This is a genomic window from Janthinobacterium sp. EB271-G4-3-2 (assembly GCF_020858035.1).
GTDB lineage: Bacteria > Pseudomonadota > Gammaproteobacteria > Burkholderiales > Burkholderiaceae_D > Janthinobacterium > Janthinobacterium aestuarii.
Window position 1 is genome coordinate 115,081 of sequence record NZ_JACYMG010000011.1, and the last position, 56,665, is coordinate 171,745.

A 56,665-nucleotide genomic window follows, 5' to 3' on the forward strand; every position below is an offset into this window, starting at 1 on the left:
GGTTTCCGGGTACAGCTCTTTTACTTTACTGAGGAATTCCGTGCCGCTCATGCTCGGCATGCGCTGGTCGCAGACGATCACGTGCACCCTGTGCAGGGCCAGCATTTCAAACCCTTCGGCCGGCGTGCTGGCCGTAAGAATCTGATAGCCCTCGGGACGGAACAGGCGGTGCAATGACGACAGCACGTTGACGTCGTCATCGACGATGAGCAGCGTCTGCGCGGGCTGGGCGGCCGGGTCGTGGCCGGGCGGCAGGCCGGCGCCGGCGACGATCATCTGCCCCAGTTCCAGCGCCGGCAGGGCGCGGCTGAAATAGAAACCCTGGATCTCGTCGCAGCGGTTGCGCCGCAGGTATTCGAGCTGCGGACGCGATTCCACGCCCTCGGCCACGACGCTCAGTTTCAGGCTGTGCGCCATGCTGACGATGGCCAGCGCGATGGCCGCGTCGTTCGGGTTGCTGGTGATGTTGCGCACAAAGGCGATGTCGATCTTCAGCTTGTCGATGGGGAAGCGCTGCAGATACGCGAGGCTCGAATAACCGGTGCCGAAATCGTCGATCGCCACCTTCACGCCGATTTTCTTCAGTTTGCCCAACACGACGATGGTGCGCTCGGCGTTCGACATCAGCGCCGTTTCCGTCAGTTCCAGTTCCAGCAGTTCCGGCGCCACGTTGTGATGCGCCAGCGCGCGCGTCACTTCGCCTTCCAGGTCGCCTTCGGCAAACTGGCGGCTCGACACGTTCACGGCCACGTGCACTGGCCCCACTTCGCTGTCGCGCCATTCGGCGATCTGGCGGCAGGCGGCCTGGATCACCCAGGCGCCCACGCGCACGATCAGGCCCGTGTCTTCCAGCACGGGCACGAATTCGGCTGGCGCCACCAGGCCGTAGCCGGGACGGCGCCAGCGCAGCAGCGCTTCCACGCCGCTGATGCGGCCCGTGCGCAAATCCACCTTGGGCTGGTAGTACAGGATGAACTGGTCGTGTTCGAGCGCATGGCGCAGCGCCAGTTCCAGGTCCAGGCGTGCCAGCACCTGCACGTTCATGCCGGCCGTGAAAAAGCGGTAGCCGTCGCGGCCCGCCTGCTTGGCGCCGCCCATGGCCGTATTCGCGTATTTGATCAGGGTTTCCGGGTCGGTGGCGTCGTCCGGATACATGGCGATGCCGATGCTGGCCGTCAGGGTGGCCGCATGGCCGCGCAAGTCGAAGGGCGCCCTCAAGGCTTCGCGCACCTGGTTGGCGACGGCGACGGCTTCCTGCTGGTTGCGGCTCATCGTCAATATCAGCGCGAATTCGTCGTTGCCCAATCGCCCCACCGTGTCGCGCAGGCGCACGCATTCGACCAGGCGGTTGCTGAACTGGCGCAGCAGCTCGTCGCCCAGCGCCGCGCCCAAGGTGTCGTTGATGCTTTTAAAACGGTCGAGCGCGATGAACAGCACCACGATGCGCCAGCTTTTCTCTTGCGCCAGTTCCACGGCCTGGGCCAGGGTCTGGTAGAACAGGCTGCGGTTCGGCAGTCCCGTCAAGCCATCGTAATGGGCCAGGTGCTTGAGGCGCTCCTGCGCCTGGCGCCGCTCGCTGATGTCGCGCGCCACGGCGATCAGCAGCAGGCCGCCCGCGCCAGGGGTGCCAGAATAGCCGCCCGTCACGGGCGCTTGCGCATACCAGTGCCAGCCCAGTTCCACGGGGATCAGGCTCAGGTCGCGCCGCACCAGTTCGCACTCCGTCACTTCCGTGGCCAGATGGGCCGGGCCGCCCGGCAGCGCGGCCAGCGGCGGGGCCGGCGGCGATGGCAGCAAGGTGCCCGGCGCCAGCGCCAGCAATTCGTTGCGCGCATAGCCGAGCAGGCGGCAAGCGCCGTCGTTGACGTCGACCAGGGTCATGCCCACCACGTCGACGAGGAAGATGGCGTCCGTGGTGGCGTCCATGGCGCCGCGAAAGCGCTGCAGTTCAGCCGTGCGCTGGCCCACCGTGCGTTCGAGCAGAGTGTTGTAGTGGCGCGCGGCGCGGTGCAGCAGACGCACTTCGAGCATGTTGCGGATGCGCGTGAGCACCTCCAAGGCATCGAAGGGCTTGCTGATGAAGTCGCGCGCGCCCGCTTCCAGCGCCGCCAGCTTGGCGTCCGGGTCGGCGGCGATCACCAGCACGGGCAGGTAGCCTTCCAGCTCCAGCGGACGCAGGGCATCCATCACCTCGTAGCCGCTCATGCCGGGCATCACCAGGTCGAGGATGATCAGGTCGAACTGGTGGCGCTGGTGCAGGCCGGCCACGGCGCGCGCATCGAGGGTGCTGGTGATGGCCGTGTAGCCGCCGCTTTGCAGCAAATGCTCGAGCAGGCGCAGATTGACTTCCTGGTCGTCGACGAGGAGAATTTTCGCCGCGTAGATATCGGCCTGGCTGATCATGGCGCGCCTGTTCCCTTCTGCCGGCGCTGCTGCGCCACATAGGCCAGGGTGCTGTTGATCGCCTCGGTAAATTCATCGAGGTTGATCGGCTTGGTCAGGTAGCGGTAGAAGCCCAGCGCCATGCTGCGCTCGACGTCGCCCGGCATGGCGTTGGCCGTCAGGGCGATGACGGGAATGTGCGCCGTGCGCGGATCGGCGCGCAGCAGTTTCAGCGCATCCGTGCCATTCACGTTCGGCAGATTGATGTCCATCAGGATCAGCTGCGGCAGGTGCGTGCGCGCCATTTCCACGCCCAGGCGGCCATCGGTGGCCGTCAACAGCTGCAATTGCGGGCAGTAGCGCACGATTTCCTCGACCAGGGTCAGGTTGGCGGGATTGTCTTCCACGTAGAGCAAGGTCACGGGGGCGCTGTGATCGAGCAGCGCCCCGGCCAGATCGGGCCGCGGCAAGGCCAGCAGGTCGGGTGCGGGCAAGGCGTCGACCACGCGCAGCTCGATCCAGAAGGTGCTGCCCTCGCCGGGCGCGCTGCTCACGCCGATGCTGCCATCCATCAGCTCCACCAGGCGCTTGGTGACCACCAGGCCGATGCCGCTGCCTTCTTCCGTGCCGCCCTCCTGTCCCAGCCGGTTGAAAGGCTGGAACAGCAGCGCCACCTGTTCGACGTCGAGGCCCACGCCCGTATCGCGCACGCTGATGCGCACCCGCCCGCCCGCCTGCGGCGCGCAATCGATGGCTACCTGCCCCTGCTCGCGGTTGTACTTGAGCGCATTCGACAACAGGTTCAACAGGATTTGCTTGAGGCGCGTGCGGTCTGCCAGCACGTTCAGGGGGCAGGCGTCAGGGAAGGTCATGCCGATGCCGCGCTGGCTGGCCAGCGGCGCGATCATGTCGCGGCATTCCTGCAAGATGGCGTCCAGGCCCACCGGCTCGAGCGACAGGCTGACCGTGCCCGATTCCACCTTGGCCAGGTCGAGGATTTCATTGATCAGTGTCAGCAGGTGGCGCCCCGATTTCAGGATATGGCCGGCGAACTCCTTCTTTTGCTCCAGGGTCGACGGCAGGCGGTCGGAACTGAGGATTTGCGCGAAGCCCAGGATGGCGTTGAGCGGCGTGCGCAATTCATGGCTCATCGACGACAAAAACGCCGACTTGGCATAGTTGGCGCTGCGCGCCTCTTCCATCGCCATGGCCAGTTCGCCATTCGTCATTTCCAGCTGCATCGTGCGCTCGTGCACGCGCACTTCCAGTTCCTGATTCAGGCGCATGACTTCCTGCTGCGCCTCGGCGCGCTGCTCGCCTTCGCGCGCCAGCTCGCCGTTCGAGCGCTCCAGCGCCTGCGTGCGCAGCTCGATCTCGGCCAGCATCTTGTTGAAAGAATCGACCAGCTGCGCCACTTCGTCGACGCTGAGCTTGCGCGCGCGGCGCGAGTAGTCGCCCGTCTCGATCACTTCGCGCGCCACGTCGGCGATGTCGAGGATGGGCTGCGTGATGACGAAATCGAGGCGGCGCAGCAGCAGCAAGGCCACCAGCAGCGCCAGCACCGTCACGCTCAGCGCGATGGCCAGGTAATCGGCCGTGCGGCCGGCCAGCTCGTAATCGGCGCGCAGATACACGGTGCCCAGCAATTCGCCATTGTCGACGATGGGCTTGAACAATTCGACGGATTTGCCCGCGATGCTGACGCCTTCCTTGCCCGCCTTCGCCGGCAGCTCGCCCACGTGCTGATGCGCGCGGTAGCTGGCAAACAGGCTGCCGTCGGCCTTGTACAGGGCGCCGGCCGTCACGCGCGGACGGATGCGCATCAAATTGAGGTTTTCCAGCGCCAGGCGCTCGTCGTCGAAGGCCAGCGCGGCCGAGCTCATGTGCCCGAGCAGCTCGGCCTGGGTACTGATGTCGGCCACCAGATTGCGGTGGTAGGCGCGCAAGTCGTAGACGACGATGGTGCCCAGCGAAATGACGAGCGCCACCAGGGTGGTCAGCAAGACCACCGACATCAGCTTGTGGCGGATGGAACGCAGTCTGATCATCTAGGCGCCCCCAGTCTGCACGCGGTAGGCGGCCAGCAGCATGCGCGCGCTGATGCGGATATGCGCCTGCGCCACGGGTTTCAAGGCCACGTCGAAGCGGACCTTGTCTTCGGCCATCACAAAATTGATCATGCTGCCCATCGCGTAGACCTCATCCGAATCGGACACCGTCAGCAACGCCAGGCCACGGCTGGCGGCCAGCATCTCCTGCAGCGCCGTTTTCTCCAGCGCGCCCAGGTACAGCACGTGCAGCCCGGCCAGCGCTTCGCCGCGGCGCACTTTTTTCACCTGCACGACGCGGCCGTGGACACTATGCCCGGCCACGCTCTGCTCGAGCTGCTCGGCCAGCGCGTCGGCGCCCGCCACGCCGATCACCAGCGGCGAGTCGGGCCGGGCAAAGCTGCCGTCTGGCCACTCGACATAGCCGGCAAACTTGTACAGATACGCGGCCTTGACCTGGCGTTCCAGCTCCCCCGGCACCTGCGATCGCGCATCGGCGCACAGCACGCCCAGAAGCAGCAATAGCCAGCCCCAGCGCAGGGAGCGGCGAGCAGCGCCGCGCGCGGGGCGGCGCAAGGGGCCAGGATGATGCCACCAGGTCCAGTTCAGAATTGCCATGACAACCGAGTAAAGATAATGCATACGAAGGCGCGGCACCATGCCGCTTGCCTGTTCGGGCGATGCGCACCAGGGTGGCGCAGCGACAGAGCGCCTGCCGGCCCGAAGTGGTAGCAAATGTATAAAAGAGTGTACGCATTTTCGCTGTTACCGGGGAAAGTTTCTTTTACCATTGGCCGTGCTACAGTCTTGCCACCATTTTCACCGCATGCAGGAGTCATCCATGAGCAACGAACTCGTCCCCCTCTCCACCGCGCTCGGCCTGGCCTTGCAGGCGAAAGGCCTGCTGCTGGCCACGGCCGAATCGTGCACGGGCGGCGGCGTGGCGCAGGCCGTCACCGATATCTCGGGCTCGAGCGCCTGGTTCGAACGGGGTTTCGTCACCTATTCCAACGGCGCCAAGAGCAGCATGCTGGGCGTGCCCGCCGAACTGATCGCCGCACACGGCGCCGTCAGCGAGGAAGTGGCCGCCGCCATGGCGCAAGGCAGTCTGGCCCACAGCGAAGCCCAGGTGGCCGTCTCGACCACAGGCATCGCCGGCCCCACGGGCGGCGTGCCGGGCAAGCCCGTCGGCACCGTCTGCTTCGGCTGGGCCATGGACGGACGCATCCAGACGCAGCGGCTCGTGTTTTCCGGCGACCGCCAGGCCGTGCGCGAGCAGGCGGTGGCGCACGCGCTGCGCGAACTGCTGCGCTTTATTCAGTAGCGTCGGCGATGCAGGCGCGGTCGCGGCCTGCCTGCTTGGCCGCGTACAGCGCGCTGTCGGCGCGCATCAGCAATTCGTGGCGGCCGGCGCCGTGGCGCGGATACTCGGCGATGCCGGCCGAAAAGGTGCAGCCCGTCAAGCTGTGCGGCGCCTGCTGGATCAGCAGCTGGCGGTAGCGCGCGGCGATATCGTCGATCTTGTACGCGGCGATGAGGCTGTCGGCTTCGCGCAACAGCAGGCAAAATTCCTCGCCGCCATAGCGGCAGACCATATCGGTGCCGCGCAGCTGGCCTTCCACCAGACGCGCAAACTGGATCAGCACTTCATCGCCAAAATTGTGCCCGTAGGTGTCGTTGACGCGCTTGAAAAAATCCAGGTCGATGATGGCGATGGCCACGGGCGCATCCGCATTGGCCTCGTGCAGGATGGCATTGAGGCAGGTTTCAAAATGGCGGCGGTTGTACAGGCCCGTCAGGTGGTCGCGCATGGCCTGTTCCTTCAGGCTGTCCTGCAGGGAATTGACGTGCAGGATCTGGTGCGCCAGTTCACGGTTCAGGTGCTCGAGCTTGACGTTTTCCGATTCGCGCGCCGCCTGCAGCTCCAGCGCCTTGTCGCGCTCGGCCTTCAGGCTGTGCATTTCCTTTTCCAGGTTGCGCATCAGGCTGCGCGAGGCGCGCGCCGACTTGCTGCTGGCCTCGTAGGCTGCCTGATATTGCTGCAGGAAACCATACGCGGCCTGCCATTCGCCCAGCTGGGCGTTGATGTCGGCCAGTCCCCGCAGTATCTGCTGCTGGTGAAACGGATTGCGCGTCCAGCTCAGCAGGCTGTGCGCCTGCGTCAGCGACGCCAGCGCCTGCGCCGTCTGGCCCGCGTGCAGGTCCAGCTTGCCGCGCACCAGCCACGCATGCATCTGCTCTTCCAGGTCCTGGCCCCGGCGCGCATATTCTTCGGCCCGCAACAGCAATTGCAAGGCACTGTCGGGCTGGCGCAACAGGATGGCTGCGTGGGCGGCGATGCAGAACAGAAAGGCGCGCACGGCCAGATCTTCTTCCGGCCACTCGTAAAACGGTTCCACCAGCGCCAGCGCCTCGGCCGGCTTGCCAGTGGCCAATAAACACATGGCCAGGTTGGCCGAGACGATGGTTTGCTGGTATTTGAGTTTTTGCGTGCCGATGATCTCGAGCGCCTCGACCAGCAGGGGGATGGCGTCTTCATCATTGCCCAGGTCATGCTGCGACGACGCCAGGTTCGACAGGCTGTTGACCCGGTGCGCGGGGCTGCCGAAACGCTCGGCGATGTCGAGCGCCAGCAGGAAATTGCGCGGGCCGTCCTGCGTATCGCCACGGTTCAGGGCATCGACGCCCAGGCGCGCGTACAGCATGAACTTGTGCAGCGAGTCGGGGATCTGCGCGGCCTGGCTGCGCGCCTGCAGGAAATGCTGCTCGGCATCGGCAAAATCGCCGCGCCGGCTCGCATACGCGCCCTGCAGGGCGGCCACTTCCATGCCCCCTTCCAGGTCGCCGCTGTGCTGGAAATACGCGCCCAGGCGCTCGCATGACGGTTCGGCCTCGCCCGCGTAATACGCGAGCCAGCAATGATTGAGTTCCGCATACGCGCCGCCGCGCGCATACTGTTGCCGTTGCGCCGCCGCCAGCGCCATCTGCGCCAGCCGGCGCGCCTGGCGGCGGTTGCCGACCAGGCAAGACAGGGCTTGCTGATTCAGACGGTCAATGTCGGCTTTATCGAGACTGGAGATCGGCACTGCGTCCTCGTTCACACTCTGGGGTGCATTTTTCACACAAAACTTGCTCTACATCAATGGTATCCTGATTAACATCATAACCAGATTCGCTGTTCCGCATGGCATATTTGCAAAGGATTGTGGTAAAAATGCCAGTCGACGCTGTCACGGATCTTTGATTGTCACTGACGCAACAACTTGGAGTAGTCGCAATGCAAAACACGGTACATTTCATCCTGCAGGGCAAGGGCGGCATCGGCAAGACCCTCGTCTCGACCCTGCTGGCCCAGTGGATAGGCGGCAAGGACGACACGCCTTTGCGCTGCTATGACACCGATCAGGAAAACGCCACGTTCTCGCGCTACAAGGCGATGCAGGTCAAGCATGTGCCCGTGATGACGGATGCGCGCAACATCGACCCGAAACGCTTCGACGCGCTGATGATCGACATTCTCGACACGGACGGCAACTGCGTGATCGACAATGGCGCGAACACGTTTTCGCCGCTGATGGGCTACCTGCTGGAAAACGACTGTTTCTCGCTGCTGGAAGAATCGGGCCGCAAGGTCTACATCCACACCATCGTCGGCGGCGGCGATACCCTGCACGACACGGCCACGGGTTTTGTCGCGACGGCCCAAGCGACGAAAGTGCCGCTGGTGCTGTGGCAGAACGAACACTTCGGCCTGCTGCAATCGGCATCCGGCAAGCAATTCGTCGAATCGCAGTCGTACAGCGACAACCGCGCGCGCGTGAAGGGCAGCATCACCCTGAGCCAGCGCAATCCCGACACCTTCGGCGCGGACGTCAAGAAAATGAACACGGCGCGCCTGACGATGCAGGAAGTGCTGCAGAACGACAAGTTCAACATCATGGAAAAGCAGCGCATCAAGGTCGTCTACCGCGACATCTTCGAACAGCTCGACAAGGTGCAGTGGTAGATGGACCGGCACAAACTGCGCAGCCACGTGTTCGACAAGACGGGCATCAAGGTCGACGTCGACGACCCCATATTCGCCCTCGTGGCGCTGAACGAAGCCGTGCTGGCGGAAACCGTCGAGCGCCAGCTGGCCCTGCTGGACGCCGCCACGCAGGCGCTGGCGGCCCAGGCGCGCGCGGCGGGCGGCTTGCCTGCGGCCGTGCCCCAGCCTGCGCCGGAAACGCCGGGGCGCGCGCCTGTCTTCACCCCGCGCGAATGGCGCTTGCTGGGCGCGGCCGCCATCGTCTCCATCGCCAGCGCGCTGTTGGTGCTGGGCGGCGCGGCCCTGCTGTATCAACCGTAGCACCGGTAGCACCGTCGCGCTGCGCCAGCCACGAGCGGGCAGCAGCGTCTTCTCCACCCATCCCTGGAAGCATGCATGAAACCGATCAAACTGCTGGCCCTCCCCGCCCTGTTGCTGTCGCTGTACGGCGCCCCGCTCACCCTCGCCCACGCCCACGCCGCCGATGCGGCTGTCACGACGGGCGCCACGGCCGTGCCAAACATTGCATACGAAAAATACACCTTGCCGAACGGCCTCGACGTCATTCTCGTGGAAGACCATAAATTGCCCGTCACGGCCGTCAACATCTGGTACCACGTGGGACCGGCCAATGAAGCGCCGGGCCTGACGGGCTTTGCGCATTTGTTCGAGCACATGATGTTTGCCGCCACCAAGCACGTGCCGCGCGGCATGGCCGACCAATTGCTCGAAGGCGCGGGCGCCACCGATTCGAACGGCAGCACGGATTTCGACCGCACCAATTATTTCGACACGGTGCCATCGAACCAGCTGGAACTGGCCCTGTGGACGCACTCCGACCGCATGGGCTATCTGCTCGACGTGCTCGACCAGACGGCGCTGACGAACCAGCAGGACGTGGTGCGCAACGAGCGCCGCCAGAGCGTGGAGAATGCGCCGTACGGCATCGTGCAGGAAGCCTTGTACCACCAGCTGTTTCCCAAGACCCACCCGTATTACGCCAGCGTCATCGGTTCGCACGCGGACATCCAGAACGCGAAGCTGGCCGACATCAAGGATTTCTTCACCAAATACTATGGCCCCAACAACGCCAGCCTCGTGATCGCGGGCGACATCGACAAGGCGAAGACCAAGGAACTGGTCAACAAGTATTTTGGCAGCTTCAAGAGCGGCCCGGCCGTGCCGAAACCGAATGTCGTGACGCCGCCCATCACGCAGGAGCGCCGCGTCGTGGTGCAGGACCGGGTCGAGTTGCCGCGCGTCTTCATGGCCTGGCTGACGCCGTCCGCCTACACCAGGGATGACGCGGAATTGTCGATGGCCGCGCATATCCTGGCCGGCGGCAAGTCCAGCCGTTTATATAAATCCCTGGTGTACGACAAGCAGATCGCGCAGGACGTGGGCGCCAGCCAGGGTTCGAACGCCCTCACGTCGATTTTCACCATCGACGCGACGGCGCGCCCGGGCCGCAAGCCCGAGGAAATCGAGCAAGCCTTGCAGGCGGAGCTGGAACAATTGCGCGCCAAGGGCCCGACCGAGAAGGAACTGGAGCGCGCGCGCAACAGCATCGAGACGAGCATGCTGAGCCAGGTGGAAAAAATGGGCGGCCACGGCGTGGCCAACTTGCTCAACGAATACAACCAGTACGTGGGCGACCCCGGCTATCTGGCCAAGGATATCGAGCGCTACCGCCAGGTGACGGCGGCCGGCGTGCAGCGCGCCGTCGACCAGTACCTGAAGAACCAGTCGCGCGTGGTGGTCTATGGCGTGCCCGGCACGCCGGATCTGGGCGCGGAAGTACCGACGCCGGCGCCGGGCAAGGTCAAGCCTGCGCCAGGCACGGCCATCAATGCGGACGAGCCATGGCGCAATGCCGTGCCGAAGGCCGGCCCCGCGCCGAAGATTGTTTTACCGCAAGGAAAATCGTTCACCCTGGCGAACGGTTTGACCGTGATCCACCACTACAACGGCGCCGTGCCGCTCGTGTCCAGCCAGCTGGTCATCAAGAGCGGCTCGGGCGCCAATCCGCTGGCGCAGCCGGGCTTGTCGAGCTTTACGGCGCAATTGCTGCAGGAAGGCACGGCCACGCGCAGCGCGCCGCAGATCGCCGACGACGTGGCGCAGCTGGGCGCGCTGCTCAATACCGGCTCCGGCGTGGACGCGTCGTTCGCCCAGCTGACGTCGCTCAAAGCCACGTTCCCGCAAGCGCTCGACGTGCTGGCCGACGTGGTGCTGCACCCGCAATTCCCGCAGGAAGAAGTCGAACGCCAGCGCGCCAGCCGCATCGGCGAACTGGCGCAGCAGCGCGAAAACGCGGGCTTTGTCGCGGCCCGCGTGGAGGCGGCCGCCCTGTACGGCCCGCAGCATCCATATGGCTACATTCAGCTGGGCACGGAAGCTGCCTTGAAAGCGGCCAGCCGCGCCGACCTGCAAGGTTTCTGGCAGCAGCATTACCTGCCGAACAATGCGGCGCTGATCGTTTCGGGTGATATCGGCGAGACGGAATTGAAAGCGCTGGCCGAAGCGAAGTTTGGCAGCTGGAAGGCAGGCACGGTGGCGCCGTCCGTGGCCGCGGCGCCGCAGACGACGAAGGCAAAATTGATTTTGGTCGACAAGCCGGGCGCACCGCAAACGGCCGTGCGCCTGTCGACCATCGCCGTGCCGCGCGCCACGCCCGATTACGCGCCGCTGCAAGTGATGAACGCGGCGCTGGGCGGCTTGTTTACCAGCCGCCTGAACACCAACTTGCGCGAAGAAAAGGGTTACACGTATGGCGTGCGCTCGCAATTCCAGTACCGCAATCAGCCTGGACCGTTCTCGATTGCCGCCAGCGTGCGCACCGATGTGACGGGCCCGGCCGTGTCGGAAACCGTCAGGGAAATCCGCGCCATGATCGCCAAGCCCTTGGCTCGCCAAGAACTGGCGAATGCGCGCAATTCGCAAGTGCTGTCCTTGCCCGGCCAGTTCGAGACGAATGCCAGCATCAGCGCCAGCATGGCCAACACGTATATCTACGGCCTGGGCCTCGACTACTACACGACCTTGCCGCAGCGCTTTGCCAGCGTGACGGACAAGCAGGTGCAGCAGGTGGCGAAAAAATACCTGCAGCCGGAAAAGCTGATCGTCATCGGCGTGGGCGACAAGGCGAAGATCGCCCCGCAATTGTCGAAGCTGAAGCTGGCGCCCGTGGAAGTGCGCGATGCCGAGGGTAACGTGAAGTAAGTTCTGGGGTCAGACCCGACCGGTCTGACCCCATTGCTAGCGGCGCCGGAACAGAACAACCTTGTCCACCAGCGCCGCGATCGCCACGCCCGCCGTGTAGGCGATCAAATCGACCCAGCCGAAGGCGGAGCCCAGCACCAGGTGTCCCAGCGGATGCGCGCGCAACGCGACGATCCACGGCGCCTGGTATAGCTGGCCGAATTCCACGGCAAAGCAGATCAGCAAGGCCGTCAGCGCCAGCTGCCACGTGCGCATGCGCGTGGCGACGATGCCCAGCGCAAAGACGATCATCATGGCCCACAGGGCGTCGCCCGGATACTTGCCGAGCGCGGCGGGAACGAATTGGGGAAAGGCGCGCGAGGCCAGGCCCAGCGCGATGACAGCCACGGTTGCGCCCACCTGCAGCAGGCGGCGGCGTTCAGGTTTTACCAGGAACATATTTCCATTCAAAGGCACAATACGGGCCGAACCATTGCGGCCCGTCCGATATTGTACTGCGCGGCCGTGTCCGCCAGCAGCCTATCGCATCACTCCAGCTCGACGTGCTGCGCCAGGAAGTCAAGAAAGACGCGCACGCGCAGCGGCACATGCCCGCCTTGCCCCACGAACACGGCATGCACTTCCTCGCTGTCGCCGGGGTTGAACTCTTCCAGCACGGCCTGCAGCCGGCCGGCCGCGATATCGGCGCGCACCTGGAAAGCGGCCAGGCGCGCCAGTCCCAGCCCCGCCAGCGCCAGTTGCCGCAAGGCTTCGCCATCGCTGGCCTGTGCATTGCCAGTGACGGGCACGACGATGTCGCCCTCGGGCAGGCGCAGCGGCCAACCCGAGCGGGCGCGCGCGTAATTGGCGTCGAGCAGATTGTGCGCGGCCAGCTCGGCAGGCATCAACGGCGTGCCGCGCCGCGCCAGGTAGGCTGACGATGCCACGATCGCCATGCGCGTCTGGCCCAGCTTGCGCGCCAGCAGGCTGGAGCTTTTCAGTGGTCCCGCCCGCACGGCCACGTCCGTGCGCTGCTCGAGGATATCGACAACGGCATCCGTGAGCACGATATCGAGCGTCACCTCGGGATAGCGTTCGAGAAACAACGGCGCCAGCGGCAACAAGAAATGCTGGCCGAACGGCACGTTCGCATTGACCTTGATTCTGCCGCGCGGCACATCCTGCACGCCCGCGCAGCGCTCGGCCTCGTCCAGCGCCGCCAGCACGTGCTGTCCCCGTTCGTACAGACCGCAACCCTCGGCCGTCAGTTGCAGCTGGCGCGTGGAGCGGTTCAGCAGGCGCGCGCCCAGGCGCTCTTCCAGCCGAGAAACGAGCTTGCTGACGGCCGATGGCGTCATGCCGCAGGCGCGCGCGGCAGCGGAAAAGCCGCCGAGCTCGACCACGCGCACAAACACTTCCAGCTCGCCGGAACGGTTCACTTCCAGTCTGGCCATTGTGAATTCAACTCATAAATGTTCTTCGATGAGATAGTCTAGTACATAAATGGCTTTGCTTTCATCATGCTGACATTCCCCTTGATAAAGCGAGCCGCCATGCAACGATTGTCCCTCCTCCCCGCCATCCTGCTGAGTCTGGCGCTGAGTGTTCCCCTCGCCCATGCGGCCGAACCGGCCCACGCCTGGCTGGCCAGCTGGACGGCCAGCCCCCAAGCCGTGTGGCGCAGCGATTTCCTGTTCCCCAGCAATGTGCCCGCCGTGCTGCACGGGCAGACCGTGCGCCAGGTGGCGCGCCTCAGCGTGGGCGGCCCGCGCGTGCGCATCGTGCTGTCGAATGCGTATGGCAAGGCGCCGCTGCGCATCGGCGCGGCCACCGTGGCCCTGGCCGCTTCCGGTTCCGCCATCGAAGCGGGCAGCCTGCGCACGCTGACCTTTGCCGGCCAGCCGGCGGCCAGCGTGGCGCCGGGCGCGCCGCTCGTCAGCGATCCAGTCGAGCTGTCCGTGCCGGACCTGGCCCGGCTGACGGTGAGCATCCACCTGCCGCAAGCCAGTCCCGTCTCCACGTTTCACTGGGATGGGCGCGAGACGGCGTGGATCGCCCCGCAGGATCAGACGCGGGCCGCGCGCATCGATGACGCGCCCGGCGTGCAGACCACCACGGCGCGTCTCTTGCTCAGCGCCATACAGGTGGAGGCGGCGCCGGGGGCGCAAGCCGTGGTCATCCTCGGCGATTCGATTAGCGATGGCGCCACTGCCAGCCTGGGGATGGATGCGCGCTGGCCCGATTTCCTGGCCCGGCGCCTGGCGCCGCACGGCGTGGCCGTGATCAATGCGGGCATTTCCGGTGCGCGGCTGTTGTCCGACGGCATGGGAGACAATGCCCAGGCCCGCTTCGAACGCGACGTGCTGGCGCAGCCCGGCGTGCGCACGGTGGTCGTCTTGTTGGGGATCAATGACATCAGCTGGCCCGGCACGGCGTTTGCGCCACGGCAAAAACGGCCGACATTGGAGGAGTTAACAAACGGCTACACCCAGCTGATCGCCCAGGCGCGCAGCCGCGGCGTGCGCGTGATCGGCGCCACCCTGACGCCATTCGAAGGCGCCCTGCCCGGCACGCCCTTGAGCAACTATTACCAGCCAGAAAAAGATGCGCTGCGCCAGCAAGTGAATGCGTGGATACGCGCCAGCGGCAGCTTTGATGCCGTGCTCGACTTCGACGCGTTGGCGCGCGATCCTGCGCACCCGCTGCGCCTGCTGCCCGCCTACGACTCGGGCGACCATCTGCACCCGGGCGATGCGGGCAACCGGGCGCTGGCGGAAGGCATAGACCTGCCGCTGCTGTTTAATAAAAATCAGTCGCCGAGGCCCGCGTACAAGGCCGTGCTCAAGTAGCGTTCGCCGAACGACGGGATGATGGTGACGATGGTCTTGCCCGCGTTTTCCGGACGGCGCGCCACTTGCAGCGCGGCCCACAGGGCGGCGCCCGACGAAATGCCGACCAGCAAGCCTTCATCGCTGGCGGCCAGGCGCGCCGTGGCGAAGGCGTCGTCGTTCTTGACGCAAATGATTTCGTCGTAGATGGCCGTGTTCAATATCTGCGGCACGAAACCGGCGCCGATGCCCTGGATCGGGTGCGGTCCCTTGGTGCCCTTCGACAGCATCGGCGACGCTTCCGGTTCCACGGCGATTACTTGCAGGCCGGGCTTGCGTTCCTTCAGCACTTCGCCGATGCCGGTAATCGTGCCGCCCGTGCCCACGCCGGCAACGACGATGTCCACTCGCCCATCCGTATCGCGCCAGATTTCCTCGGCCGTCGTGGCGCGGTGGATGGCGGGATTGGCGGGATTGTTGAATTGCTGCAGCATCAGATAGCGCGGGTCGGCCGCCACCAGTTCTTCGGCCTTGCGGATGGCACCCAGCATGCCTTCGCTGCCGGGCGTGAGCACCAGCTCGGCGCCATAGGCACGCAGCAGGATGCGGCGTTCGCGGCTCATGGTGTCGGGCATGACGAGGGTGCAGCGGTAGCCGCGCGCGGCGCACACCATGGCCAGCGCGATGCCCGTGTTGCCGCTGGTGGGCTCGACGATGACGGTATCGGAGTGGATCTTGCCTGCGGCTTCCGCGGCGACGATCATGGCCAGGCCGATGCGGTCCTTGACGCTGTGCGCGGGATTGTAGAATTCGAGTTTGGCCAGGATGGTGGCCACACTGCCGGCAGCGATGCGATTGATGCGCACCAGGGGGGTATTGCCGATCAGTTCAGTGACGTCGTTGGCGATGTTCATGGGTGTGGTCTCCACAGCAATTTCAGAAGAACCCAGTCTACCGCGTTTCAGAGCGTAAATGGCGGCGGCGCGGGCATGCGCCGCCGCCAAACTGAACAATTACTTCACGTCCAGCAATTCCACGTCGAAGATCAGTGCCGAGTTCGGTGGAATGTCGCCATTGCCGGCGCCGCGCGGGCCGTAGGCCAGTTCGCCTGGAATGATCAGGGTGCGCTTGCCGCCCACTTTCATGCCGGCCACGCCCTGGTCCCAACCCTTGATGACCATGCCCTTGCCGAGCGGGAAGTCAAACGGGCCACGACCGACGGAGCTGTCGAACTTCTTGCCGCGCGAATCTTTCGCCAGCGGACGGTACAGCCAGCCCGTGTAGTGCACGGTGACGTTACTGCCGACGGACGCTTCCTTGCCCGTGCCGACCTTGTTATCGATCAGAATCAATTTATCGGCGACAGGGCCTGGGCTCAGCGAGACGGCGGAGGCGGGAACAGGCGCTGGCGCCTGTGCCTGCGCCAGCGACGCGGCGACGGAGCAGATCAGGGCAAACAAAACGGAGCTACGCGTCATGATGTATTCTTTCAGTGAGTTTCGGTAAGATCCCTGCCAGTGAAAGTGGGCAGGGAACGCCAATAATAGCAAACCGCCGCAACGATAGGAAAAACTTGTCGCCCGACACACATTGCCCCCGCCTGTTTTACGCGCTGTGGCCCGATGCGGCCACGCGCGCGGCCCTGGCCACCTGGCAGGCGCGCCTGGAAGGCAAACCCGTGCGTCCGGACAAGCTGCACCTGACCCTGGCCTTCCTGGGCCAGCGCCCGGCCGGCGACCTGCCGGCCCTGCTGGATATTCTGGCGCAATTGCCGGCGCATCCCATGCCCCTGCTGTTCGATCACGCCAGCCATTTTACGAAGCTGGCGCTGGCCTGGGCCGCCCTAGCGCGGCCCTCTCCCGCCTTGCTGGACTTGCGCACGGCCTGCATGCAGCGCCTGGCGGAACAGGGGCTGGCGCCCCGCTTCGAGCACGACCGTTTTACGCCGCACGTGACCTTGGCGCGACAGGCGCCGCCGCCGGCCATCAGGGACTTCGCGCCCGTCGCCTGGCAGGCGGACGAGCTGGTGCTGGTGGAATCGCTCAAGAGCAGCGGCGACTACCGCATCCTGGCCAGCAGGAAATTAAGCTAGGCGGCGTCCGGTATCGACACGGGCACCGCGGCTAATTTGTCCTGGCGCAAGCTTTTCAGCGCATGCGCGGCCGCCACCATACCGAAGCTGGCCGTCACCACCACGCTGGAACCGAAGCCGGCGCAGTTCAGGCCCGTCACGCCGGCGGGCGCGCCGCCATCGATGGCGCATGCTTCGGCGCTCTCGGGCGTGCTCAACGGTTCCATGGAAAACACGGCGTCGACATTGAATTTGTTTTTCACGCCACGGGGGAAACCATATTCAGTGCGCAACAGTTTGCGTACTCTCTTGAGCAGCGGTTCCTGTTCCGTTTTCGACAGGTCGCGCACGGCGATCAGGGTCGGGTCCGTCTGCCCGCCCGCGCTGCCGATGGTCAGCATGGGAATGTTGCGCGCGCGGCAATATGCGATCACGGCCGCTTTCGCCTTGGCATTGTCGATGGCATCAACGAGGTAGTCGAAATCGCGCCCGCCCAGCAATTGATCCAGATTATCGGGGGTAATAAAATCCTCGATCTGCGTGACCTGGCAAAACGGGTTGATCAGTTCGATGCGTTCGGCCAGGGCCGTGATCTTGGCCTGGCCAATGGTGTCGCTCATGGCCTGGATCTGGCGGTTGATGTTCGATTCGGCAACATTGTCGAGATCGATCAGGGTCAGGCGGCCGATGGCGCTGCGCGCCAGCGCTTCGACGATCCAGGAACCGACGCCGCCCACGCCGATCACACACACATGGGCGGCGCGGAAACGGGCCAAAGCCGGCGCGCCGTACAGGCGGGCGATGCCGCCGAAACGCCGCTCAAAATCGATCTCGGTCAAGTCCATGGAAATTAGTTCATTGGTGGAGGTATGCATGGCGCCATTTTAACGGACACTGCGCTGACGGATATTCTAAAATAGCCGAATTGACACAGCGACAAGCAGCACTGTCGCCGCGCCCCCACACCGCCCATCACGAGAACTCGCCATGACCTCTCCCCTGTTCGACTCCGTTCCCGGCTTTGACCAGCCCATCGCCGTGCTCAAGCATTGCCACGACAAAATCCGCAAGCAGCTGACGACCCTGCAAAACCTGCTGGGCCATTTGGCACAGCACGGCAACACGACGGACGCGCAGCAGGCAGCCAAGGCGGTGTTGCAATATTTCAATAAAGCCGCCCATCTGCACCATGACGATGAAGAGCAGGACTTGATGCCCATGCTGCAAGCGACTGCCACGGGCGACGATGCCGCCCTGCTGGCGACCCTGGTACCGGAAATCCTGGCCGACCACCAGCGCATGGACCAGGCCTGGCTGACCCTGCGCCCGGAACTGGACGCCATCGCGGCCGGCACGGGCACGCAGCTGTCCGCCGATGGCGTGGCCGCCTACGTTGCCGCCTACCAGGCTCACATGAGCAAGGAAGAGGGCCAGCTGGCACCGATGGCCAAGCGCCTGTTCAGCGCGCAACAAATGGAGCAGCTGGGCACGGCCATGCAGCGCCGCCGCGGCATCGCGCCCGATGTGCCTGACGCGGCCGCTCCCGCCGTCCCCGTGCACGACGCCGCCACCCTGGCCGCCATGCGCATCGACTATGTGCAAAGGCTCTTGTCCGAGGACGACGTACAGCGCGACCCGATCGCGCAATTCGAAAAATGGTTCGATGAAGCACTCAAGTCCCAGGTCAGCGAACCGAACGCCATGAGCTTGTCCACCGTCAGTCCCGAAGGCAAGCCCAGCTCGCGCATCGTGCTGATCAAGCAGTTCGATGAGCGCGGCTTTACCTGGTACACGAATTACAACAGCGACAAGGGCCAGCACCTGCAACACAATCCAAACGCGGCCCTGCTGTTCTTCTGGCGCGAACTGGAGCGGCAAGTGCGCATCGAGGGCACGGTGGTGAAAACCACGGCGGCCGAGAGCGACGAGTATTTCAATGTGCGTCCCCTGCAAAGCCGGCTGTCGGCGATTGCCTCGCAACAAAGCGCCCCCATCGCCGACCGTGCCGCGCTGGAAAGCAATTACGAAGCCGTGGCGGCCGCCGTCGGCGACGCGCAGCCGCCGCGCCCGGCCCACTGGGGCGGCTACCGCTTGCAGCCGGAGCGCATCGAATTCTGGCAGGGGCGCCGTTCGCGCTTCCACGACCGCATCGTGTTTACGCGCGGTGCTGACGGGCAATGGAGCATGCAACGCTTGCAACCGTAAGCAGAATAAGCGGGGCGGCGCAAAGCAAGCTGGTCAATATAGGTGTAGGCTATGAAGGTAGAAGTTACTAAATAACATTGTTTCTCAATTTGCAGCCCCGGCTGGGGCCGCTTCATTGGAGGCCATTTTGTTTGTACAAAACCAACTCAAGTCCTGGATCGCCAGCATCCGCAGCAAGACCGCCTTGCCGCTACGCATAGAATTGTGGAACGGCCAGCACGTCGACCTGTCCAGCGAAGCGCCGCGGGTCACCATCCGCCTGCCGACCGTCGCCTCGGCCCGCTATCTGCTGAACCCCTCGCTGGCCAATCTCGGTTCGGCCTATGTGGAAGGCAATATCGAAGTCAAGGGCACGGCCCAGGACATGATTTCCATCTGCAATGCCCTGGCCCGTAACACCTTGAAACCGGAAGGCAAGCTGGCCCGCATCGTGCGCAGTTTTACGCACGACAAGAACAAGGATGCCGAGGCCATCCGCTACCACTACGATGTGTCGAACGCCTTCTACGAGCAATTCCTCGACCCCGCCCTCGTGTATTCCTGCGCCTATTTCGAACAGGGCGATGAAACCCTGGCGCAGGCGCAGGTCAAGAAAATCGACCATATCCTGAAGAAAATCCAGCTGCAGCCGGGCCAGACCCTGCTCGACATCGGCTGCGGCTGGGGCGCCCTCGTGATTCGTGCCGCGCAGCAGTATGGCGCCCGCTGCGTGGGCGTGACCCTGTCGGAAAACCAGTACGCGCTGGCGCGCGAGCGCGTGGCGGCGGCCGGCCTGGCGCACCTGATCGACATCCGCCTGCAGGACTACCGCGACGTGACGGGCCAGTTCGACCGCATCACCAGCGTGGGCATGTTCGAGCACGTGGGCCTGAAACACTTGCCCAACTACTTTTCCATCATCAACAAATTGCTGGCGCCCGACGGCATGGCGATGAACCACGGCATCACCTCGACCGATCCGGACAATGGCGAAACACCGTACGGCGGCGGCGAATTCATCGAAAAATATGTGTTCCCGCATGGCGAGCTGGCGCACATCGGCAATGTCCTGAAAACCATGCAGCAGGGTGGACTGGAAGTGCTGGACGTGGAAAACCTGCGGCGCCACTATGCGCGCACGTGCGCCCTGTGGACGGAAAATTTCGAAGCCCATGCCGAGCAGATCCGTCCGCTGGCGGGCGAACGGCGCTTCCGCATCTGGCACGTCTACCTGGCCGGCTGCGCCTATGCCTTCGAGCAAGATTTGATCAGTCTGTACCAGATCGTCTGCGTGAAGGCGGGCCGGCGTTCTTCCACACTGCCCTGGTCGCGCAACTACATGTATGCGCAGGATGCCAGGCCGGCGCCCGTGCTGGCGCACTGACAGGCGCGCGGGGCGCTTACTTCAGGCGCCCCGCATACATGGCACGGAATTTCTCCACCTTGGGCGCGACGACCAGCGCGCAATAGCCCTGCAAGGGATGCTGCTCGACATAATTCTGGTGGCACTCCTCGGCCGGATAAAAGCTTGCTGCCGGCGCCAGTTGCGTGACGATGAGGGCATCCCACACGCAGGCCATCTCGGCGAGCACCTTGCGCGCCACCTTTTCCTGCTCCGCCGACTGATAATGGATAACGGAGCGAAATTGCGTGCCGACATCGTTACCTTGCCGGTTCACGGTGGTGGGGTCGTGCAGGGTAAAAAAGATTTCCAGCAAGTCGTGATAACTGATGACGGCGGGATCGAACTCCAGGCGCACGACTTCCGCGTGACCCGTCTCGCCCGTGCACACCTGTTCATATGTGGGGTCGGGTACGCTGCCGCCCGTATAGCCGGCCTCGACGCGCGTCACGCCACGCACTTCCCCGTACACGGCATCGAGGCACCAGAAACAGCCACCGCCGAATACCGCCACTTCCGTCTGTTGATGCATGATGTCCTCCCGCAACGCCTGTGCGACGTATCATTTCATTACTGTAACGCAAAGCGCCATGGCCTGCAGTGCCGCTTGAAACGGTGCGTGGTGCACCGCACATAAGGGGCATGCCGGCCACGATTGCGCTGGCGCGGCCGATTTTTGGCATAATGTCAGCAAATAGACAGGTCACCCATGAACACACGCTCTCCCCGCGCGCCAGCGCAAGAATTCGATACGGCACATTTCCGCCAGGCGCTGTCGCAGTTTGCCACCGGCGTGACGGTCATTACGACGCGCCTGGCCGACGGCAGTTTCCGCGGCTTGACGGCCAGTTCCTTCAATTCCGTCTCGCTGTCGCCGCCACTGGTGCTGTGGAGCCTCGGTTCCGTGGCGAACAGCATGCCCATCTTCAGCGGCAACTCGCATTACGTCATCAACGTGCTGGGCGCCGAACAGGCGGAACTGGCCACGCGCTTTTCACGCCGCACGCCGAACCCGTTCGACGACGTCGAATACGAACTGTCGCGCACGGGCCAGCCCATCCTGAAAGGCGCGTCGGCCTGGTTTGAATGCCACAACCGCAGCCGCTATCCGGAAGGCGACCACGTCATTTTCGTGGGCGAAGTGGAACAATGCGCGTTTGCCGCGCAGCCGCCCTTGATCTTCCACAATGGAAAGTTCAATACACCGCCAGCCTGAGCGGGACAAAAAAAATCCGCCGAGGCGGATTTTTTGTTTTACAGGGTAAAGTTATACCCGATGCTGACACTCACGGCGAGCGGATCGAGCGTGATGCTCTGCGTCTGCCCCGTCGAGAATTTCGCCTTGGTTTTCAGGAAGGTCTTGACCACGGCCACGTCGGCAAACCAGCGCTCGTTGAAGGCCAGGGTGCTGCCGACCACGAGGCTGCCCGCCAGCTTGTTGTCCAGGCGGTAGGTGACGGGCGATCCACCCGGATCCAGCAAGGCCGTCATCTGGCCCGAGCCTTTTTCCTTCTGGAAATAGGCATACGTCAAGCCCGCGCCCACGTAAGGACGGATCATCGCATTGGGCTGGAAGAATCGGTACTGGATGAAAGCCGTCGGCGGCAAGGCTTCCGCCGTCCCCAGCTTGCCCGTACCCTTGATGGAACCATCGCCGATCAAGTCATGCTTGTACGGCACACCCAGGATCATTTCAGCGGAAATATTGTCCGTGATCATGTAGGCAAAGGTCAGGATGGGCTTGGTATCCGGCTTGACGTCGGCCTTCGTGCCCGGCAGGGCCGGCGCGGAAATGTCGCCACTGTCCACGTGCGGCGTAATCTTGTTGAGGCCAGCCTTGACCATCCAGGTGCCTGCGCTTTGCGCCGAAGCGCCCGTCGCCATGGCCATCGCGGCGGCGGCGGCCAGCACGCGTACAGCGGTATTCAAACGATTTTTCATCTTGTCTCCTGATCATTATGTGCGGATAGCCGGGCTATCCAGTCTTGTCGCTGCCAGCGCCAGCCCCGCCCAGCGGGCGCAGCTGGCGCGGCGATTCCTTACAGCCAGCCCCGCACGACCATGTCCTTGGCCACATAACGGGCCAGCAACAGGTTGTTGAACGGCGTAGGATGCACATCATCGGCATACGAGTAATGGCTGACGTCGCCCGCTTTCAGGTTCGAGCCATTGCAGACCAGCGAGCTGCCCAGAATATTGCCTGGCGCGCTCAAGTCGCACGCCGTCTCGCTGACGTTGGTCAAGCCATACGGGCCAGGGTTGGTGGCCTGGTCATGGCTGACGGCAAACACGTCGACCAGCAAGACTTTCGCGTTGGCGCTCAGGCCGCCGCTCAGTTCGCCATTGAAGGCGCTGACCATGGCATTGATGAGCGCCTTGGTATTGGCATCCTTGCTCAGGCCCGATGGCGTACCGGCCACGTCCGGCAGATTGTTGACGATGACATAGTTGGCGCCCTTGGCGATGATCTGGTCCTTGACCAGCGCCACCAGTTCGGTACCCGCTTGCTTCATGGCGGCAACCAGTGCAGGCCCTTGGGCCACGGCGTAATCGGCACCGGCCTTGGCACCGGCAGCGTTACCCGTCACCGTCGCATCGGCTTGCGCCTTGGTGACCAGCGGACCATACACGCTAGCCGAAGCGACCGCCGTATTGCCGGCAATGACCGCGGCTTGCACGGCGGCGCCGACGATGGCCTCCGACGTGGCGCCCGGCGCAGCGCTGGCCGTCTTGATGGCGGCGCCGATCGCTGCCGCTGCCGTGGTGGGGTTGGGGGCGCCGGCCGCCAGGGCCATGGTCAAATTGGTGGCGAAAGCCTGGGCGCCGGCGGCCGCGCCGGCAGCCTTGCCAGCAGCGGTCGCGCCCGCTTGCAATACACCCAGCTGGAACAGCACGTCATTGCCGCCGGCCATCACGAAAACGGCTTCCGTGCCGCTGAACTTGCCGCCGGAAACGGCCAGGTGGTTCGCGATCTGCGTCACCACGGGCACGGTCAGGGCGCCCAACGGACTGCCCGTCAATTTATTGTTCGGACCGACGGGGTTGGTCACGCGCGAACCGCCCATGGCGTAGCCGTAGCAGCCAGCATGCTTGACGCGCGGAACGGAAAGGCCTTGCGCCGCATTTCCCTCCAGGCCCGTCTCGGCGGCGCATGGCGCGGCCAGGCCGAATTGCGCGGCCAGGTGCTCGGTCCAGTTCTTGCCCGTCAGTTCAGGATTGATCTTGGTATTGTCGCCATTGATGGTGAACTTGCCGCCGCCTTTGGCCTGCACCGTACCCACGGCATACGAACCGACATCGGACAGGCTGTCGCCGAACGACACCTGCGCCGTGTATTTGACTTTCAAGGCTTGATCACCGCCACTGGCACCGCCGCAACCTGCCAGGACAGCCGCAGCCAGCACGGCCAGCGCGAATTTTGTTTGATGCATTTTGTCTCCTCGGTCTTTTTTCTGGTTTCTAAACGAACGGGCGTGCTATTCGCTACCCAACTAATATGCCATCGTTCCTCAGGCTTGTATAGAAAATATGTTTTAAAAATCAACGAAATAACAACATCGCCGGCGCCCCGTCATGGCCGGGCGATCCGCTGAATTATGGAGGATTTACTATGTTTCGTGGCAAGCATTGCTATTGCGCTGCATCAATAAAAAGCCCCTTGCGGGGCTTTTTTCAGACGGACAGGAATTGCTGCAAGATACCACTTGAGCCGAAAGCGGCGCGCCGCAAACGGTCGTTGACACCCAGCCACGCGGGGCCGGTCGGTGGCGCTTCGACGAGTATCAGCTCGGCGCCGACCTGGTCCATCGTGCGCAGCGAGGCATACAGCGCATGTGCGTAGTTTTCCGGGTTGGCGGCCAGGCGTACGCTGGCGCTGGCCGGCGGCAGATCCGAGTAATGGATCAGGGCCACGCGGCGCCCGTCGTTGAGCAGGCGGTTCAAGGTGGCGCTCACGTCATCGCTGTGCTGCATCGCAACAGGCGTATGCGGTGCGTAATGCGATTCCAGCGTGCCCGAGGCACGCGGCGCGGCCGCGTCGGCCATGGCCGGCGCGCGGCCGATGACGGCGGCGATCTGCCCGCTGCTGATATGGCCGGGACGCAACAGCACGGGACCGTGCGTGGCCAGGCGCGACAGGTCGACGATGGTCGACTCGATGCCCACGTCGCTCTGCCCGCCGTCGAGCACCAGGCCCAGCAAGCCGCTGCCCAGTTCCGCCGCGAATTCATCGCGCACGTGCTGCGCCGTCGTCGGGCTGACGTTGCCGAATTTGTTCGCCGACGGCGCGGCCAGGCCGCCCTTGCCACCCTTGAAAGTGCGTAGCAATTCGATAGCCACCGGGTGCGACGGGCAGCGCAAGCCCACCGTATCCTGGCCGCCGGAAACGGCGTCGGGGATATGCGCGGCACGCCTGACGATCAGGGTCAGCGGACCGGGCCAGAAGGCGGCCACCAGTTGCTGCGCTTCCGGCGGGATATCGTCGGACCAGTGCGCCAGGTCGGCGCCGGGCGCCACATGCACGATCACGGGATGGTCCGAGGGACGGCCCTTGGCTTCGTAGATGCGCGCCACGGCGGACGGATTTTCCGCATCGGCGCCCAGGCCATACACGGTTTCCGTCGGGAAAGCGACGAGGCCGCCCGCTTCCAGCACGGCGGCGGCGGCCGCCAGGTCTTGTGCGGGCACGCTCACGGCGCGATTCCCAGGATCAGGCAAGCGTCGCGCAGGCGCTGCTGCGCCTGCGGCAAGCTGGCGGCGATGAAGGTCAAATGGCCCATCTTGCGGCCACGGCGCGGATCGTCCTTGCCATACAGATGCAGGCAAGCGCCCGGCAACGCCAGCACCTGGTCCCATGCCGGTTCAGTGACCACGTCGCTGTCGTCGGCAAACCAGGCGTCGCCGAGGATGTTGAGCATCACGGCAGGCGAATGCTGGCGCACGTCGCCCAGCGGCAGGCGCGCCATGGCCCGCACCTGCTGCGCGAACTGGCTGGTGACGCAGGCATCCATCGTGTAGTGGCCGCTGTTGTGCGGGCGCGGCGCCATTTCATTGACCACCAGGCTGCCATCTTCCAGCACGAAAAATTCGATGCACAGCACGCCGACATAGCCGAGTTCGGCGACCATCGCTTGCGCCGCCCGCTGCGCCCTAGCGGCGCAATCGTCGGACACGTTCGGCCCCGGCACGGTGGTGGTAAACAAGACGCCGTCGCGGTGCACGTTTTCGGCGATCGGATAGACGACCGATGCGCCATCCACGCCGCGCGCCGTCAGCACGGACACTTCATAGGCCAGCGGCAGCATCTTTTCCAGCAGACAAGTTACTTCGCCCATTTCCGCGAACGCGGCGCGCACCTCGTCGCGCGTGCGCACGCGGAACTGGCCTTTGCCGTCATAGCCCATGCGCACGGTTTTCAAGATACCGGGCAGCAAGTCGTCGCCGATCGCATCGATGTCAAGCTGCGTGGCGATCACCATGTGCGGCGCCGGCAGCACGCCCGACTTGGCCGCACAGTCGACAAAGAAACGCTTTTCCGCGATGCGGTCCTGCGCCACCGACACGCCGTGGGCATTCGGCGCCACGAACACGCGTTCGGCCAGGCGCGACAGGCTGTCGGCCGGCACGTTTTCGAATTCCGTGGTGACGGCCAGGCATTGCGCGGCCAGGGCGTCGAGACCGGCCGCATCGCTGTAGCCGGCATTGATGAGGCGCTGCGCCACCTGCCCCGCAGGGCAGGCATCGGACGGTTCCAGTACGGCTACTTGATAACCGATGCTCTGGGCGGCCTGGGCAAACATGCGGCCGAGCTGGCCGCCGCCCATCACGCCCAGCCACGCCGGTGGATGGGCGGCGGGCAGCAATGGGGAAGTCGATTTACTATTCATTATTTCTCAAACACATTAGTCAGGCAAGACCATGGCCTTGGCGGCGGCCGTTTGCGTGGCACGGAAGGCTTCCAGGCGCTCGGCCAGGGCGTCGTCGTTGGCGGCAAGCATGGCCACGGCCGTCAGCGCCGCATTCGCCGCGCCCGCTTCGCCGATGGCGAAGGTGGCCACCGGCACGCCCTTGGGCATTTGCAGGATGGACAGCATGGAATCTTCGCCGCGCAAGTATTTCGACGGCACGGGCACGCCCAGCACGGGCACGATGGTCATCGCCGCCACCATGCCAGGCAGGTGGGCCGCGCCGCCTGCACCGGCGATGATGGCGCGCAAGCCGCGCGCGCGCGCGCTTTTCGCGTACGCATACATCTCGTCGGGCATGCGGTGCGCGGAAATGACTTGCGCTTCGTACGGTACGCCAAACTGTTTCAGCATGGCGACCGCGTTCTGCATCACGTCCCAGTCCGAGGACGAACCCATGATGACGCCGACCAGCGGCTTGTTTTGCTCAGTCATCTCAGGCCTTCAGCTTCTCGCCCGTCAGGCGTTCGATGGCTTCGAAATACTTGGCCTGGGTTTTTTCAATGACGTCGGCCGGCAGCGCGGGCGCCGGCGCGGTCTTGCCCCAGGTCAGCGTTTCCAAGTAGTCGCGCACGAATTGCTTGTCGAACGACGGCGGCGAAATGCCGGGCTGGTAGGAATCTGCGGGCCAGAAGCGCGACGAGTCGGCCGTCAGCACTTCATCCATCAGGTGCATGACGCCATTGTCGTCCAGGCCGAATTCGAACTTGGTGTCGGCGATGATGATGCCGCGCGTGGCGGCGTATTCGGCGGCCGTCTTGTAAAGTTGAATGGCCACGTCGCGCATCTTGGCGGCCAGTTCCGCGCCGATGCGCTCTTCCATTTCAGCAAAGCTGATGTTTTCGTCATGCTCGCCCAGCTCGGCCTTGGCCGCCGGGGTGAAGATCGGCTCCGGCAGTTTTTCCGCCTGTTGCAGGCCGGCTGGCAGCTTGATGCCGCAGATGCTGCCCGTGTCCTGGTAATCTTTCCAACCCGAACCGATGATGTAGCCGCGCACGACTGCCTCGACCATGATCGGCTTCAAGCGCTTGGCCACCACGGCGCGGCCCTTGACTTGTTCCACTTCCTCGGGCGCCACCACGGATTCCGGCGCCACGCCGGTCAGGTGGTTCGGCACGATATGGCCCAGTTTCTCGAACCAGAAATCGCTCATCTGGTTAAGGACCTTGCCCTTGCCGGGGATAGGCTCGTTCATGACGACATCGAAGGCCGACAGGCGGTCCGTGGTGACGATCAGGATCTTGTCGTCGCCAACGGCGTAATTGTCGCGGACCTTGCCGTGGCCCAGCAATGGCAGGGAGTGGATGGAAGTCTGATAGAGGCTGTTCATAGCGGGGGAATAGTTGGATGAAACGAAACCGGCAGGCAAGGGGTGCCTGCCGGTCGAGAAAATCGGGCGCGGAGCATTGCTTCCGGCCCGTTCCAGACAGAATTTTACTTCACAATTTGCGACAGCTCGCCGGCCTTGTAGCGCTCGGCCATTTTTTCCAGTGGCATGGCCTTGATTTTCGACGCCTGGCCTTCGCAGCCGAATGCCTGCATGCGGGCGCGCACGATTTGCTCTGCAGCAAGACGGGCTGGCTTCAGGTAGTCGCGCGGGTCGAATTTCGACGGGTTTTCAAACAGGTATTTGCGGATCGCGGCCGTCATCGCCAGGCGGATGTCGGTGTCGATGTTGATCTTGCGCACGCCGTGACGGATGCCTTCCTGGATTTCCTCGACCGGCACGCCGTAGGTTTCCTTCATGTCGCCGCCAAATTCGCGGATGATGGCCAGCAATTCCTGCGGCACCGACGAGGAACCGTGCATCACCAGGTGGGTGTTCGGGATGCGCGCGTGGATTTCCTTGATGCGGTCGATGGCCAGGATATCGCCCGTCGGCTTGCGCGTGAATTTGTAGGCGCCATGCGAGGTGCCGATGGCGATCGCCAGAGCGTCGCACTGGGTGCGCTGCACGAAGTCGGCCGCTTGCGCCACGTCCGTCAGCAGTTGCTCGCGGGTCATGGTGCCGTCGGCGCCGTGGCCGTCTTCCTTGTCGCCCTTCATGGTTTCCAGCGAACCGAGCACGCCCAGTTCCGCTTCCACCGTCACGCCGATGGCGTGCGAGAATTTCACGACTTCACGCGACACTTCCACGTTGTATTCGTAGGAAGCAACCGACTTGCCGTCCGCTTCCAGCGAACCGTCCATCATCACGGAAGTAAAACCCGAGCGGATAGCGGCCATGCAGACGGCCGGCGACTGGCCGTGATCCTGGTGCATGACGACGGGAATGTGCGGATACGCCTCGACGGCGGCGTCGATCAGGTGGCGCAGGAACGCTTCACCGGCGTACTTGCGCGCGCCAGCGGACGCTTGCATGATCACCGGGCTGTTGAGCGCATCGGCGGCGGCCATGATGGCTTGCACTTGCTCCAGGTTGTTGACGTTGAAAGCAGGAATGCCATAGCCGTTTTCGGCGGCATGGTCCAGCAGTTGACGCATGGATACGAGAGACATGGTAATACTCCAGATAACAATAGAAACCGTTGCGGCGCTTCGCGGTGGTCAATGACCGCGGCGGCGCCTGAATTCTTGGGCTTTAGTCGAATTCGCCGACCTTCACAATCTTCAAGGCGTTGGTGCCGCCCACCTGCCCCATCGGCTCGCCCCAGGTGACGACGATCATGTCGCCCTTGCGGACGATGCCCTGCGCCACCAGCAGCTCTTCCGCCTGCTTCAGCACTTGCGCGCTAGGGGCGTTCTGCATCAGATGATACGCCCGAACATTGCGGTACAGCGCGGCTTTGCGCAAAGTCGTGACGCTGGGCGTCAGTGCATAGATCGGCGTGTCGATGCTGTGGCGGCTCATCCACAAGGCGGTGGAACCGGATTCCGTCAGCGCCACGATGGCTTTCACGCGCAAATGGTGGGCCGTAAACAGGGCGCCATACGCGATCGACTGGTCGATGCGGGTAAACGTGACGTTGAGGAAATCGGCATCGAGCTTGTTGTATTCGGACTGTTCCGCTTCCACGCAGATGGCGGCCATCATCTCCACCGTCTCGATCGGGTACTTGCCCGAGGCCGTTTCGGCCGAGGTCATGACGGCATCCGTGCCGTCGAGCACGGCATTCGCCACGTCGGATACTTCCGCGCGGGTCGGCACGGCGTTGACGATCATCGATTCCATCATCTGCGTGGCCGTGATCGCCAGCTTGTTCGATGCGCGCGCCATCTTGATCATGCGCTTTTGCAAGGCCGGCACGGCCGCATTGCCCACTTCCACGGCCAGGTCGCCACGCGCCACCATGATGCCGTCGGAAGCGTCGAGAATTTCCTGCAGCGCAGGAATGGCTTCCGCGCGCTCGATCTTGGCGATCATCATCGGCTTGTGGTGATACGGTTCGCCGGCGATATTGGCCAGCTGGCGCGCCATTTCCATGTCGGTCGCGCATTTCGGGAAGGAAATAGCCAGATAGTCGGCCTGGAAACTCATGGCCGTCTTGATATCTTCCATATCCTTGGCCGTCAGCGCCGGGGCCGACAGGCCGCCGCCCTGGCGGTTGATGCCCTTGTTGTTCGACAACTCGCCGCCAATTTTGACGGTCGTGTGGATTTCGCTGCCGTGGATGCGCTCGACGATCAGCACGATAAGGCCGTCATTCAGCAGCAAGACGTCGCCCTTGTGCAAGTCGCGCGGCAAGGCCTTGTAGTCGAGGCCGACACGCTCCTGGTTGCCCAGTTCACCGTTTTCGCCCCACTTGGCGTCGAGGATGAAGCGCTCGCCCGCTTCCAGCTGAATGCGCGTGTTTTCAAACTTGCCGACGCGAATCTTCGGCCCTTGCATATCGGCCATGATGGCCACTTCGCGGCCGCACTCGGCCGCCGCCAGGCGCACCAGCGTCGCGCGGTCGATATGGTCTTGCGCCTTGCCATGGGAAAAATTCAAGCGCACCACGTCGACACCCGCACGTATCATTTTGACCAGGATATCGAAGTCAGTGGAAGCGGGGCCGATTGTTGCTACGATTTTTGTACCGCGTGGCATAGGAGTCCTTGTGCGCGAGCGAAGGTGAGCAAGACCTGGCGGCTGAGCCGCCCGGCAAGGTAAAAGCGCAGCGGTCAGGCTGCGCTTGGTGGCACGACAGTCAGGCTGGATCAGCCTGCGCGTTGCGTCAGGATCTCAACTGCTGGGAGGGTTTTGCCTTCCAGAAACTCCAGGAAAGCGCCGCCACCGGTCGAGATATAGCTGATTTTATCGGTAATATCGTATTTGGCAATCGCCGCCAGGGTGTCGCCACCGCCGGCGATCGAGAAAGCTTTCGAACCGGCAATGGCCAAGGCCAGGGTCTTGGTGCCGTTGCCGAACTGGTCGAACTCGAATACGCCGACGGGGCCGTTCCACACGATGGTGCCGGCGGCGGCGATTTGCTGCGCCAGCAGGGCCGCCGTTTTCGGGCCGATATCGAGGATCATGTCATCGTCCGCCACGTCGGCCACGTCCTTGACGGTGGCGGCTGCCGTTGGCGAGAATTCCTTGGCGCACACGACGTCGACGGGAATCGGCACCTGCGCGCCGCGCTTGGCCATGATCTCGATGATGGCTTTCGCCTCTTCAACGAGCTCCGCTTCCACCAGCGACTTGCCGACATTCAAGCCGACGGCCTTCATGAAGGTGTTGGCGATGCCGCCGCCGACGATCAGGTTATCGACCTTGTCGGACAGCGCTTTCAAAATGGTCAGCTTGCTCGATACCTTCGAACCGGCAACGATGGCCAGCAATGGACGGGCGGGTGCGTGCAAAGCCTTCCCCAGCGCATCGAGTTCGGCGGCCAGCAGCGGGCCGGCGCAGGCGACAGGGGCGAACTTGGCGATGCCGTGCGTGGACGCTTCCGCGCGGTGGGCCGTACCGAACGCGTCATTGACGTAGATATCGCACAGCTTGGCCATTTTTTGCGCCAGCTCATCGCTGTTTTTCTTTTCGCCCTTGTTCACGCGCACGTTTTCCAGCAGGACGACCTGGCCGGCAGCCAGGTTTTCCAGGCCGGCGCCATCGACCCAGTTTTGTTTCAATGCGACTTCCTGGCCCAGCAGCTCGGACAAGCGGGCGGCCACGGGCGCCAGGCTGTCGGCCGGCTTGAACTCGCCTTCCGTCGGACGGCCCAGGTGCGACGTCACCATGACGGCGGCGCCAGCGTCGAGGGCGGCGCGGATGGCCGGCACCGAGGCGCGGATGCGCGTATCTTCGGTGATCTTGCCACTGTCATCTTGCGGGACGTTCAAGTCGGCGCGGATAAACACGCGCTTGCCTTGCAGTGCATTTTGGGCGATCAAATCTTGCAGACGGATGAAGTTGAGAACAGCTGACATGGCGATCCAGATGACGAGTGGAAGGAAGTGCGCTATTTTACCGCAAGGACCAGCGCAAATCCCCGATTTGTCCTGCTTTACTGAAAAACATGCAACAGTCGCAAGCCCGTGAAAACCAACATGCCGAAGACAATGGTTTGCAGCATATTGCGGCGAATCACGAAAAAGAGCGTGGCGGCAATCCCCGACAAGAGTTTCAAATTCGACAATTCGAAGTGCACTTGCTGCCCTTCCATCAGCAGGTCGGGCGCGATGATGGCCGCCAGCGCGCAGGCCGGCGCATAGCGCAGCATCTCGCCCACGCGGCGCGGGATGGTGATGTGATGGCCGATCAGCCAGAAGGTGCTGCGCGTGGCGGCGGTCGCCACCACCAGCACGGCGATGGCGATCCACACGTCGGCCCTGCCCAAGGCTATGCCGTCAATCATGGCGTTTTGTCCATTTTTCTGTCAATTCTTCCACGGCCATGGCGCTGACCATGCCCACCACGACGGCCACCAGCAAGCCCAGCTTATACGGCAGGCCGAAGGCCAGCACGGCCACCGCGCCCGCCACCAGCACGCCGCACAGGGCGGCGCGGCTGAGGATCAGCGGCACCGTCACGCACAGGATCGCCAGGGTGCCGGCAAAACCCAGCCCCCATTCGGCCGGCACGACGGCGCCCAGCACGATGCCGATGAAGGAACCGATTTGCCAGGCCAGCCAGTTGGGGTAGATCAAGCCTTTCAGGAAAGGCAGCTTGGCCGGGTCCGGCGCTTCATGGGGATAGCGCTGCAGGAACAGGCCCACCGTGATGTCGCCGGCCACATAGCCGAGCGCAAAGCGCTGGCGCCACGGCAGATGGGAGAAATGGGGGGCCAGCAGCACGGAAAAGATAACAAAACGCAAATTGACGACGAGGGCCGTGGCAAAGATCACCCATACGGGGGCCTGCGCGGCCAGCAGGGGCAAGGACGCGAGCTGGGCCGAGCCGGCAAAGACAAACAGGGTCATGGCCCCCGCCTGCGCGACAGTCAGGCCGCTTTTCACCATGGCCACGCCCACCACCATGCCCCAGGCGGCAATGCCCAGCAAGGTGGGCGCCCCCAGGTTCAGGCCGGCGCGCCAGGCATCTTTCAGCAGCGCGTCGTCCTTGGCGGCCGGGACGGCGTTCACGCGGCGCTCCGGCCGAGGTAGTGTGGTAACTGCACAACAATGGTGCGCGGAGAACGGCTCCGCAACGGTGATACCGGCAAGGCAAATCCAGTCAGGGTGGCGCTACGGCAGCCATATTGTCGCGAAAAACCGCGCCGCAGCCGAAGATGATCGAGCCGCCATTTTAGCCATGATTTTTGCTGTCTGCCTGAATCCGTTAAAATCGTGCTTTTGGCAGCAGCCGACTTCCTTCCATACAGCCTCACGGAGCATGACAAGATGACAAAAACCACCCAGCCAGCGGTCGAACTCGACAGTAAAGACTTGCCAGCCCACTGCCCTAACCCGGCCATGCCGCTGTGGTCGTCGCATCCGCGCGTGTTCCTGGAATTCAACAAGGACGGTGTCGCCAAGTGCCCGTATTGCGGCACGGCCTACACCCTGAAGGAAGGCGCCAGCGCCGGCCACCATTAAACTGCCCAGCGGCGCGCCCCCAGCGCGCCGTTTTTATTTGCATCAAGTTATACCGTTCAGCCCGGAGTCGTCATGAAACGTCTGAAAGAACTCAATGGCAGCGCCGCCGAAGTCGAAGCGGCGTTCTACGATGCCTTGCACCGCGCCGACCTCGAAGCGCTGATGGCGCTGTGGGCCGACGATGAAGAGATCGTCTGCATCCACCCGGGCGGCGCGCGCCTGATCGGCCATGCCGCCATCCGCGCCTCGTGGGAAACCATTCTGGCCGGCGGCGGCCTGCACATCGTGCCGGCGCAGCTGCATGAAACGCACAATCTGATGAGTTCGGTGCACACGGTGATCGAAGGAGTGACCCAGGAAGAAGGCGGCCCGGCGCATTTGCTGGCCACGAATGTGTATGTAAAAACGCCGCGCGGCTGGCGCATCGTGCTGCACCACGCTTCCATCGCCCCCGGTGGCGCACCGGCCGACGCCGCGGGGACGCAGATCCTGCACTGATGGCTTTGTCTCTTTCCTACACCGCTCCGCTGTGGCTGCCTGGCGGCCACGCGCAAACGATTTATCCGGCCGTATGCCTCGCCAAGCCGGCCGTGGCCTTCCGCCGCGAACGCTGGCAAGCGCCCGATGGCGATTTCGTCGACGTCGACCTGGTCGATGGCCAGCCGGGCCAGCCCTTCGTGGTGCTGTTCCACGGCCTGGAAGGCTCGTCGAACAGCCATTACGCGCGCTCCTTGATGGCCGAGGTGGCCGCGCGCGGCTGGTCGGGCGCCGTGCCGCATTTTCGCGGCTGCTCGGGCGAAGCGAACCTGGCGCCCCGTTTTTACCATTCGGGCGATGCGCAGGAAGTGGACTGGATCGTGCAGCGCCTGCGCCCGCGCGCCACGGGAAAATTGTATGCGGCCGGCGTCTCGCTGGGCGGCAACGCCCTGCTGTGCTGGCTGGGCCAGTTGCAGCACCAGGCCGATTTCATCGATGCGGCCGCGGCCGTGTCGGCCCCGCTGGACCTGGCGCAAGGGGGCAAGGCCCTGTCTTCGGGCGCCAACCGGCTGTACACGCGCATGTTCCTGAACACGCTCAAACCCAAATGCCTGGCCAAGCTCGAGCAGTTTCCCGGCCTGTTCGCGCGCGACGCCATGCTGGCCGCGCGCGATCTGCACGCCTTCGACAATGTCGTCACGGCGCCCCTGCACGGCTACCGCGACGCCGACGATTACTGGCACCGCGCCAGCGCCAAGCACGTCTTGCACGACATCACCGTGCCGACCCTGGTGCTGAATGCACAGAACGACCCCTTCCTGCCCGGACGCTTCCTGCCGCGCAGCGCCGCGCCGACGATCACGCTCGAGTATCCGCGCCACGGCGGCCACGTCGGCTTTGCCGCCGGCAAGTTGCCGGGAAGCTTGCATTGGCTGCCGCAACGGCTGCTCTCCTTCTTTGAAAACGGCAACATGGCGCCGTCTGCGCCGCAAAGCTGGCACGCTGGCAGTTCGCAAACGCACATGGAAAACGCTACACATGGATGAACTCGTCAAACAGGCCCTGGCCAAATGGCCGAACGTACCCCACTGCTACGGATGGCTGGGGCTGGACGCGCGCGGCCACTGGCGCATGCGCGACCAGCAGGCGCAACAGCAACAACTGCCGGGCGACAAGATCGTCCATGCGGCCCTGTTGAATTTCATCAACCGCAATTACGCCCAGGACGAACGCGGTTGCTGGTTTTTCCAGAATGGCCCGCAGCGCGTGTATGTGAATCTGGAAGCGACGCCGTACATCGCCCGCAGCGATCCGCGGCACGGTTTTGTCTTGCAGACGGGCGCGCCGCTGGAACAGATCGAGCAGGTGTATTGGTGCGACAACGGCGTCTTGATCTTGCGCCAGGGCGAGGTCGTGGCGCAGGTCGATGACCGCGACATGGCGCAAGTGCTGGACGCCCTGCACGTCGATGGTCAGGTGGCCAGCGACGAGGCCTTGCTGGCGTGGCTGGAAGAGCGCCGGGGCAAGCTGACCCTATTGCATGACGGCAAGGAGATCGCCGTGCAGCCGCTGCGCTACGACGCCGTGCCGCAAACATTCGACTTCCAGCCGGTGCCGCAAGCCAATCAAGACTAACCCTTCTGGTCCTTGATCTGCTCGCGGCGTTTTTCCTGCAGCTCGCGCTCGCGCGCATCGATCACGGCCTGGTCATAAAAGGTCGCGTCCGTCGATTTGCGGGCGATCGTCAACTGATCCAGCGCGGCCATGGTGGCGCCCTGCAGCACGTAGGATTCGGCCAGCGCCATGTGCTGCAAGGTCATCTTGCCCTGGTCCGCATAGGCTTTCGCCAGTAAATCGTACAATTCCGGCTCTTCCTTGTAGAGCTGCACCTGCTCGCGCAGGTACAAGGTGGCTTGCTCCAGCTTGCCGGCAGCCATCAGCGCTTCCGCATATTGGTGGGCAATGCCGCGCGAGAGGGGAAACTGCTGGCGCGCCGCATCGGCCGCCTTCAAAGCCTGTTGCGCCACTTCCTTCTTTTGCGCCGGCATCAGCAGCACTTCCAGCGCCATCGCCGCCAGCAGGGAATTGGGCGCTTGCGTGCCGCCCGAGGTAAATACGTTCGGCCCGGCCGGCTGGTGCAGGGCCGCATTGGCCGCGTCGAGTTCCTTTTGCGCCTCCGCCGGCTTGCCCTGCTTGACGGCGACAAAGGACAAGCCGTAATGGGCGGCCGTCACCTGGAAGCGGCTTTGCTGTTCCAGCTGCGTCTTGAAGACGGCCTTGGCATTCAACAGGCCTTGCACGCTTTCATCCTGCAGCACGCGGGCGCGCGCCCGGGCCAGGTGAAAACTCAGGCTGTCCGCACGCTGCTTGTACGGCTGCTCGCGGATGCGCGCCTGGATGTCGGCGATGCGTTCCGTCGTCAGCGGGTGGGTCTGCAGGTAGGCGGGCATCAAGTCGCTGTAGGAGCGGCTGGCTGCCTGCATGCGGCCGAAGAAGGCCACCATGCCGGTGGTGTCGAAGCCCGCTTCGCCCATGATCTGGAAACCGATGCGGTCCGCCTCGCGTTCAGCGTCGCGGCCGAAATTGAGCTGGCGCTGGATGGCCAGGCCCTGGCCGGCGGCAAACACGCCCATGGCCACGTCGCCGCCCGCGCGCGAAGCGAGCGCCGCCAGCAGCATGGCCGCCAGCGGCATCAGGGCATCCTGGCGCTGCTGGCCCAGCATGCGCGCGATATGGCGCTGCGCCACGTGGCCGATCTCGTGCGACAGCACGGACGCCAGTTCCGCCTCCGTTTGCGCCGCCAGCACCAGGGCCGAGTGCACCCCGATGAAGCCGCCGGGCAAGGCAAACGCGTTCAACTGGGGATCGCGCACGGCAAAGAAGAAATAGTCGTAATTCGTTTCGCCGCGCACGCTGGGGCGCGCCGCCACGAGCGCGTTGCCGAAGGTATTCAGGTATTCGAGCAGAGGCGCGTCGTCGAGGTAGTCGCGGTCGCCGCGGATGCCGCGCATGATTTCCTCGCCGATCTTGCGCTCCATCGCCGGAGACAGATCTTCGCGCGACGTGTCGCCCAGGTTCGGCAGGTTCGGCGCCGGCGGCACGGCCGGCGGCGTCCAGCCGCCAGCCGGCTTGGCCGCTACATTGGCAGCAGGCGCGGACGTATAGGTTTGCGCCAGCGCACAAGGCGCCGCCAGCCATAATGCGGCCAGCATGGCTGCGCGCCGTGAGCCGCGCAGCCATGGCGCAGCGGCGTTTTCAACGATGATCGGAAGGGGAGTTTTTGAATTCACGGGTGCTATCATACCTTGTTCGCGGCGCCCATTCCCACGCGTCATGCCAGTGGCATGAGGTCGTGACCGGGCGTGCCGCGCTCCCCTTTTCTCACCTATTTTGACGCCATGACAACAGCAGACAAGCAAGCCCCCGCCGGGGAACTGACCCATTTCGACGCCGCGGGCCAGGCCCATATGGTCGATGTGGGCAGCAAGGAAGACACGCGCCGCAGCGCCGTGGCCGCCGGCACCATCCGCATGCAGCCCGCCACCCTGGCATTGATTATTTCCGGCAACGCCAAGAAAGGCGACGTGCTGGGCATCGCCCGCATCGCCGCCATCATGGGCGCCAAGCGCACGAGCGACCTGATTCCCCTGTGCCACCCGCTGGCCCTCACGCGCGTCACCGTCGATTTTGAAGTGGATGAAGCGGCCAACAGCGTGCACTGCCGCGCCCAGGTCGATACGACAGGAAAAACCGGCGTGGAAATGGAAGCGCTCACTTCCGTGCAGATCGGCTTGCTGACGATCTACGACATGTGCAAGGCCGTCGACCGGGGCATGGTCATGACGAATGTGCGCGTGCTGGAAAAGCATGGCGGCAAGTCGGGCGATTGGCACGCCGAGGTGTAATTATTTTGCCTGGCGCGCAAGATGGCCCTGGACGCGGCGCAAGTCGCGCAGCAGCCAGACGGCACTGGCCAGGCACAGCGCGATGATGGCCATGGACAGGGGCAAGTGGAATTGCTCCAACCCTGCCAGCGAAAAGCCGGCGTGGATCAGAAAGGTGCCCACGCCCAGCACGGCGCAGACACAAGCATACAGGGGCGCCCGCGCGGTGGCCAGCAGCACGTGCCGGTAACCGGCCAGCACCAAGGCAATCGCCGCCAGGTTAAACACGAGAAAACCCTGCACGCCGCCCGGCAGATAAAACATCTCCCACTCTTTCCAGTAGGCAGCGTCGATTTGATGCAAGATCAGGAACAACATGGTCCAGAAGTAGCTGCGCGGCATAAGATTTACATTCGTCAATATTGATCCCATTCTAAAGCCTGCACCGCGCACCGGCATGTGTCCATGGCACTTTCGATGCAAAAATGAATTTCATTGATATAAATGCTTTTTCATCAAGAAATCATGCATACTGCGAGTCGTCCATATCCAGATGAGCATCGCATGACAAGCAACAGACCCGCCGCGGAAAGCAAGCTCCAGGACTTCGAATTCGAGGCCATGAATCTGCAGGTGGGGGGACGCATCCAGTTCATCACGCACCGCACCATCAAACCCAGTCAGCATTTCTCGACCGTGATCGGCTATGTGAAAGACGAGTACCTGATCGTCAAGATTCCCATGGAAAACGGCGCGTCGATTGTCCTCAACGAAGGCGACAAGCTGACCATCCGCGTGTTTTCCGGTGTCACCGTCTGTTCGTTTTCCTGCAGCGTACTGCGCATCTTCGGCCGCCCGCTCAACTATGTGCACCTGAGCTTTCCCGACACCATCCAGGGCACCAGCCTGCGCACGGCCATGCGCGTCAAGGTGGACATTCCGGCGCAGCTGAGCTACCGCGACGTGGCGGCCGTGCCCGTGTTCATCGTCAACCTCAGCGTCTCGGGCGCGCTGATCGAGGCGCCCGGCATGCTCACGCCCGATGACGCAGGCGTGGCACTGAGTTTTACCCTGCTGGTACAGCCGAACAAGCATCAGATGCGCGTCAACACGCGCGCCCGCATCCAGAACGTGAGCGTGGGCAAGCCGTCGAGTGGCCACGCCGCCGGGGTAGCGGAAATCTATACGTACGGCGTGCAATTCATCGACCTGGAACCGACCCACTACACGCTGCTGCAAAACCTCACCTATGAAGCGCTGATCGCGGACCGGCAAAAAATCGTCTGATACCGGCGCGGCAGGCGCCGCTCACTGCGTCGCCGCCACCTTGGGAATATTCGTGCGGGTAATGGCCTCCTTGGCCGCCGCATTCGTCACGCTGGTGCTGTTGAACCAGCTCAGGCTGCTGGTGCCGAGCTGCAACTCCATGTTCACCGTCTGGCCGCCCAAGCCGCTGCCCAGGTCGCCCGCGAGGGTCAGTTCGATATCGCCCTTGTCGACCTTGGCGCTGGCCACTTCGCGCGTGGCGCTGAAAACGGGAATGGCGCTGGGCACGGCCGTGGTAGGCGTGCTGCAGGCGGCCGCTTCGCCGCCATTTTCCTGCACGCACAGGGCCACGGCAGTCTTCAGCGGCGCAGCCGCCGCCAGCACATTGCTGACCTTGGCCCGCATCGTATAGTCGCCGTACTGGGGAATGGCCACGGCCGCCAGGATACTGGCGATGGCCACCACGATCATCAGTTCTATCAGGGTAAAACCGCTTTGCGCGCGCATCGTATTCTCCCATTGTGCATTGCTCACCCCATGCATGGTGCAAGCGCCATGCCAGCGGCGCGCCCGGGCAGCGCCGGTACGCATGGAAAGAAAAGCGACACATTTGGGCGGGTTCGGACCAGCGCCGTCCGCCCAGGCCGGGAATTGGCCTGTCTTGCGGACAAAAAAAAAGGAGCCGAAGCTCCTTTTTTGTACTGCATGAACCAGGCTGAAAATTACAGCATGGCTTTCAGCAGACGCGCCATTTCCGACGGGTTTTTGGTCACGGTGATGCCGCAAGCTTCCATGATTTCCAGCTTGGCTTGTGCCGTATCGGCACCGCCCGAGATCAGCGCGCCGGCGTGGCCCATGCGCTTGCCTGGAGGAGCGGTTACGCCAGCGATGAAGCCAACGACCGGTTTTTTCATGTTGTCTTTGATCCAATAAGCCGCGTTGGCTTCGTCCGGACCACCGATTTCGCCGATCATGATGACCGCGTCGGTATCTGGATCGTCATTGAACATCTTCATGATGTCGATGTGCTTCAGACCGTTGATCGGGTCGCCGCCGATGCCGACTGCCGACGATTGGCCCAGGCCCAGTGCGGTCAATTGACCCACTGCTTCATAGGTCAGGGTGCCCGAACGCGATACGACGCCGATACGGCCTTTCTTGTGGATGTGGCCTGGCATGATGCCGATCTTGATTTCGTCTGGCGTGATCAAGCCTGGGCAGTTAGGGCCCAGCAGCAAGGTTTTGCTGTTGGCTTTAGCCATGCGGTCTTTCAGGGCCATCATGTCACGGACAGGAATGCCTTCGGTGATGCAAATGGCCAGATCCATTTCAGCTTCGACAGCTTCCCAGATCGCCGCTGCAGCGCCTGCTGGCGGTACGTAGATGACGGAAACGTTGGCGCCGGTTTCTTTTTTCGCTTCGGTCACGTTAGCGAAAATAGGAATGCCTTCGAAATCTTCGCCGGCTTTCTTCGGGTTCACGCCTGCCACGAAGGCAGCTTTGCCGTTCGCGTAGTCGCGGCAACCGCGGGTGTGGAACTGGCCGGTCTTGCCGGTGATCCCTTGGGTAACGACTTTGGTATCTTTATTGATCAGAATGGACATGTTGATTCCTTAATTAAGCTTGACCGGCAGCAGCGGCAACGACGCTCTTGGCTGCATCTTCCATGGTGTCGGCTGCGATGATAGGCAGACCGGAATCGGCCAGCATCTTTTTGCCCAGGTCTTCGTTGGTGCCCTTCATGCGCACGACCAGTGGCACGTTCAGCGAGACGGCTTTCACTGCGGCGATCACGCCTTCAGCGATCACGTCGCAACGCATGATGCCGCCGAAAATGTTCACCAGGATGGCTTTCAGGCCTGGGTTTTTCAGCATGATCTTGAACGCTTCGGTGACTTTTTCCGCCGTGGCGCCGCCGCCGACATCCAGGAAGTTGGCAGGCTCGCCGCCGAACAGCTTGATGGTGTCCATGGTGGCCATGGCCAGACCGGCGCCGTTCACCAGGCAACCGATGTTGCCGTCGAGCGAAATGTAGGCCAGGTCGAATTTCGACGCTTCGATTTCCGCTGGATCTTCTTCGTCCAGATCGCGCAGGGCGACGATTTCCGGATGACGGAACAGGGCGTTCGGGTCAAAGTTGAACTTGGCGTCCAGGGCGATGACTTTGCCGCTGCCGGTAACGATCAGCGGGTTGATCTCGGCCAGCGAGCAATCGGTTTCCCAGTACGCTTTGTACAGGCCTTGCAGGTTGACGCGGGCGTCGGCGATGGAGCCGGCAGGCACGCCGATCTTGGCGGCGATGTCGTCTGCCTGGGCATCGGTCAGGCCTGTGCCTGGATCGATGGTGACGTGATGGATCTTCTCTGGGTGGCTCTCGGCCACTTCTTCGATGTCCATGCCGCCTTCGGACGAAGCCATCAGGACGATTTTCTGGGTAACGCGGTCGGTGACCAGCGAAACGTACAGTTCTTGCTTGATGTCGGCGCCTTCTTCCACCAGCAGGCGGTTGACTTTCTGGCCTTCGGCGCTGGTCTGGTGCGTGATCAGCTGCATGCCCATGATCTGGTCAGCGTATTCCTTGACCTGTTCGATCGATTTCGCCACTTTCACGCCGCCGCCCTTGCCGCGGCCACCTGCGTGGATCTGCGCCTTGACAACCCATACCGGGCCGCCCAGGGTTTCCGCAGCCTTGACGGCTTCTTCGACGGACATGCACGGAATACCGCGTGGTACCGTCACTCCGTGCTGCCGGAGGATTTCTTTGGCTTGATACTCATGGATTTTCATGCTGGCTTCCCTTCTGATACTGATTTGTAAAAATACGGTTAGTGGTGCAAAAAAAACAGGAAAAACAGAGCGCCGGGGTCACGCTTTGGCTACCCAGCGCGGGTAATACTGTGCAACTGCCCCGCCATCGGTGCGCAGGGCGTGGCATTTGTCGAGTTGAAACGGCTTTTCATGCGACAAGTCAGCATTCTCACCGTCACGGGTCGACCAGACATCGCCGGCAAATGCCTGAACCGTCGCAGTCGGCAAGACTTGCGCCAGTTCGGTCAAATGGGTACAGCCAGCGATTCCCGCCAGGCGCTGTTTCAAGTCGCGGCGGAAATTCTTCAATAAATTCAAACCGATCAGCGCCCTGTAAGCGGGGCCGATGGTATCGCAAAAACCGGGATAGGGCACGGCATCGGAGACAGCTTCGGCCTCGACAATGGTCAGTTCGCGATCGACGGTAATGCGTAAGTGGAGGTCATGCAGAGGGGAGCCGGCGGGACGGGGGCCGGAGGCCAGGGTCGCGTCATAGCTTTTGATGTCGGTGATATGGGCGTCAATATCCCACAGGCCGTCGTCGCGCACATACGCTTGGACGTCGATAACGCGGGAGTGCCGTAGGGCGCGCCGGGATACGGGAGTTGACAGGGGCATAAGACCGATGCCGCTTGCGCGGCCATAATTTAGTAAGCAGCCATGTGCCTAAAGCACTCTGTTCGCAGCTTCTACGAACAGCAACCGCACCTGCGGCGCCGCAAAAACCCTAAAAGTGTAGCACACTGGGCGCCGGTTGCGCCGCAACATAATTTTTCATTGCTTCGATAAAAACATTTCAAAGCATAAAGAATTCACATGGAAATTGACGCTGTTATCACGTTCAGTGATGATAGATATGCCCTCCTTGCACGCCTGTCCTGCGCCAGCCGCCACACCCGTCTGGCATGGGCAAGCGCTGGTGGCGCTGGTCACGTGCAGCGCAACAATACGCCGCCAGCTTGACAGGACGATGACAGCGGAGTGCGCTTGCAAAAAAATATGCCATCAAGCGTGACGGGCCGGTCCTTGCCACACAGGCAAGGTGCGAACTGTTGCAGAAGGAACACAATGGAAGAGCCTGCGGCCGGGCGTTCGCGTGACCAGTCCGGGCGCCACCGGCGCGCGTCTAGTCGTCTTCGGGGTCCAGGCCCTTCAAGGCCGCCTGCACGGCGCGCTGGGAAAAGCCGCGCTGCATCAGGAAGCGCATCTGTTTGTTGCGCTGCTCGGCATCCTGCGCCACCTCGCCAAACTTGCGGCGCCATACTTCGCAGGCGCGCGCAACCTCCCCTTCGGCCAGGCCCGCCTTGAGCTCCTGCAGCGCCTCGCCGCCGATGCCATGGCTTTGCAGTTCGGCCATGATGCGGCTATTGCCGAAGCGGGCCGAGCGGCGGTGGATCAGCGACTCGGAAAAGCGCTCCTGCGACAGCCAGTTGGCTTGCTCCAGGCTGTCGAGCAAGGCTTCCACATCATCGCCCTCCTGCGCATGGCGCTGCAGCTTGCGCCGCAATTCCATGCGGCTGTGTTCACGCATCGACAAAAAGCGTAGCGCCCTGCCCTTCAGGCTTAGTTGTACTGCGGCCATACACCCACCTTGTCTTCCATTCCACGATCACATCACCCAAACACAATCGCCGCCCGGCGCAACAGCGCGGGACGGCGATCAGGGTCCTACCTTGCGGCAAGCCATGCGTAGGTCGGATTAGGCCCCTTGGGCCGTAATCCGACAACATTGTTGGCCTCTGTGCTGTTGTCGGATTACGCGCGGCTTTGCCGCGCTAATCCGACCTACTCTGCCTTGGCTTCCGCAGCCTTGGCAGCCTTGTCGGCGGCTTTGTCCGCTTTTTCCGGCTTTTCAGCAGCCAGCGGCGGCAGTTCGCGCACGCCCAGCGAAGCGCGGACCTTGTTTTCGATTTCGCGGGCCAACGCCGGACGCTCTTGCAGGAAGGCGCGGGCGTTGTCCTTGCCCTGACCGATGCGTTCGCCGTTGTAGCTGTACCACGAACCGGATTTTTCCACGATCTTGGCATCCGAGCCCAGATCCAGGATTTCGCCTTCGCGCGAGGTGCCTGCGCCGTACAGGATGTCGAAGTGCGCTTCCTTGAACGGTGGCGCGATCTTGTTCTTGACGACCTTGACCTTGGTTTCGTTGCCGATCACTTCATCGCCGGACTTGATCGAGCCGGTGCGGCGGATATCCAGGCGCACGGAGGCGTAGAATTTCAGCGCATTGCCGCCGGTGGTCGTTTCCGGGCTGCCGAACATCACGCCGATCTTCATGCGGATCTGGTTGATGAAGATGACCAGGGTATTGGTACGGTTGATGGAACCGGTCAGCTTGCGCAGGGCTTGCGACATCAGGCGCGCTTGCAAGCCTGGCAGCGAATCGCCCATGTCGCCTTCGATCTCGGCGCGTGGCGTCAGTGCGGCCACGGAGTCGATGACGACGAGGTCGACGCTGCCCGAACGCACGAGGGCGTCACAGATTTCCAGCGCCTGCTCGCCCGTGTCCGGTTGCGAGATCAGCAATTCGTGCAGGTTCACGCCCAGCTTTTGCGCGTAGCCGACGTCGAGCGCGTGCTCGGCATCGATAAAGGCGCACGTGCCGCCCAGTTTTTGCATTTCGGCGATGGTTTGCAGGGTCAGGGTGGTTTTACCCGACGATTCCGGACCGTAGATTTCCACCACGCGGCCGCGCGGCAAGCCACCCACGCCCAGCGCGATATCGAGGCCGAGCGAACCGGTCGACACGACTTGCACTTCTTCGATCGGTGCGCTGGCATCCATGCGCATGACCGAACCTTTGCCAAACTGCTTCTCGATCTGCGCCAGTGCGGCGGCGAGCGCCTTGGCTTTTTCCGATGCGGGTACTACAGCTTTTTTATCGTCCATATGTTCTTTCAGCCGTTCTACAGGTGCGGATTCAGGGTGAATCCTGCAGCCTGCGATAGCGCCAGTGGGTTAAATTCTTTACACAGACAGTACTGTATAAAAAAACAGTGATCAATGCAAGCGGAACGTGGATTTGTTTTGAAACAGATCAATACAACCGCGGATTTTCATAAAAATTCGCCACCTTGCGGAAAATGAAACACAATACAAGCTTCTACCGCCGCAAAGCATAGGAAGTGCACCATGCGTATTTTACTTGCCGAAGATGACAGCGTGCTGGCCGACGGCCTGACCCGCTCGCTGCGCCAGTCCGGTTATGCGATCGACTACGTCAAGACGGGCCAGGAGGCCGACACGGCCCTGTCCACCCAGGAATTCGACTTGCTGATCCTCGACCTGGGCCTGCCCAAAATGTCCGGCCTGGAAGTGCTGCGCCGCCTGCGCGCGCGCGCCTCGCTGCTGCCGGTGCTGATCCTGACGGCCGCCGATTCCATCGAGCAACGCGTGAATGGCCTCGACCTCGGTGCCGATGATTATATGGCCAAGCCGTTCGCCTTGTCGGAACTGGAGGCAAGAGTGCGCGCCCTGACGCGCCGCGGCGCCGGCGGCGGCGCCACCATCATCAAGCACGGCCCCCTCAGCTACGACCAGGTGGGGCGCAGCGCCTACATCAACGACCAGATGCTCGACCTGTCGGCGCGCGAACTGGGCTTGCTGGAAATCCTGCTGGGCCGCACCGGCCGCCTCGTCTCGAAAGAGCAGCTGGTCGACCACCTGTGCGAATGGGGCGAGGAAGTGTCGAACAACGCCATCGAAGTGTATGTGCACCGCTTGCGCAAGAAAATCGAGGTGGGTGGCGTGCGCATCGCCACCGTGCGCGGCCTCGGCTATTGCCTGGAAAAATACTCGGAAGCGGCGCGCCTGAACGCCGAAGCGGGCGAGTCGGCAAGCCCGGCCAGCGGACCCGCCAGCAAGTGAAGGCGCGCGAGGCGCCAGCGGACGAGCCGGACGACGACGACTGGTTCGAACCGCCCACCACGGAGCAGGACGACACGATCGAGCATTCGCTGTTCGGCGAAATCCTCGACTGGATGCTGGCGCCCCTGCTGCTGCTGTGGCCGATGAGCATCGCCATCACCTATCTGGTGGCCAAGAGCATCGCCAATCAACCATTCGACCATGCGCTGGAAGACAGCGTGACGGTGCTCACGCAGCAGGTCAAGCAGGCCGATGGCGCCATGCTGCGCCGCGCGCCGGACAAGAACAGCAGCAATAATAACGGCCGCGACTTGCTGCGCGGCGACGATGTCGACACCCTGTATTACCTGGTGGTGGGCCCGCGCGGCGAATACCTGGCCGGCGACCGCGATTTGCCGCCGCCGCAGGACGCCGACAAATACCGCAGCGGCATGGTGCTGTTCCGCAACGACACCATGCACGGCACGCCCGTGCGCGTGGCGTTCAGCTATCTCGATATTCCTTCCAGCAACGACGATGAGCAAAGCCGCGCGCTGGTGCAAGTCGCCGAGACGCTGGAAAAACGCGCCCAGCTGGCCAACGAAATCATCAAGGGCGTGATTTTGCCGCAGTTCATCATCCTGCCCGTGATCCTGGCCCTCGTCTGGTTTGCCCTGGCGCGCGGCCTGTCGCCGCTGGCGCAATTGCAGGAGCGCATACGCGCGCGGCCGCCCGACGATTTGAGTCCAATCGAATCGGGCCAGGTGCCCGAGGAAATCACGCCGCTGGTCGGTTCGCTCAACGAGATGCTCTCGCGGCTGTCGCTGTCGATCGACATGCAGAAACGCTTCATCGCCGATGCCGCGCACCAGATGAAAACGCCACTGGCCGGCATGCGCATGCAATCGGAACTGGCCCTGCGCCAGACCGACCACGACGAGATTCACCGCTCGCTGCTGCAGCTGGCGAAAAGTTCGGAAGCGGCCACGCGCCTCGTCAACCAGTTGCTGGCCCTGGCGCGCGCGGAAAACCAGCCGCAGGCGGGCACGGCGTTCGAACCGATCGAACTGAGCGAACTGGCGCGCGGCGTGGTGCAGGACTGGGTACAAGCCTCGTTTGCCCAGCATATCGACCTGGGCTTCGAACAGCCCGCGTATTCGATCATGATTTCCGGCAATCCCATAATGCTGCGCGAGCTGCTGAGCAATCTGATCGACAACGCCCTGCGCTACACGCCGTCCGGTGGCAGCGTCACGGTGCGCGTGCGCAGCACCCTGGAACTGGCCATCCTGGAGGTGGAAGATACGGGGCCAGGCATTGCGCCGGCCGAGCGGGCGCACGTGTTCGAACGCTTTTACCGCATTCTCGGCAGCAATGTCGATGGTAGCGGCCTGGGCCTGGCCATCGTCCGCGAAATTGCCCAGCAGCACGGCGCCGAAGTCGATATTTTTAACAATCCGCGCGCGCAGTCGCCGAAGCTGCCGGGCACCCTGCTGCGCCTGAGCATCGCCCTGCTGTTGCCGGACGCGCCAGAAGAGGATGACATCACGTATGGATAAGCCGAGCCCACCCGTTGCCTCGGCGCGGCCCGCGCGCGCGCCCAGCCCCGAGCTGCAGGCGCGCCGCGATATGCACTGGCGCAAGACGCGGCGCCTGACGGCCATCCTGCTGCTGGTCTGGCTGCTGACGGGCTTCCTGACCGTGTTCTATGCGCGCGAACTGTTGCACCTGAACCTGTTCGGCTGGCCCCTGCCCTTCTATATGGCGGCCCAGGGCGCCTCGCTCGTGTACCTGGCCATCATCGCCGTCTATGCCTGGCGCATGCGGCGCCTCGACCGCGACTTTCATGCCGAGGAGCACGCATGAGCGGCCAGCGCAGCTTCTTTGCCCGGCTGAGCCGCTACTACCTGCTGTTTACGGCCGGTTTCGCCGCCTTCCTGCTGGCCCTGTCCGTGCTGGAACAGGAAGGCATGCCGCGCGCGTGGATCGGCTACCTGTTCATGCTCGTCACCATCACCCTGTACGCCACCATCGGCGTCATCAGCCGCACCTCGAACGTCACCGAATACTATGTGGCGGGGCGCCGGGTGCCAGCCATGTTCAACGGCATGGCCACGGCCGCCGACTGGATCTCGGCGGCCAGCTTCATCAGCCTGGCCGGCGGCCTGTACCTGAACGGCTTCGACGGCCTGGCCTTCATCATGGGCTGGACGGGCGGCTATTGCCTGGTGGCGCTATTGATCGCGCCCTACCTGCGCAAATTCAGCCAGTACACGATTCCCGATTTCCTCGCCGCCCGCTACGGCAGCGGTACCGACAAACGGGGCGCCAGCGTGCGCGTGGTGGCCGTGGCCGCCACCATCATCGTGTCGTTTACGTATGTGGTGGCGCAGATCTACGCCGTCGGCCTGATCGCCTCGCGCTTCACAGGCGTGGATTTTTCCGTCGGCATCTTCCTGGGCCTGGCCAGCATTCTCGTCTGCTCCTTTCTGGGCGGCATGCGCGCCATCACCTGGACGCAGGTGGCGCAGTACATCATCATCCTCGTCGCCTTTCTGATTCCCGCCATGTGGCTGTCTGTCAAGCATGCGGACAATCCCGTGCCGCAGATCGCCTACGGCAAGGTGCTGACGCAACTGAGCGCGCGCGAACACGTGCTGGAAGCGGACCCGAAAGAAAACGAAGTGCGCGCCATCTTCCGCCAGCGCGCGCAAAGCTACCAGGCGCGCATCGACGGCTTGCCCGGTTCCTGGGAACAAGGCCGCCTGTCGGCCCAGCGCCAGCTCGATAGTTTGCGCCAGCGCAATACCTCGCTGTTCGACATCCGCAACGCGGAGCGCTACCTGATCGCCTATCCGAAAAGTCCGGACGAGGCGCGCGTGCTGTGGCAGGCAGCGCAGGCGCAGAACCAGAAACGCGCCGAGCCGATCATTCCGCACGCGCAGCCATTTCCCGCCGCGGACCGGCAGCAATCCGACATCAAGCGCAACAATTTCCTGGCCCTCGTGTTTTGCATGATGCTGGGCACGGCCGCCCTGCCGCATATCCTCATGCGATCGTACACCACGCCCTCCGTGCACGAAACGCGCGTCTCCGTGTTCTGGACCCTGTTCTTCATCTTGTTGATCTATCTCACGATTCCCGCGCTGGCCGTGCTGGTCAAGTACGATATTTATTCGGCGCTCGTGGGCACGCAATACGCGAACCTGCCCACGTGGGTGTCGTACTGGGCCAATGTGGACAAGCTCAGTCCCCTGATCAGCATCGTCGACGTCAACCGCGACGGCATCGTGCAACTGGCGGAAATTTCCATCGACGCCGACGTGCTGGTGCTGGCCACGCCCGAGATCGCCGGCCTGCCCTACGTGATTTCCGGCCTGGTGGCGGCAGGCGGCCTGGCCGCCGCCCTGTCGACGGCCGATGGCTTGCTGCTGGCCATCTCGAATGCCCTGTCGCACGACATCTATTACAAGGTGGTCGATCCCAGCGCCTCGACGCAAAAGCGCGTGACGATTTCAAAATTGCTGCTGCTGGCCGTGGCCTTCATCGCCGCCTATGCGGCCTCGCAAAAGCCGGCCGACATTTTGTCGCTGGTGGGCGTGGCCTTTTCCCTGGCCGCCTCGACCCTGTTCCCGCCGCTGGTGCTGGGCGTGTTCTGGCAACGCGCCAACTACCAGGGCGCGCTGGCCGGCATGCTGACGGGCTTTGGCGTATGCCTGTATTACATGCTGCACACGAGCACCATGCTGGGCGGCAATGCCAGTGGCCAATGGTTCCATATCGCGCCCATCTCCGCCGGCATCTTCGGCGTGCCGGCCGGCCTGGCCGCCGCCATCCTCGTCAGCTGGCTGACGCCGGCGCCGGGACGCCGCAGCACGGGGCTGGTCGAGCACATCCGGGCGCCGGAATGAATAGGCAGGCAGGCCCGCCAGATCAATTCCCCTTGCGGCATAGGGAAAAGACAGCGCGGCGCTAAAAAAGGAGTAGGCTGGAAGGCCGTTCCATTTACGAGGAGATCCCATGCCGTCTGGAAAAATTCTTGTTGCCCAGGGAGGCGGTCCCACCGCCGTCATCAACCAGTCGCTGGTGGGCGTGGTGCTCGAATCGCGGCGTTTCCAGCATGTCACGCGCGTGTACGGCGCGCTGCACGGCGTGCGCGGCATCGTCAATGAAGAATTCGTCGATCTGACGCAGGAAACCAGCCACAACCTGGAACTGGTGGCCGCCACGCCGTCGTCGGCACTCGGCTCCACGCGCGACAAGCCCGACATCGCCTACTGCCAGCAAATCTTCGAAGTGCTGCGCGCGCACGAGATCGAACATTTCTTTTATATCGGCGGCAATGACTCGTCCGACACGGTGCGCATCGTCAGCGAGGAAGCGCACAAGGCCGGCTATCCGCTGCGCTGCATCCACATCCCGAAAACCATCGACAACGACCTGGTGGGCAGCGACCACACGCCAGGTTTCCCCTCGGCCGCGCGCTTCGTCGCGCAAGCATTCGCCGGCGCCAACCTCGACAACGCAGCCTTGCCCGGCGTCTACGTGGGCGTGGTGATGGGCCGCCACGCGGGCTTTTTGACGGCCGCCTCGGCGCTGGGCAAGAAGTTCCCCGACGACGGCCCGCACCTGATCTATCTGCCCGAGCGCGTCTTCGTGCTGGAACAGTTCCTTGCCGACGTGAAGGCGACCTATGAAAAATACGGCCGCTGCGTGATCGCCGTCTCGGAAGGCATCCACGACGCCTCGGGCGAACCGATCGCCAGCCTGCTCGCCAAGGAAGTCGAACGCGATGCGCACGGCAATGTGCAATTGTCGGGCACGGGCGCGCTGGCCGACCTGCTGTGCGACGAAATCAAGGCCAAGCTCGGCATCAAGCGCGTGCGCGGCGATACCTTCGGCTATCTGCAGCGCTCCTTCATCGGCTGCGTCTCTGATGTAGATCAACGCGAGGCCCGCGAAGTGGGCGAAAAAGCCGTACAGTTCGCCATGTGGGGCGACCGCGACGGTTCCGTGGCCATCAAGCGCACGGGCTTTTATTCCGTCGATTACGAGTTGCTGCCATTGACGGAAGTGGCGGGCAAGACGCGCACCATGGAAGACGAATTCATCAGCGCCAGCGGCACGGACGTGACCGATGCTTTCCGGTTATATCTGCGCCCGCTGCTGGGCTCGGGCATGCCCGATGCCTTCCGCCTGCGGGCGGCCAAGGTGGCGAAAGTATTGAAACCCTAGCTGTTTTCCGCCAGCAACAGCGGCCGTAGTTTCACGGCCGCCTCCTTGAGCTGCGGCACGTGCTGCATCAGTTGCTCCACGGATTTGCGCGCCACGGGGGCGTGGCAGGCCACGGCCGCCACGATGCGTCCGTCGGCCGCGCAGATAGGCACGGCCACGGCCACCATGCCGTGCACGAATTCCTCGTCGTCGATGCCGATGCCCAGCCGGGCGATGCGCACGATTTCGCGCTCGAGCAATACTGGGTCGGTAATGCTTTTCGGCGTGCGCGCTTGCAGGGTCAGCATGGCCAGCAATTCGCGCCGCTCCAGCAAACTCATATGCGCAAGGAATAATTTTCCGCTCGCCGTGCAATGCATGGGCGCCCGCGTGCCCAGCACCAGGTGCAGGCGCAGCGGTTCCTGCGTTTCCACGCGGTCCACATACACGATCGCATTGCCCTCGGGAATGGCCAGGTTGCACGTCTCTCCCGTGACCGCCACCAGGCTGCCCAGGATGCTGCGGCTCACGCGGATCAGGGCATTGTTGCGCAGGGTCGCCAGCGCCAGGTTGGTCGACGCGGCACCGGGCACATAGCCGCGCCCCACGGGCGTGCGCAGCACATAGCCGTGCTGTTCCAGGGTATCGAGCAGGCGCATCATGCTGGCCTTGGGCACCTGCATGCGCGCGGCCAGCTGCGACAGGGTCAGGGGCTGGCTGGCGCTGGCCAGGTGCTCGATCAGGCGCAGCACGCGCAAGCCCCGCGCCTCGTCGCCATGACTCGCCGTTGTGCCGGTCTCCACTTGAGCACCTTCTTCGGCCTCGCCCGGCCGTTTTTGAAACGCATCATGCATGTTCTGTTTCACCTCTCGCGTATGCGGTGGTTTCCGCTTGTCCCGATGCCGCACGTCTTTTATAAATGGAACCAAACGTTCCAAAAATAACCAATAAAGACCAGTGTATCGCAAAAAACGCCCGCCGAGGCGATGCGATACCGCAACGCAGGAGACAAAAGCAATGTTGCAAACACACTACGATTACATCGTTGTCGGCGCCGGTTCCGCCGGCTGCGTGCTGGCCAACCGCCTGTCGCACGACAGCAACAATCAGGTATTGCTGCTGGAAGCGGGCGGCAAGGACAACAATCCCTGGATACACGTGCCGGTCGGCTATTTCAAGACCATGCACGATCCCAAGCTCGACTGGTGCTACCGCACGGAAGCGGACGCCGGCATCGCCGGGCGCCAGTTGCAATGGCCGCGCGGCAAGGTACTGGGCGGCTCCAGCTCGCTCAACGGCTTGCTGTACGTGCGGGGCCAGAAGGAAGATTACGACCGCTGGGCCGAGCTCGGCAATGCAGGCTGGAGCTATGCCGAAGTGCTGCCCTATTTCAAGAAATCGGAAGACCAGGAACGCGGTGCCAGCGATTACCACGGCGTGGGCGGCCCGTTAAAAGTGTCGGACCTGCGGCTGCGCCGTCCCATCGCCGAACATTTCATTGCCGGCGCCACGGAAAGCGGCATCCCCTTCAATGCCGATTACAACGGCGCCACCCAAGAAGGCGTCGGCTACTTCCAGCAGACGGCCAGCAAGGGCTTGCGCTGGAGCACGGCGAAAGCCTTCCTTCGGCCGGCCCGCAAGCGCGCCAACCTGCGCGTGGAAGTGCGCGCACAAATCACGCGCGTGCTGTTCGAGGGCAAGCGCGCCGTCGGCATCGAGTTCCGGCAGGATGGCCAGCTGCGCCAGGCGCGCGCCAGCGGCGAAGTGATTTTATGCGCGGGCGCCATCGGCTCGCCGCAAATCCTGCAATGCTCGGGCGTGGGACCGCGCGCCCTGCTCGATGAAGTGGGCGTGCCGCTCGTGCACGATTTGCCCGGCGTGGGACAGAATTTGCAAGACCATCTGCAAATCCGCCTCGTCTTCAAGACGCGCCTGAAAACCCTGAACGATGAAGTCAACAGCCTGTGGGGCAAGCTGTGGGTGGGCATGCAATATGTGTTTTCCCGCTCGGGACCCTTGACCCTGGCGGCCAGCCAGGTGACGGTGTTTACCAAGTCGTCGCCCGAAGTGGAACGGCCCGACATCCAGTTCCACATGCAGCCCTTGAGCGCCGACAAGCCGGGCGAAGGCGCGCATCCGTTTTCCGCTTTCACGTCGTCCGTGTGCCAGCTGCGCCCGCACAGCCGCGGCCACGTGTCGATCAAGTCCGCCGATCCACTCGCTTATCCTGGCATCTACCCGAATTATTTGTCCGACCCGCGCGACCAGCAGACGGCGGTTGCCGCCCTGCGCGTGGCCCGAAAAATCGCCGCCGCGCCGTCGCTGGCGCCGCACATCATTTCAGAGTTCGTGCCCGGCCCGCAGTTCGAGACGGATGCGCAGCTGCTGGATGCGGCGCGGCGTTTCAGCCAGTCGATCTACCACCCGAGCGGTACCTGCAAGATGGGGCATGACGCGATGGCCGTCGTCGACGACCGCCTGCGCGTGCACGGCATGCAGAACCTGCGCGTGGTCGACGCGTCGATCATGCCGGAAATCGTCTCGGGCAATACGAACGCGCCCACCATCATGATCGCCGAAAAAGCGGCCGACATGATTTTGGCGGACGCCGTGCGCCTGCCCAAGGCTGCCTAAGCAGCTCCCCATTCCACCTCACCCAGGAGGATGCCAGCGGCAGGCAGACGGCCCCGCCCCATGTAAAGGCGACAAGCCAAACATCAAACACATAATCGATATCGATTGGAGACTAGATATTATGGACAACAATACGAACCATCCGAAAAAGGCCAAAGAGCTACGGAAAGTCGTGATGGCCAGCGTGATCGGCGCCACCATCGAATGGTATGACTTCTTTTTATACGGCGTCGTGGCCGGCATCGTGTTCAGCAAGCTGTATTTCCCGGGCGGCGATCCGCTCGTCTCGACCATGCTGGCTTACGGCACCTTCGCCGTGGGCTTTCTGTCGCGCCCCATCGGCGGCGTGATCTTCGGCCACTTCGGCGACAAGATCGGCCGCAAGAGCATGCTGGTGATGACCCTGATGATCATGGGCATCTCCACCTTCCTGATCGGCGTGCTGCCGACGTATGACCATATCGGCTACTGGGCTCCGGGCCTGCTGCTGTTCCTGCGCGTGCTGCAAGGCATCGGACTCGGTGGCGAATGGGGCGGCGCCGTGCTGATGGCGTATGAATATGCGCCCCCCAAAGAGCGCGGCTTCTACGCCAGCCTGCCGCAGATCGGCCTGGCCATCGGCCTGTGCCTCGCGTCCGGCGTGGTGGCGATCCTGTCGTACACCTTGACGGATACGCAATTCCTTTCGTGGGGCTGGCGCATAGCCTTCATCCTGTCGGCGGCCCTCGTCTTCATCGGCATGTGGATACGTTTGAACGTGATGGAAACGCCTGAGTTCCAGGCCGTCAAGGAAAAGAACGCGGAGACGCAGATTCCGTTTTTCGACCTGCTGAAGCGCTATCCGGGCAATGTATTAAAAGGCATGGGCGCGCGCTATATCGACGGCGTGTTCTTCAATATCTTCGGCGTGTTTTCCATCACCTATCTGACCAACACCATCAAGATCGACCGCACGGAAGCGCTGATGGGCGTGATGGCGTCGGCCGTCGTGATGTGCTTCTGCATCCCGTTTTTCGGCCGCCTGTCGGACCGCATCGGCCGCACCAAGGTCTTTTTCTGGGGCTCCTTGATCACGGGCGTGTCGTCGATTCCCGCCTTCTGGATCATGCTCAACCACGCCGACAGTCCGCTGCTGCTGTGGTGTTCCGTGATCATTCCGCTGGGCGTGCTGTATTCGGCCGTGTACGGCCCGGAAGCGGCCCTGTTCTGCGACCTGTTCGACGCCAAGGTGCGCTACACGGGCATCTCCTTCGTGTACCAGTTCTCGGGCATCTTCGCCAGCGGCCTGACGCCCATCATCGCCACCTACCTGCTGAAAACGGGCAATGGCGAGCCGTGGCACATCGTCGGCTACATCCTGTTCGCCTCCCTCGTCTCGGCCGTCAGCGTGGCCATGATCGGCAAGGGCGGCTCGCAGCCCGATGGCCGCATGAAGACGGCGCACGCGCGGTAAGACATCCGGGCGTAAAAAAAGGCAGGCCTCTTGCGAGCGCCTGCCTTGTTTGTTCAAGCTACAGCTTAGATAACAATGGTCTGATGCTCGTCGCCCACGCGGGCGCGGATGGTGCCGATGCGCGAGACGGTTTCGCCGGCCGCTTGCAATTGGGCGATGGCGGCGTCCGCGTTCTCTTGCGAGACGATGACGGTCATGCCGATGCCGCAGTTGAAGACGCGGTGCATTTCGGCGTCAGCCACGCCGCCGTGCTGTTGCAGCCACGTGAACAGCGGTGGCATGGTCCACGATTTCGAATCCAGTTCGGCCACCAGGCCAGGCTGCAGCACACGCGGGATGTTTTCCACCAGGCCGCCGCCGGTGATGTGCACCATGCCCTTGACTTCCATGGCATCCATCAGCGCCAGCAGCGGCTTGACGTAGATGCGCGTCGGCTGCATCAGCACGTCGGCCAGTTTACGGCCATGGAAGTCGCCTTCCAGGTCGGGTTTCGCCACTTCGATGATCTTGCGCACCAGCGAGTAACCGTTCGAGTGCACGCCCGACGAGGCCAGGCCCAGCACCACGTCGCCCGGGGCGATCTTGGTGCCGTCGATGATTTTCGATTTTTCCACGGCGCCGACGGCAAAACCTGCCAGATCGTATTCGCCGGCCGGGTACATGCTAGGCATTTCCGCCGTTTCGCCGCCGATCAGCGCGCAACCAGCTTGTTCGCAACCCTGGGCGATGCCCTTGATGACGTCGGTGGCAATCGCCACGTCCAGCTTGCCGCAAGCGAAGTAGTCGAGGAAGAACAGCGGCTCGGCGCCTTGCACCAGGATATCGTTGACGCTCATGGCGACGAGGTCGATGCCGACCGTGTCATGGCGGTTCAGTTCGAACGCCAGGCGCAATTTGGTGCCCACGCCGTCGGTACCCGAGACCAGCACCGGTTCCTTGTACTTCTTGCTGATTTCAAACATGGCGCCAAAACCGCCCAGGCCGCCCATCACGCCTTCGCGCAGGGTGCGCTTGGCAAACGGCTTGATTGCTTCGACTAAAGCGTCGCCTGCGTCGATATCGACGCCAGCGTCACGGTAGGAAAGGGAAACATTAGAAGTCTGGTTCATGGTGTGGTGGCAGCGGAGGCGGTAAAATAGAAGGCGGATACCCGCCGGCACGCGCGCGCAAGCATGTTTTTCAACATCGTGCGGCAGGGCGCCAGCGGGTGAATTCGGTCGATCAAGTCGCTATTTTATCAAACTGCCCCGCTATTTCGTAATTAACTGCCTTTTTTTAACGCAACAGTACAAACTACATGCCATTCGCCATCACCGCCGAACAGAAGCAAACAGCATTTTGGATCGCGGTCTGGCTGGCATTTTTGCTGCTGCTCGTCAGCCTCGGCCCCATCCTGACGCCCTTCCTGGCCGCCGCCATCCTCGCCTACGTGCTCAATCCCGGCGTCGACCGCTTGCAGCGCCTCCATTACAAGCGCTTTTACGTGCCCCGTCCGCTGGCCGTGCTGGTCGTCGTAGTGTTGTTTTTCCTCGCCATTACGGCGCTGGTGCTGATCGTCGTGCCCGTGTTGCAGAAGGAAATCCCGCTGCTGCAGGCGCAAATCCCGCAATTCCTCAGCAAGGCGAACGAGTTCCTGGCGCCGAAACTGCGCGACCTCGGTATCCGCGTGCGCCTGGACGGCACGGGCATCAAGCGCATGCTGAGCCAGCAGATGGCCACCAGCGGCGATGAAATCTGGAGCACCGTGCTCGCCTCGGCCCGCATCGGCGGCACGGCCGTGCTGGGCTGGCTGGCCACCGTGGTCTTGATTCCCGTGGTGCTGTTCTACCTGTTGCTGGACTGGCATCCGATGCTGGCGCGCATCGCCGCCGCCGTGCCGCGCCGCTGGGTCGGCCGCACGGTGGGCATGGCGCAGGAAGTCGACACCCTGCTGGCGCAATACCTGCGCGGCCAGTTGCTTGTCATGCTGGTGCTGGCCACGTATTACTCGGTGGCACTGGCCATCGCCGGTTTTGAA

54 protein-coding genes (2 of these 54 running past the window's edge) are annotated in these 56,665 nt (G+C 63.3%); 23 read left to right on the forward strand and 31 right to left on the reverse strand.

Translation table 11 applies throughout. The features are described from left to right. The 3 genes in view from IGS55_RS21435 to IGS55_RS21445 are tightly spaced (each overlapping or abutting the next) and all read right to left on the reverse strand, a layout consistent with a single transcriptional unit that may run on beyond the window. Positions 1-2,403, reverse strand: the 5' portion of a protein-coding gene (locus IGS55_RS21435) for an EAL domain-containing protein (RefSeq protein WP_128141799.1). The gene continues 186 nt to the left of window position 1, outside the view; only the first 2,403 of its 2,589 coding nucleotides appear in the window; its start codon is at positions 2,401-2,403; the stop codon falls past the left edge of the window. Further along, positions 2,400-4,430 carry an ATP-binding protein gene (locus IGS55_RS21440; RefSeq protein ID WP_230517043.1) on the reverse strand — a complete coding sequence of 677 codons (2,031 nt, stop codon included), beginning with the start codon at positions 4,428-4,430 and terminating at the stop codon, positions 2,400-2,402. Before IGS55_RS21440 ends, IGS55_RS21435 begins: the two co-directional genes overlap by 4 nt. Then, positions 4,431-5,048, reverse strand: a complete 618-nt coding sequence (locus IGS55_RS21445; protein WP_181878010.1) for a YfiR family protein — start codon at positions 5,046-5,048, stop codon at positions 4,431-4,433. Positions 5,049-5,271: 223 nt separating this feature from the next. Here IGS55_RS21445 and IGS55_RS21450 point away from each other — a divergent pair, with 223 nt between their 5' ends. Further along, complete coding sequence (locus IGS55_RS21450; RefSeq protein WP_230517042.1) at positions 5,272-5,754, forward strand: CinA family protein; 483 nt, start codon at positions 5,272-5,274, stop codon at positions 5,752-5,754. On the opposite strand, the gene IGS55_RS21455 is transcribed toward IGS55_RS21450, so the two are convergent. Next, on the reverse strand, positions 5,744-7,516 hold the full coding sequence (locus IGS55_RS21455) for a GGDEF domain-containing protein (protein WP_230517041.1): 1,773 nt from the start codon (positions 7,514-7,516) through the stop codon (positions 5,744-5,746). The two genes, IGS55_RS21450 and IGS55_RS21455, sit on opposite strands and share 11 nt — an antisense overlap. Positions 7,517-7,707: 191 nt before the next feature. Between IGS55_RS21455 and IGS55_RS21460 the strand changes: the two genes are divergently transcribed. The 3 genes from IGS55_RS21460 to IGS55_RS21470 all read left to right on the forward strand — a co-directional run bounded on the left by IGS55_RS21460 (position 7,708) and on the right by IGS55_RS21470 (position 11,679). Next, positions 7,708-8,436, forward strand: coding sequence for a hypothetical protein (locus IGS55_RS21460; RefSeq protein WP_230517040.1), 729 nt, complete (start codon positions 7,708-7,710; stop codon positions 8,434-8,436). After that, a complete protein-coding gene (locus IGS55_RS21465; RefSeq protein ID WP_230517039.1) occupies positions 8,437-8,778 on the forward strand; it encodes a hypothetical protein in 342 nt (113 codons plus the stop codon). Between the two features lie 75 nt (positions 8,779-8,853). Beyond that, positions 8,854-11,679 carry a M16 family metallopeptidase gene (locus IGS55_RS21470; protein ID WP_230517038.1) on the forward strand — a complete coding sequence of 942 codons (2,826 nt, stop codon included), beginning with the start codon at positions 8,854-8,856 and terminating at the stop codon, positions 11,677-11,679. A 36-nt stretch (positions 11,680-11,715) separates the two neighbouring features. Here IGS55_RS21470 and IGS55_RS21475 read toward each other — a convergent pair whose 3' ends face one another. Beyond that, the gene (locus tag IGS55_RS21475; protein WP_230517037.1) at positions 11,716-12,117 is read right to left on the reverse strand and encodes a ribosomal maturation YjgA family protein; all 402 of its coding nucleotides are present in this window, start codon (positions 12,115-12,117) and stop codon (positions 11,716-11,718) included. 89 nt (positions 12,118-12,206) lie between these two features. Continuing rightward, the gene (locus tag IGS55_RS21480) at positions 12,207-13,112 is read right to left on the reverse strand and encodes a LysR family transcriptional regulator (protein ID WP_230517036.1); all 906 of its coding nucleotides are present in this window, start codon (positions 13,110-13,112) and stop codon (positions 12,207-12,209) included. 99 nt (positions 13,113-13,211) lie between these two features. On the opposite strand from IGS55_RS21480, the gene IGS55_RS21485 reads away from it, so the two are divergent. Beyond that, the gene (locus IGS55_RS21485) at positions 13,212-14,507 is read left to right on the forward strand and encodes an SGNH/GDSL hydrolase family protein (RefSeq protein ID WP_230517035.1); all 1,296 of its coding nucleotides are present in this window, start codon (positions 13,212-13,214) and stop codon (positions 14,505-14,507) included. Here IGS55_RS21485 and cysK read toward each other — a convergent pair. Then, a complete protein-coding gene (gene cysK, locus IGS55_RS21490) occupies positions 14,468-15,400 on the reverse strand; it encodes a cysteine synthase A (protein WP_230517034.1) in 933 nt (310 codons plus the stop codon). The two genes, IGS55_RS21485 and cysK, sit on opposite strands and share 40 nt — an antisense overlap. A gap of 99 nt (positions 15,401-15,499) precedes the next feature. Next, positions 15,500-15,964 carry an FKBP-type peptidyl-prolyl cis-trans isomerase gene (locus IGS55_RS21495; protein WP_034746152.1) on the reverse strand — a complete coding sequence of 155 codons (465 nt, stop codon included), beginning with the start codon at positions 15,962-15,964 and terminating at the stop codon, positions 15,500-15,502. A gap of 95 nt (positions 15,965-16,059) precedes the next feature. Between IGS55_RS21495 and thpR the strand changes: the two genes are divergently transcribed. Continuing rightward, positions 16,060-16,578 (forward strand): RNA 2',3'-cyclic phosphodiesterase, encoded by a 519-nt coding sequence (gene thpR / locus IGS55_RS21500; RefSeq protein WP_230517033.1) that lies wholly within the window; start codon positions 16,060-16,062, stop codon positions 16,576-16,578. Here thpR and IGS55_RS21505 read toward each other — a convergent pair. Next, positions 16,575-17,432 carry a tRNA threonylcarbamoyladenosine dehydratase gene (locus IGS55_RS21505; protein WP_230517032.1) on the reverse strand — a complete coding sequence of 286 codons (858 nt, stop codon included), beginning with the start codon at positions 17,430-17,432 and terminating at the stop codon, positions 16,575-16,577. The two genes, thpR and IGS55_RS21505, sit on opposite strands and share 4 nt — an antisense overlap. Positions 17,433-17,544: 112 nt before the next feature. Here IGS55_RS21505 and pdxH point away from each other — a divergent pair, with 112 nt between their 5' ends. Next, entirely contained in the window at positions 17,545-18,762 is a 1,218-nt protein-coding gene (gene pdxH / locus IGS55_RS21510) for a pyridoxamine 5'-phosphate oxidase (protein WP_230517031.1), read from the forward strand. A gap of 127 nt (positions 18,763-18,889) precedes the next feature. Continuing rightward, on the forward strand, positions 18,890-20,125 hold the full coding sequence (locus IGS55_RS21515) for an SAM-dependent methyltransferase (protein WP_230517030.1): 1,236 nt from the start codon (positions 18,890-18,892) through the stop codon (positions 20,123-20,125). Positions 20,126-20,141: 16 nt separating this feature from the next. On the opposite strand, the gene msrA is transcribed toward IGS55_RS21515, so the two are convergent. Further along, a complete protein-coding gene (gene msrA / locus IGS55_RS21520) occupies positions 20,142-20,675 on the reverse strand; it encodes a peptide-methionine (S)-S-oxide reductase MsrA (RefSeq protein WP_230517029.1) in 534 nt (177 codons plus the stop codon). 177 nt (positions 20,676-20,852) lie between these two features. Between msrA and IGS55_RS21525 the strand changes: the two genes are divergently transcribed. Then, positions 20,853-21,359, forward strand: a complete 507-nt coding sequence (locus IGS55_RS21525) for a flavin reductase family protein (protein ID WP_034746143.1) — start codon at positions 20,853-20,855, stop codon at positions 21,357-21,359. A 38-nt stretch (positions 21,360-21,397) separates the two neighbouring features. Here IGS55_RS21525 and IGS55_RS21530 read toward each other — a convergent pair whose 3' ends face one another. The 11 genes from IGS55_RS21530 to IGS55_RS21580 all read right to left on the reverse strand — a co-directional run bounded on the left by IGS55_RS21530 (position 21,398) and on the right by IGS55_RS21580 (position 32,613). Beyond that, positions 21,398-22,084 carry an OmpW/AlkL family protein gene (locus tag IGS55_RS21530; protein ID WP_230517028.1) on the reverse strand — a complete coding sequence of 229 codons (687 nt, stop codon included), beginning with the start codon at positions 22,082-22,084 and terminating at the stop codon, positions 21,398-21,400. Between the two features lie 98 nt (positions 22,085-22,182). Further along, positions 22,183-23,574 (reverse strand): esterase, encoded by a 1,392-nt coding sequence (locus IGS55_RS21535; protein ID WP_230517027.1) that lies wholly within the window; start codon positions 23,572-23,574, stop codon positions 22,183-22,185. Between the two features lie 241 nt (positions 23,575-23,815). Next, complete coding sequence (locus tag IGS55_RS21540) at positions 23,816-24,835, reverse strand: L-threonylcarbamoyladenylate synthase (RefSeq protein WP_230517026.1); 1,020 nt, start codon at positions 24,833-24,835, stop codon at positions 23,816-23,818. Next, on the reverse strand, positions 24,832-26,028 hold the full coding sequence (locus tag IGS55_RS21545; RefSeq protein ID WP_230517025.1) for a 5-(carboxyamino)imidazole ribonucleotide synthase: 1,197 nt from the start codon (positions 26,026-26,028) through the stop codon (positions 24,832-24,834). The genes IGS55_RS21540 and IGS55_RS21545 overlap by 4 nt, the downstream gene beginning before the upstream one ends. Positions 26,029-26,043: 15 nt before the next feature. Further along, positions 26,044-26,541, reverse strand: coding sequence for a 5-(carboxyamino)imidazole ribonucleotide mutase (gene purE, locus IGS55_RS21550; RefSeq protein ID WP_034746126.1), 498 nt, complete (start codon positions 26,539-26,541; stop codon positions 26,044-26,046). Position 26,542: 1 nt separating this feature from the next. Continuing rightward, positions 26,543-27,436, reverse strand: a complete 894-nt coding sequence (locus tag IGS55_RS21555) for a phosphoribosylaminoimidazolesuccinocarboxamide synthase (RefSeq protein WP_034746123.1) — start codon at positions 27,434-27,436, stop codon at positions 26,543-26,545. Positions 27,437-27,540: 104 nt separating this feature from the next. Then, positions 27,541-28,605, reverse strand: a complete 1,065-nt coding sequence (fba, locus tag IGS55_RS21560) for a class II fructose-bisphosphate aldolase (protein ID WP_034746119.1) — start codon at positions 28,603-28,605, stop codon at positions 27,541-27,543. 82 nt (positions 28,606-28,687) lie between these two features. Beyond that, complete coding sequence (gene pyk, locus IGS55_RS21565) at positions 28,688-30,136, reverse strand: pyruvate kinase (protein WP_230517024.1); 1,449 nt, start codon at positions 30,134-30,136, stop codon at positions 28,688-28,690. A 110-nt stretch (positions 30,137-30,246) separates the two neighbouring features. Beyond that, complete coding sequence (locus IGS55_RS21570; protein ID WP_230517023.1) at positions 30,247-31,458, reverse strand: phosphoglycerate kinase; 1,212 nt, start codon at positions 31,456-31,458, stop codon at positions 30,247-30,249. A gap of 77 nt (positions 31,459-31,535) precedes the next feature. Then, complete coding sequence (locus tag IGS55_RS21575; RefSeq protein WP_442908195.1) at positions 31,536-31,886, reverse strand: AzlD domain-containing protein; 351 nt, start codon at positions 31,884-31,886, stop codon at positions 31,536-31,538. Beyond that, the gene (locus IGS55_RS21580; protein ID WP_230517022.1) at positions 31,879-32,613 is read right to left on the reverse strand and encodes an AzlC family ABC transporter permease; all 735 of its coding nucleotides are present in this window, start codon (positions 32,611-32,613) and stop codon (positions 31,879-31,881) included. Before IGS55_RS21580 ends, IGS55_RS21575 begins: the two co-directional genes overlap by 8 nt. A 258-nt stretch (positions 32,614-32,871) precedes the next feature. Here IGS55_RS21580 and IGS55_RS21585 point away from each other — a divergent pair, with 258 nt between their 5' ends. The 4 genes from IGS55_RS21585 to IGS55_RS21600 all read left to right on the forward strand — a co-directional run bounded on the left by IGS55_RS21585 (position 32,872) and on the right by IGS55_RS21600 (position 35,178). Continuing rightward, positions 32,872-33,066: a zinc-finger domain-containing protein gene (locus tag IGS55_RS21585; protein ID WP_034746106.1), complete on the forward strand. Its 195-nt coding sequence runs from the start codon at positions 32,872-32,874 to the stop codon at positions 33,064-33,066. Between the two features lie 72 nt (positions 33,067-33,138). Beyond that, positions 33,139-33,564, forward strand: coding sequence for a YybH family protein (locus tag IGS55_RS21590; protein WP_034746103.1), 426 nt, complete (start codon positions 33,139-33,141; stop codon positions 33,562-33,564). Next, a complete protein-coding gene (locus IGS55_RS21595; protein WP_230517021.1) occupies positions 33,564-34,589 on the forward strand; it encodes a YheT family hydrolase in 1,026 nt (341 codons plus the stop codon). Before IGS55_RS21590 ends, IGS55_RS21595 begins: the two co-directional genes overlap by 1 nt. Next, positions 34,582-35,178, forward strand: coding sequence for a DUF2946 family protein (locus tag IGS55_RS21600; protein ID WP_230517020.1), 597 nt, complete (start codon positions 34,582-34,584; stop codon positions 35,176-35,178). Before IGS55_RS21595 ends, IGS55_RS21600 begins: the two co-directional genes overlap by 8 nt. Here the strand turns inward: IGS55_RS21600 and IGS55_RS21605 are convergent. Beyond that, complete coding sequence (locus tag IGS55_RS21605) at positions 35,175-36,755, reverse strand: M48 family metalloprotease (RefSeq protein WP_230517019.1); 1,581 nt, start codon at positions 36,753-36,755, stop codon at positions 35,175-35,177. The two genes, IGS55_RS21600 and IGS55_RS21605, sit on opposite strands and share 4 nt — an antisense overlap. 186 nt (positions 36,756-36,941) lie before the next feature. Between IGS55_RS21605 and moaC the strand changes: the two genes are divergently transcribed. After that, entirely contained in the window at positions 36,942-37,448 is a 507-nt protein-coding gene (gene moaC / locus IGS55_RS21610) for a cyclic pyranopterin monophosphate synthase MoaC (RefSeq protein WP_230517018.1), read from the forward strand. Here moaC and IGS55_RS21615 read toward each other — a convergent pair whose 3' ends face one another. Next, positions 37,449-37,829 carry a DUF6713 family protein gene (locus IGS55_RS21615; protein ID WP_230517017.1) on the reverse strand — a complete coding sequence of 127 codons (381 nt, stop codon included), beginning with the start codon at positions 37,827-37,829 and terminating at the stop codon, positions 37,449-37,451. 162 nt (positions 37,830-37,991) lie between these two features. Here IGS55_RS21615 and IGS55_RS21620 point away from each other — a divergent pair, with 162 nt between their 5' ends. After that, positions 37,992-38,714 carry a flagellar brake protein gene (locus tag IGS55_RS21620; protein WP_230517016.1) on the forward strand — a complete coding sequence of 241 codons (723 nt, stop codon included), beginning with the start codon at positions 37,992-37,994 and terminating at the stop codon, positions 38,712-38,714. 21 nt (positions 38,715-38,735) lie between these two features. On the opposite strand, the gene IGS55_RS21625 is transcribed toward IGS55_RS21620, so the two are convergent. The 6 genes from IGS55_RS21625 to recA form a co-directional block, all read right to left on the reverse strand. Next, positions 38,736-39,200 carry a pilin gene (locus IGS55_RS21625; RefSeq protein ID WP_230517015.1) on the reverse strand — a complete coding sequence of 155 codons (465 nt, stop codon included), beginning with the start codon at positions 39,198-39,200 and terminating at the stop codon, positions 38,736-38,738. A gap of 215 nt (positions 39,201-39,415) precedes the next feature. Continuing rightward, entirely contained in the window at positions 39,416-40,297 is an 882-nt protein-coding gene (gene sucD, locus IGS55_RS21630) for a succinate--CoA ligase subunit alpha (protein ID WP_034746085.1), read from the reverse strand. Between the two features lie 13 nt (positions 40,298-40,310). After that, positions 40,311-41,480 (reverse strand): ADP-forming succinate--CoA ligase subunit beta, encoded by a 1,170-nt coding sequence (gene sucC / locus IGS55_RS21635; protein ID WP_034746081.1) that lies wholly within the window; start codon positions 41,478-41,480, stop codon positions 40,311-40,313. A gap of 78 nt (positions 41,481-41,558) precedes the next feature. After that, positions 41,559-42,119, reverse strand: a complete 561-nt coding sequence (locus IGS55_RS21640; RefSeq protein ID WP_230517014.1) for a DUF2889 domain-containing protein — start codon at positions 42,117-42,119, stop codon at positions 41,559-41,561. A 508-nt stretch (positions 42,120-42,627) separates the two neighbouring features. Further along, complete coding sequence (recX, locus tag IGS55_RS21645; RefSeq protein ID WP_139090627.1) at positions 42,628-43,083, reverse strand: recombination regulator RecX; 456 nt, start codon at positions 43,081-43,083, stop codon at positions 42,628-42,630. Between the two features lie 203 nt (positions 43,084-43,286). Next, a complete protein-coding gene (gene recA, locus IGS55_RS21650) occupies positions 43,287-44,390 on the reverse strand; it encodes a recombinase RecA (protein ID WP_076565922.1) in 1,104 nt (367 codons plus the stop codon). Positions 44,391-44,633: 243 nt separating this feature from the next. On the opposite strand from recA, the gene IGS55_RS21655 reads away from it, so the two are divergent. The 5 genes from IGS55_RS21655 to IGS55_RS21675 all read left to right on the forward strand — a co-directional run bounded on the left by IGS55_RS21655 (position 44,634) and on the right by IGS55_RS21675 (position 50,582). Beyond that, positions 44,634-45,368, forward strand: coding sequence for a response regulator (locus IGS55_RS21655; protein WP_034746066.1), 735 nt, complete (start codon positions 44,634-44,636; stop codon positions 45,366-45,368). Next, positions 45,365-46,906: a sensor histidine kinase gene (locus IGS55_RS21660; RefSeq protein ID WP_230517013.1), complete on the forward strand. Its 1,542-nt coding sequence runs from the start codon at positions 45,365-45,367 to the stop codon at positions 46,904-46,906. The genes IGS55_RS21655 and IGS55_RS21660 overlap by 4 nt, the downstream gene beginning before the upstream one ends. Next, the gene (locus tag IGS55_RS21665) at positions 46,899-47,213 is read left to right on the forward strand and encodes a DUF4212 domain-containing protein (RefSeq protein ID WP_230517012.1); all 315 of its coding nucleotides are present in this window, start codon (positions 46,899-46,901) and stop codon (positions 47,211-47,213) included. Before IGS55_RS21660 ends, IGS55_RS21665 begins: the two co-directional genes overlap by 8 nt. Then, positions 47,210-49,258, forward strand: a complete 2,049-nt coding sequence (locus IGS55_RS21670) for a sodium:solute symporter family protein (protein ID WP_230517011.1) — start codon at positions 47,210-47,212, stop codon at positions 49,256-49,258. Before IGS55_RS21665 ends, IGS55_RS21670 begins: the two co-directional genes overlap by 4 nt. 109 nt (positions 49,259-49,367) lie before the next feature. Further along, positions 49,368-50,582 carry a 6-phosphofructokinase gene (locus IGS55_RS21675; RefSeq protein ID WP_070301051.1) on the forward strand — a complete coding sequence of 405 codons (1,215 nt, stop codon included), beginning with the start codon at positions 49,368-49,370 and terminating at the stop codon, positions 50,580-50,582. On the opposite strand, the gene IGS55_RS21680 is transcribed toward IGS55_RS21675, so the two are convergent. Then, a complete protein-coding gene (locus IGS55_RS21680) occupies positions 50,579-51,427 on the reverse strand; it encodes an IclR family transcriptional regulator (RefSeq protein WP_442908196.1) in 849 nt (282 codons plus the stop codon). The two genes, IGS55_RS21675 and IGS55_RS21680, sit on opposite strands and share 4 nt — an antisense overlap. Positions 51,428-51,578: 151 nt before the next feature. Here IGS55_RS21680 and IGS55_RS21685 point away from each other — a divergent pair, with 151 nt between their 5' ends. Continuing rightward, a complete protein-coding gene (locus IGS55_RS21685) occupies positions 51,579-53,195 on the forward strand; it encodes a GMC family oxidoreductase (RefSeq protein ID WP_230517010.1) in 1,617 nt (538 codons plus the stop codon). A gap of 121 nt (positions 53,196-53,316) precedes the next feature. Next, positions 53,317-54,648 (forward strand): MFS transporter, encoded by a 1,332-nt coding sequence (locus IGS55_RS21690; protein WP_230517009.1) that lies wholly within the window; start codon positions 53,317-53,319, stop codon positions 54,646-54,648. A 65-nt stretch (positions 54,649-54,713) separates the two neighbouring features. Here IGS55_RS21690 and purM read toward each other — a convergent pair whose 3' ends face one another. After that, positions 54,714-55,757 (reverse strand): phosphoribosylformylglycinamidine cyclo-ligase, encoded by a 1,044-nt coding sequence (gene purM, locus IGS55_RS21695; RefSeq protein WP_077408694.1) that lies wholly within the window; start codon positions 55,755-55,757, stop codon positions 54,714-54,716. 188 nt (positions 55,758-55,945) lie between these two features. Between purM and IGS55_RS21700 the strand changes: the two genes are divergently transcribed. Then, positions 55,946-56,665, forward strand: partial view of an AI-2E family transporter gene (locus IGS55_RS21700; RefSeq protein ID WP_070301049.1) — the 5' portion only. It continues 363 nt past the right edge of the window; 720 of the gene's 1,083 nt are visible here — the first part of the coding sequence; it begins with the start codon at positions 55,946-55,948; the stop codon falls past the right edge of the window.

Coding starts and splice junctions, on each gene's coding strand:
- IGS55_RS21440 (WP_230517043.1), bottom strand. CDS start 4,430: ATGATCAGACTGCGTTCCATCCGCCACAAGCTGATGTCGGTGGTCTTG.
- IGS55_RS21445 (WP_181878010.1), bottom strand. CDS start 5,048: ATGGCAATTCTGAACTGGACCTGGTGGCATCATCCTGGCCCCTTGCGC.
- IGS55_RS21450 (WP_230517042.1), top strand. CDS start 5,272: ATGAGCAACGAACTCGTCCCCCTCTCCACCGCGCTCGGCCTGGCCTTG.
- IGS55_RS21460 (WP_230517040.1), top strand. CDS start 7,708: ATGCAAAACACGGTACATTTCATCCTGCAGGGCAAGGGCGGCATCGGC.
- IGS55_RS21465 (WP_230517039.1), top strand. CDS start 8,437: ATGGACCGGCACAAACTGCGCAGCCACGTGTTCGACAAGACGGGCATC.
- IGS55_RS21470 (WP_230517038.1), top strand. CDS start 8,854: ATGAAACCGATCAAACTGCTGGCCCTCCCCGCCCTGTTGCTGTCGCTG.
- IGS55_RS21475 (WP_230517037.1), bottom strand. CDS start 12,117: ATGTTCCTGGTAAAACCTGAACGCCGCCGCCTGCTGCAGGTGGGCGCA.
- IGS55_RS21480 (WP_230517036.1), bottom strand. CDS start 13,112: ATGGCCAGACTGGAAGTGAACCGTTCCGGCGAGCTGGAAGTGTTTGTG.
- IGS55_RS21485 (WP_230517035.1), top strand. CDS start 13,212: ATGCAACGATTGTCCCTCCTCCCCGCCATCCTGCTGAGTCTGGCGCTG.
- cysK (WP_230517034.1), bottom strand. CDS start 15,400: ATGAACATCGCCAACGACGTCACTGAACTGATCGGCAATACCCCCCTG.
- IGS55_RS21495 (WP_034746152.1), bottom strand. CDS start 15,964: ATGACGCGTAGCTCCGTTTTGTTTGCCCTGATCTGCTCCGTCGCCGCG.
- IGS55_RS21505 (WP_230517032.1), bottom strand. CDS start 17,432: ATGCATACCTCCACCAATGAACTAATTTCCATGGACTTGACCGAGATC.
- pdxH (WP_230517031.1), top strand. CDS start 17,545: ATGACCTCTCCCCTGTTCGACTCCGTTCCCGGCTTTGACCAGCCCATC.
- msrA (WP_230517029.1), bottom strand. CDS start 20,675: ATGCATCAACAGACGGAAGTGGCGGTATTCGGCGGTGGCTGTTTCTGG.
- IGS55_RS21525 (WP_034746143.1), top strand. CDS start 20,853: ATGAACACACGCTCTCCCCGCGCGCCAGCGCAAGAATTCGATACGGCA.
- IGS55_RS21530 (WP_230517028.1), bottom strand. CDS start 22,084: ATGAAAAATCGTTTGAATACCGCTGTACGCGTGCTGGCCGCCGCCGCC.
- IGS55_RS21535 (WP_230517027.1), bottom strand. CDS start 23,574: ATGCATCAAACAAAATTCGCGCTGGCCGTGCTGGCTGCGGCTGTCCTG.
- IGS55_RS21545 (WP_230517025.1), bottom strand. CDS start 26,028: ATGAATAGTAAATCGACTTCCCCATTGCTGCCCGCCGCCCATCCACCG.
- purE (WP_034746126.1), bottom strand. CDS start 26,541: ATGACTGAGCAAAACAAGCCGCTGGTCGGCGTCATCATGGGTTCGTCC.
- IGS55_RS21555 (WP_034746123.1), bottom strand. CDS start 27,436: ATGAACAGCCTCTATCAGACTTCCATCCACTCCCTGCCATTGCTGGGC.
- fba (WP_034746119.1), bottom strand. CDS start 28,605: ATGTCTCTCGTATCCATGCGTCAACTGCTGGACCATGCCGCCGAAAAC.
- pyk (WP_230517024.1), bottom strand. CDS start 30,136: ATGCCACGCGGTACAAAAATCGTAGCAACAATCGGCCCCGCTTCCACT.
- IGS55_RS21570 (WP_230517023.1), bottom strand. CDS start 31,458: ATGTCAGCTGTTCTCAACTTCATCCGTCTGCAAGATTTGATCGCCCAA.
- IGS55_RS21575 (WP_442908195.1), bottom strand. CDS start 31,886: ATGATTGACGGCATAGCCTTGGGCAGGGCCGACGTGTGGATCGCCATC.
- IGS55_RS21585 (WP_034746106.1), top strand. CDS start 32,872: ATGACAAAAACCACCCAGCCAGCGGTCGAACTCGACAGTAAAGACTTG.
- IGS55_RS21590 (WP_034746103.1), top strand. CDS start 33,139: ATGAAACGTCTGAAAGAACTCAATGGCAGCGCCGCCGAAGTCGAAGCG.
- IGS55_RS21595 (WP_230517021.1), top strand. CDS start 33,564: ATGGCTTTGTCTCTTTCCTACACCGCTCCGCTGTGGCTGCCTGGCGGC.
- IGS55_RS21600 (WP_230517020.1), top strand. CDS start 34,582: ATGGATGAACTCGTCAAACAGGCCCTGGCCAAATGGCCGAACGTACCC.
- IGS55_RS21605 (WP_230517019.1), bottom strand. CDS start 36,755: ATGCTGGCCGCATTATGGCTGGCGGCGCCTTGTGCGCTGGCGCAAACC.
- moaC (WP_230517018.1), top strand. CDS start 36,942: ATGACAACAGCAGACAAGCAAGCCCCCGCCGGGGAACTGACCCATTTC.
- IGS55_RS21615 (WP_230517017.1), bottom strand. CDS start 37,829: ATGCCGCGCAGCTACTTCTGGACCATGTTGTTCCTGATCTTGCATCAA.
- IGS55_RS21620 (WP_230517016.1), top strand. CDS start 37,992: ATGACAAGCAACAGACCCGCCGCGGAAAGCAAGCTCCAGGACTTCGAA.
- IGS55_RS21625 (WP_230517015.1), bottom strand. CDS start 39,200: ATGCGCGCGCAAAGCGGTTTTACCCTGATAGAACTGATGATCGTGGTG.
- sucD (WP_034746085.1), bottom strand. CDS start 40,297: ATGTCCATTCTGATCAATAAAGATACCAAAGTCGTTACCCAAGGGATC.
- sucC (WP_034746081.1), bottom strand. CDS start 41,480: ATGAAAATCCATGAGTATCAAGCCAAAGAAATCCTCCGGCAGCACGGA.
- IGS55_RS21640 (WP_230517014.1), bottom strand. CDS start 42,119: ATGCCCCTGTCAACTCCCGTATCCCGGCGCGCCCTACGGCACTCCCGC.
- recX (WP_139090627.1), bottom strand. CDS start 43,083: ATGGCCGCAGTACAACTAAGCCTGAAGGGCAGGGCGCTACGCTTTTTG.
- recA (WP_076565922.1), bottom strand. CDS start 44,390: ATGGACGATAAAAAAGCTGTAGTACCCGCATCGGAAAAAGCCAAGGCG.
- IGS55_RS21655 (WP_034746066.1), top strand. CDS start 44,634: ATGCGTATTTTACTTGCCGAAGATGACAGCGTGCTGGCCGACGGCCTG.
- IGS55_RS21665 (WP_230517012.1), top strand. CDS start 46,899: ATGGATAAGCCGAGCCCACCCGTTGCCTCGGCGCGGCCCGCGCGCGCG.
- IGS55_RS21670 (WP_230517011.1), top strand. CDS start 47,210: ATGAGCGGCCAGCGCAGCTTCTTTGCCCGGCTGAGCCGCTACTACCTG.
- IGS55_RS21675 (WP_070301051.1), top strand. CDS start 49,368: ATGCCGTCTGGAAAAATTCTTGTTGCCCAGGGAGGCGGTCCCACCGCC.
- IGS55_RS21685 (WP_230517010.1), top strand. CDS start 51,579: ATGTTGCAAACACACTACGATTACATCGTTGTCGGCGCCGGTTCCGCC.
- IGS55_RS21690 (WP_230517009.1), top strand. CDS start 53,317: ATGGACAACAATACGAACCATCCGAAAAAGGCCAAAGAGCTACGGAAA.
- purM (WP_077408694.1), bottom strand. CDS start 55,757: ATGAACCAGACTTCTAATGTTTCCCTTTCCTACCGTGACGCTGGCGTC.